Source organism: Kitasatospora sp. P5_F3, assembly GCF_054049135.1.
In genome coordinates, this window is the sequence record NZ_JBFUMY010000052.1 from 1 (window position 1) to 44,283 (window position 44,283).

34 protein-coding genes are annotated in these 44,283 nt (G+C 73.0%); 20 read left to right on the forward strand and 14 right to left on the reverse strand.

What is annotated here, in order from left to right:
* The 4 genes from ACXJMZ_RS26135 to ACXJMZ_RS26150 form a co-directional block, all read right to left on the reverse strand.
* A partial coding sequence (locus ACXJMZ_RS26135; RefSeq protein WP_457032484.1) for an ANTAR domain-containing protein occupies positions 1–1,868 on the reverse strand: 1,868 nt, incomplete at its 3' end.
* A gap of 105 nt (positions 1,869–1,973) precedes the next feature.
* Positions 1,974–2,363 carry an ATP-binding protein gene (locus ACXJMZ_RS26140; protein ID WP_457032485.1) on the reverse strand — a complete coding sequence of 130 codons (390 nt, stop codon included), beginning with the start codon at positions 2,361–2,363 and terminating at the stop codon, positions 1,974–1,976.
* A 31-nt stretch (positions 2,364–2,394) separates the two neighbouring features.
* Positions 2,395–2,724, reverse strand: coding sequence for a DUF3040 domain-containing protein (locus ACXJMZ_RS26145; RefSeq protein WP_457032486.1), 330 nt, complete (start codon positions 2,722–2,724; stop codon positions 2,395–2,397).
* A gap of 50 nt (positions 2,725–2,774) precedes the next feature.
* Positions 2,775–2,948 (reverse strand): hypothetical protein, encoded by a 174-nt coding sequence (locus tag ACXJMZ_RS26150; protein WP_457032487.1) that lies wholly within the window; start codon positions 2,946–2,948, stop codon positions 2,775–2,777.
* Positions 2,949–3,598: 650 nt separating this feature from the next.
* Here ACXJMZ_RS26150 and ACXJMZ_RS26155 point away from each other — a divergent pair.
* The 3 genes from ACXJMZ_RS26155 (at position 3,599) to ACXJMZ_RS26165 (ending at position 7,121) form a co-directional block, all read left to right on the forward strand.
* Positions 3,599–4,144 (forward strand): hypothetical protein, encoded by a 546-nt coding sequence (locus tag ACXJMZ_RS26155; RefSeq protein ID WP_457032488.1) that lies wholly within the window; start codon positions 3,599–3,601, stop codon positions 4,142–4,144.
* 47 nt (positions 4,145–4,191) lie between these two features.
* On the forward strand, positions 4,192–6,369 hold the full coding sequence (locus ACXJMZ_RS26160; protein WP_457032489.1) for a hypothetical protein: 2,178 nt from the start codon (positions 4,192–4,194) through the stop codon (positions 6,367–6,369).
* Between the two features lie 188 nt (positions 6,370–6,557).
* A complete protein-coding gene (locus ACXJMZ_RS26165) occupies positions 6,558–7,121 on the forward strand; it encodes a hypothetical protein (RefSeq protein ID WP_457032490.1) in 564 nt (187 codons plus the stop codon).
* A 16-nt stretch (positions 7,122–7,137) separates the two neighbouring features.
* Here the strand turns inward: ACXJMZ_RS26165 and ACXJMZ_RS26170 are convergent, their stop codons facing one another.
* Positions 7,138–7,281, reverse strand: coding sequence for an RICIN domain-containing protein (locus tag ACXJMZ_RS26170; protein WP_457032491.1), 144 nt, complete (start codon positions 7,279–7,281; stop codon positions 7,138–7,140).
* A 123-nt stretch (positions 7,282–7,404) separates the two neighbouring features.
* Between ACXJMZ_RS26170 and ACXJMZ_RS26175 the strand changes: the two genes are divergently transcribed.
* Positions 7,405–8,172, forward strand: coding sequence for an SDR family oxidoreductase (locus ACXJMZ_RS26175; RefSeq protein ID WP_457032492.1), 768 nt, complete (start codon positions 7,405–7,407; stop codon positions 8,170–8,172).
* 14 nt (positions 8,173–8,186) lie between these two features.
* Here the strand turns inward: ACXJMZ_RS26175 and ACXJMZ_RS26180 are convergent, their stop codons facing one another.
* Positions 8,187–9,149, reverse strand: a complete 963-nt coding sequence (locus tag ACXJMZ_RS26180) for a LysR family transcriptional regulator (protein ID WP_457032493.1) — start codon at positions 9,147–9,149, stop codon at positions 8,187–8,189.
* Between the two features lie 98 nt (positions 9,150–9,247).
* Here ACXJMZ_RS26180 and ACXJMZ_RS26185 point away from each other — a divergent pair, with 98 nt between their 5' ends.
* From ACXJMZ_RS26185 to ACXJMZ_RS26220, 8 genes are all read left to right on the forward strand, one after another.
* Positions 9,248–10,933 carry an ABC transporter substrate-binding protein gene (locus ACXJMZ_RS26185; RefSeq protein WP_457032494.1) on the forward strand — a complete coding sequence of 562 codons (1,686 nt, stop codon included), beginning with the start codon at positions 9,248–9,250 and terminating at the stop codon, positions 10,931–10,933.
* Positions 10,930–11,811 carry an ABC transporter permease gene (locus tag ACXJMZ_RS26190; protein WP_457032495.1) on the forward strand — a complete coding sequence of 294 codons (882 nt, stop codon included), beginning with the start codon at positions 10,930–10,932 and terminating at the stop codon, positions 11,809–11,811. Before ACXJMZ_RS26185 ends, ACXJMZ_RS26190 begins: the two co-directional genes overlap by 4 nt.
* The gene (locus tag ACXJMZ_RS26195; RefSeq protein ID WP_457032496.1) at positions 11,808–12,800 is read left to right on the forward strand and encodes an ABC transporter permease; all 993 of its coding nucleotides are present in this window, start codon (positions 11,808–11,810) and stop codon (positions 12,798–12,800) included. Before ACXJMZ_RS26190 ends, ACXJMZ_RS26195 begins: the two co-directional genes overlap by 4 nt.
* Entirely contained in the window at positions 12,797–13,609 is an 813-nt protein-coding gene (locus ACXJMZ_RS26200; RefSeq protein WP_457032497.1) for an ABC transporter ATP-binding protein, read from the forward strand. Before ACXJMZ_RS26195 ends, ACXJMZ_RS26200 begins: the two co-directional genes overlap by 4 nt.
* On the forward strand, positions 13,606–14,598 hold the full coding sequence (locus ACXJMZ_RS26205; protein WP_457032498.1) for an ABC transporter ATP-binding protein: 993 nt from the start codon (positions 13,606–13,608) through the stop codon (positions 14,596–14,598). The genes ACXJMZ_RS26200 and ACXJMZ_RS26205 overlap by 4 nt, the downstream gene beginning before the upstream one ends.
* Positions 14,598–15,878, forward strand: a complete 1,281-nt coding sequence (locus ACXJMZ_RS26210; protein ID WP_457032517.1) for an alpha/beta fold hydrolase — start codon at positions 14,598–14,600, stop codon at positions 15,876–15,878. Before ACXJMZ_RS26205 ends, ACXJMZ_RS26210 begins: the two co-directional genes overlap by 1 nt.
* Before the next feature lie 27 nt (positions 15,879–15,905).
* Complete coding sequence (locus tag ACXJMZ_RS26215; RefSeq protein WP_457032499.1) at positions 15,906–17,069, forward strand: M6 family metalloprotease domain-containing protein; 1,164 nt, start codon at positions 15,906–15,908, stop codon at positions 17,067–17,069.
* A gap of 90 nt (positions 17,070–17,159) precedes the next feature.
* Positions 17,160–18,140: a M6 family metalloprotease domain-containing protein gene (locus ACXJMZ_RS26220; RefSeq protein ID WP_457032500.1), complete on the forward strand. Its 981-nt coding sequence runs from the start codon at positions 17,160–17,162 to the stop codon at positions 18,138–18,140.
* On the opposite strand, the gene ACXJMZ_RS26225 is transcribed toward ACXJMZ_RS26220, so the two are convergent.
* From ACXJMZ_RS26225 to ACXJMZ_RS26235, 3 genes are all read right to left on the reverse strand, one after another.
* Positions 18,127–18,420 (reverse strand): hypothetical protein, encoded by a 294-nt coding sequence (locus tag ACXJMZ_RS26225; RefSeq protein WP_457032501.1) that lies wholly within the window; start codon positions 18,418–18,420, stop codon positions 18,127–18,129. The genes ACXJMZ_RS26220 and ACXJMZ_RS26225 overlap by 14 nt on opposite strands.
* Positions 18,420–19,262 (reverse strand): SDR family NAD(P)-dependent oxidoreductase, encoded by an 843-nt coding sequence (locus ACXJMZ_RS26230; RefSeq protein WP_457032502.1) that lies wholly within the window; start codon positions 19,260–19,262, stop codon positions 18,420–18,422. The genes ACXJMZ_RS26225 and ACXJMZ_RS26230 overlap by 1 nt, the downstream gene beginning before the upstream one ends.
* 99 nt (positions 19,263–19,361) lie before the next feature.
* Positions 19,362–19,676 (reverse strand): hypothetical protein, encoded by a 315-nt coding sequence (locus ACXJMZ_RS26235; RefSeq protein ID WP_457032503.1) that lies wholly within the window; start codon positions 19,674–19,676, stop codon positions 19,362–19,364.
* A gap of 180 nt (positions 19,677–19,856) precedes the next feature.
* Here ACXJMZ_RS26235 and ACXJMZ_RS26240 point away from each other — a divergent pair, with 180 nt between their 5' ends.
* The 7 genes from ACXJMZ_RS26240 (at position 19,857) to ACXJMZ_RS26270 (ending at position 33,385) form a co-directional block, all read left to right on the forward strand.
* Positions 19,857–21,467 carry an alpha/beta hydrolase gene (locus tag ACXJMZ_RS26240; RefSeq protein WP_457032504.1) on the forward strand — a complete coding sequence of 537 codons (1,611 nt, stop codon included), beginning with the start codon at positions 19,857–19,859 and terminating at the stop codon, positions 21,465–21,467.
* 88 nt (positions 21,468–21,555) lie between these two features.
* Positions 21,556–25,212: a DUF4132 domain-containing protein gene (locus tag ACXJMZ_RS26245; RefSeq protein ID WP_457032505.1), complete on the forward strand. Its 3,657-nt coding sequence runs from the start codon at positions 21,556–21,558 to the stop codon at positions 25,210–25,212.
* 54 nt (positions 25,213–25,266) lie between these two features.
* Complete coding sequence (locus ACXJMZ_RS26250) at positions 25,267–26,364, forward strand: ATP-binding protein (RefSeq protein ID WP_457032506.1); 1,098 nt, start codon at positions 25,267–25,269, stop codon at positions 26,362–26,364.
* Entirely contained in the window at positions 26,364–28,637 is a 2,274-nt protein-coding gene (locus ACXJMZ_RS26255) for a DUF5682 family protein (RefSeq protein ID WP_457032507.1), read from the forward strand. Before ACXJMZ_RS26250 ends, ACXJMZ_RS26255 begins: the two co-directional genes overlap by 1 nt.
* Positions 28,634–29,782, forward strand: a complete 1,149-nt coding sequence (locus ACXJMZ_RS26260) for a VWA domain-containing protein (protein ID WP_457032508.1) — start codon at positions 28,634–28,636, stop codon at positions 29,780–29,782. Before ACXJMZ_RS26255 ends, ACXJMZ_RS26260 begins: the two co-directional genes overlap by 4 nt.
* A complete protein-coding gene (locus tag ACXJMZ_RS26265) occupies positions 29,779–31,761 on the forward strand; it encodes a hypothetical protein (RefSeq protein ID WP_457032509.1) in 1,983 nt (660 codons plus the stop codon). The genes ACXJMZ_RS26260 and ACXJMZ_RS26265 overlap by 4 nt, the downstream gene beginning before the upstream one ends.
* Before the next feature lie 100 nt (positions 31,762–31,861).
* Complete coding sequence (locus ACXJMZ_RS26270) at positions 31,862–33,385, forward strand: CehA/McbA family metallohydrolase (protein WP_457032510.1); 1,524 nt, start codon at positions 31,862–31,864, stop codon at positions 33,383–33,385.
* Positions 33,386–33,400: 15 nt separating this feature from the next.
* Here ACXJMZ_RS26270 and ACXJMZ_RS26275 read toward each other — a convergent pair whose 3' ends face one another.
* The 5 genes from ACXJMZ_RS26275 to ACXJMZ_RS26295 all read right to left on the reverse strand — a co-directional run bounded on the left by ACXJMZ_RS26275 (position 33,401) and on the right by ACXJMZ_RS26295 (position 43,728).
* A complete protein-coding gene (locus ACXJMZ_RS26275; RefSeq protein WP_457032511.1) occupies positions 33,401–34,699 on the reverse strand; it encodes an SUKH-4 family immunity protein in 1,299 nt (432 codons plus the stop codon).
* A gap of 58 nt (positions 34,700–34,757) precedes the next feature.
* Positions 34,758–36,584, reverse strand: a complete 1,827-nt coding sequence (locus ACXJMZ_RS26280) for an ATP-binding protein (protein WP_457032512.1) — start codon at positions 36,582–36,584, stop codon at positions 34,758–34,760.
* A 61-nt stretch (positions 36,585–36,645) separates the two neighbouring features.
* Positions 36,646–38,067: a hypothetical protein gene (locus ACXJMZ_RS26285; RefSeq protein ID WP_457032513.1), complete on the reverse strand. Its 1,422-nt coding sequence runs from the start codon at positions 38,065–38,067 to the stop codon at positions 36,646–36,648.
* Between the two features lie 65 nt (positions 38,068–38,132).
* Entirely contained in the window at positions 38,133–40,280 is a 2,148-nt protein-coding gene (locus ACXJMZ_RS26290) for an SUKH-4 family immunity protein (RefSeq protein WP_457032514.1), read from the reverse strand.
* Between the two features lie 37 nt (positions 40,281–40,317).
* Positions 40,318–43,728: a toxin glutamine deamidase domain-containing protein gene (locus tag ACXJMZ_RS26295; RefSeq protein WP_457032515.1), complete on the reverse strand. Its 3,411-nt coding sequence runs from the start codon at positions 43,726–43,728 to the stop codon at positions 40,318–40,320.
* A 4-nt stretch (positions 43,729–43,732) separates the two neighbouring features.
* On the opposite strand from ACXJMZ_RS26295, the gene ACXJMZ_RS26300 reads away from it, so the two are divergent.
* Complete coding sequence (locus ACXJMZ_RS26300; RefSeq protein ID WP_457032516.1) at positions 43,733–44,083, forward strand: hypothetical protein; 351 nt, start codon at positions 43,733–43,735, stop codon at positions 44,081–44,083.
* Positions 44,084–44,283 lie beyond the last annotated feature (200 nt).

A 44,283-nucleotide genomic window follows, 5' to 3' on the forward strand; every position in this document is an offset into this window, starting at 1 on the left:
ACCGTGCCGTCCGGCAGGGTCAGGGTGTCGTACCAGTCGCCGCCGACCTGACCGTCGGCCTCCGCCGGGAGGTAGCGCACGGCCACCTCCAGGCCGGGCGCGGCCGGGCCGCTCGGCACGTCCGTCAGCGCATGTTGCAGCGCCCGTACCGCCCGGTGCTCCGCCGCCGTCTGCCGGACCTGTTCGGCGAGCCGGGCCCGGGTTTCCGCGAGCCGTTCCTCGGCCCGGCGCCAGGCCGTCACGTCCTGGACGACGCCGCGCACCGCCAGCACCTCACCGACCGCCCCTCCCGCGACGCCCTCGGCCACCGCCCGCACCGACCGGGTGTTCCCGTCCGCCGACCGGACCCTGAACTCCAGTGCGGCGTCCGCCACTTGGCCCGTCCGCAGCAGCTCGGCCTGCCGCCGGACGGCCTCCTGGTCGGCCGGCGCGACGGCGGCCGTCGCCCGGGCGACGGCGAGCGCGACGGCCACGTCCGGGAGTTCGATGCCCAGCAGCCGGTACACCTCCGGCGAGCAGTCGAAGGTGGCACTGCCGACGTCCCACTGCCACGTCCCCAGGCCGGCCAGTCGCTGAACCTGCATCAACTGCCTTTCCCGGCGCTCCTGTTCGTCGTGCGTGCGCCAGCTGACCAGCACCCCGTCCAGGAACGGCGTGGCGTGCAGCGTCATGGTGGACGCGTGCACGGCACCGCCGACCACCTCGATGAACTGCTCCGCCTCGCCCTCGTACGGGACCCCGCTGACCGCGACGTCCAGCAGCTGCCGGAAGGTGCCGGAGGCCACCATCCCGGGGTAGAGCTCGGTGACACGCCGGCCGACGATGTCCTCGCCGGTACGGCCCGCCAGGTCCACCGTCGCCGCGTTGGCGTGCTCGACCCGCAGGTCGGTCGCCTTGCCCCCGGGCTCCCGGACGGCGTGCAGGATCAGCACCGGATCGAGCAGCGCGTCCAGCACCGCCCGGAACCACGGCGCACTCGCCGAGACCGGTGGCCCGGCCTCCTCCGCGCTCGGCGACAGCACCCGCAGCAGGTGCGCCGCACTCAGCCGTACGACGGCCGACAGGTAGCGCTCGTCCGCCCGGCCGGGCCGGAACTCCCCCGGCCAGCCCAGCTTCACCGCGCCGATCAGCTGCTCCCCGGTCCGCAGCGGGAGGGCGCAGACCGTCTCGCCGGGCACCAGGTCCTCGCCGGTCAGGTCGGGATAGCGGGCCGCGAACTCGGTCCGGTCGCGCACCCAGACCGGTGTGCCGCTGCGTACCGCGTCGGTCAGCGGCAGCGACATCTGCGGCGGAATCCGCTGCCACTGGCTGAGCTGCTGCGCGGGGACGCCGTGGCTGCCGACCAGCCGCAGTGCGCCGTCGGGCTCCAGGACCAGCAGGGCGACCGCGGCGACTCCGAGCTGCGCCAGCGACGCGTCGGTGAGCAGGGCGGCCACCTCGTCGGGTGTGTCGGCCGAGCCCAGGGCGGCGGAGGCCAGGTGGTAGCGGGCCGCGAAGTCCGGGCCCAGCGGGGTGGGCCGCGGCTCGGGTTCCGGCGACGCACGTTCCGGCGACCCGGCGACAGACCGTTCGACAGCCTGCTCGACGACGGGCGACATCACGATCGGGAGATGCTCGGCGGCGTCCGGCGGCGCGACCACGCCGAGCAGGTCCGCCGCGATGTCCACCAGCTTGCGATTGCCGCCCTGGGAGAGCTGGACCAGCCGGCCGAACGCCTCCTCCGGACTGCACGACAGCCGTTCGGCCAGCATGCCCTTGGCCTGCTCGATCACGGCCCGGGTACGCATGGCCCGACGCTGACCCTCGACCTCGCTGCGCAGCCGGTCGATGGTGGTCTGCAACTCCGCCTGCTCGATGTCCCCCGGCATCGCCCGCCTCTTCTCCGCTGCCGGGTGAGCGCTGCCCGGCAGCCCTGCTGGACGCCTGTGACGATGCCTCAAGGGTAGGCCCGGCCGACGTACGAACGCAGCGTGTCAGCGGTAGGGCAGCGTGGTGGCGACGACCTTCCCGGTGCTGGTCCGCAGCACGTGTACGCCACGCCCGAGCGCCGTCACCACGGCCAGCCCGAAGCCCGAAGGACCGGGCCGGGGCGGTGCCCGGAGCAGCTGGGGGCTGGTGTCCTCGACCGCCACGTCGACGGTGACCCCGGGAGTCACCACCACGCTGAGCCGACACGGGCCTGGCGCGTGCAGGCAGGCGTTGCCGACCAGTTCGCAGACCACCAGCTCGACGTCCCCACGGGTCCGCGCGCTCAGCCTGCCCTCGCCCCGGTCCGCGAGCTCGCGCAGAAAGCCGCCGGTGGCCGCGCGCGCCGCTCGTACCGAACCGGGCCGGCCGTCCAGCTCGACCTGCAGCGAAGGCACCTGACGCACGGTCCCACCTCCCGGTCCGGACTCACTGCCCTCGACGGCGCGCCGCCAGCCGCCGGAGCGGACGGGCGAGCAGCAGGAACAGCGTGGCCACCAGCACCAGCCCGACCGGCACCAGAGCCTGCACCGTCCGAAGCTGCGCCCCCACCACGAGCAGCGCGAGCGAGACCGCCACCGACACGGTCACCACCGACGCCGGCACCCGCGCCGCGGCCCGGAGAAGGCGATAGGGCCACCGCAGCCGGCCCCGGCGCATCGAACTCAGCTCGCGGGCCAACCGGCCGTCCTCCGCCAGCCCCGTCTCGATCTCCTCCAGAATCCTCCGCTCGTGCCAGGAGAGTGCAGGGCCATCCATCGCAGCCACCTCCGCGCCTGTCTGTCCGCGCCGCAGCGCCACCCTGTTCGTCAACGCCGGTTGCGCCGGCGGTGGAGACCGGTCGGCGGCGGCTCCCGGTCCTTGTTGCGCTGCCCCAGGACGAAGGCCACCACGATCGCCGCCACCAGAACCGCCCCGGCCCCGATCAGCCAGAGCGCGCCGACGCCGGCTTCGGCCAGCTGCATCTGCACTGCGAGATCCATCAGCATCATGTTCCGCGCCTGTCCGGACGCCCCCGTTTGAAACGCCCCCGCCGCAGGGGCTGTGGCCGCAGCCGCCTACCGGGCTGCTGACGAGGAATCATCGGTCCGGACGCCGCACTCCGGGAGAAGGTTCCGCGGATCGCGCTGGGTTCGTCCATCGCCCGGGCCTTCGGCCGTACCCCGCTGACGCTTTACGGGCGACAGCGACCGATCGGGACGGGCCGAAGAGCGGGCCCGGACGGGCGGCAGGGTCCGGGGAAGGCCTGCCACCCGTCCGGGAGTCGGTGGGGTGTCGCGCCATCAGGAGTGACGCAGGGCCGGGCGGGCGGTGGACACGGGGGAGCCCACCGTCCACCCGGCTCATATCCTTCAGCGCCCGAGCCGCCACTCGTGTCACACCACACCCGAAACTTCTTCACGCGCCCTGACCGCGCAGTGCGCCGGGACTCGCCAGCGGTCCTGTTTCGGCCACGGACGTCCGCGAAAGCACATGCTCGTCAAGTCCCGACGGCCTCAGCCGAGCGGCCGTGGCATGATTTCTGGTCATCTCACAGCAATGCAGCCCCTCCCCACCCTCCGCCATCGCATTCTGTATGCGACCGCATACGCATCGTGATGCCCGCCGGATGGGGGCACGCAAGGGAGCTGCCATGAGTGACGTACTGGGATTTCCCATGCTGGCTGCCTCGGCTCTCACCCAGGCCATCGGGTTCCTGTACCACCGCGCCGAGATCGTCCTCGACCGCCGCGCTGCGCGCAGAGGCACCGGCGAAGCCGGTCCGGCCGAGCCAGTGCCCGATGTGCTGGCCGGCGACCCCGGCCATGCGCTGGACTTCGATCCGGACCGCGTGACGGCGGACCTGGCCGACCGCCTGAGGTCCCTGCTGGACGCGCTCGGTATGTACGCCGAGCACGAGCAGCTGATCGACAGTCAGGACGAACGGCTGCAGCGCACGCTGGGTCGGCTTCGGGCCCTACTGGAAGAGGTGTACGGACGCCGCATCACCTTCGTCGGCGAGGACCGGCCCATGAGCGGGATGCGCATCGTCAACCGGGCCGGCGACGTCCACGGCGTCTCCCGCGCCCTGAAGGCACGCCGCGTTTCCAGTCTGGCGAACGTCGACGTTGAGCACACGGCCCAGGTCGTCCGTCGCGGTGCAGAGATGACCAGCGTCGAGATCGACGACCTGTTCTGACTCCGGGGTCGACGACCACGAGCCACCCAGCAACGACAGGGGACCCCATGGAACCTGCCACGCCCGAAGAGCCTTTCGAGCCCGGCGAAGACGCACTCGAGGACTCCGCTGTCAGGGAGGCCAAGAGGGTGCTGCGGGCCGCAGTCTCCGAGCTGCGGCAGGAGGTTCTGTTCAACTTCGGTGAGATGACCGCGGTGAAACTCACTGCGGTCCTCGGCCAACTGCTGGAACACTCGGAGCTCCCCCACCGCTACCTGCAGACCGTCCGCGCGGTCTTCGCCGAGCCCGACGGCTATCCGGCGACGTACGCGGCGCTCAAAGAGCCCGGAGCGGTCCTGGTCCTGCTCCGGGAACCGGGCGCGGGGCGCGCCTTCACCGCCCACGCGCTGCTGGCCGACCTGCACCTGCGGACCGGAGCCACGGTGGGTCCGCTGAGCTTCGGCGGCACTGCGCACTTTCCGCTGCGTCGCCTGCCGCGCGAGGAGAACGCCGGGTACCTGTTGGAACTCCCGGCAGACGAGGAGGACTTCGCGGTCGGCGCCGACTTCGGCGCGAAGCTGCACGAAATCCAGCTGGCCATCAAGGGCCGAAACTCGCGGCTGATCGTCCTGACCACACCGAAGCAGTGGCAGCGCGTCAGCGCGCAGGCCCCGGCGGACATCGTTCCCAAGCTGGGCCGTCCCGACCCAGTGAAGATCGCCAGGGCCTGGCTCGGGGCCGAGGCACCGGGCCTCGACGCAGAAGGCTGGCTCGCCGATGAGCGCATCGCCGATCTGCTGGACCGTCAGCAGCCGTCCGATGTCCTCCGGATCGTCGCGCTCATTCTCAAGGCCGATGAGGCCAAGCCGTCCGCGATGCGTTCCGATACTGACCCGAAGGGCTTCAACGCCAAGGTGCTGGACGTCGTGAAGGCCCGCACCGCGTGGCGCGAAGATCTGTTGGAGTGGCACCGGAAGCCGGGCCGGACGAGCTTCGAGCGGAACTTCCTGCTGGTGGCGGCACTGTTCCGGAACGCGTCCGTCGGCCACGTGTACGCGCAGACCGCCGAGCTCTGCAGGCGCTTCAAAACTCCCGTGTCGGTCAAGGGCCAGGAGTCGCCGGGCGTGGTCGAACTCGTCGACGAGATCGGGGCCGAACTCGGTCTCACAGCGGACACGCTCGACTTCGGACGGCCGGGGTGGGACGACGCCGTCCTCGGTTACTTCTGGATCGACCGTCCGACGGCCCGCATGACGTTCCTGTCCTGGATGGCCGACGCCCCGACGACCGGAGCCAAAGGGCTCCTCGAGTCGTTCAGCCGCGACGAGCGGCTGCTGCTGGCCAACAGGGTCGGTGCGTTCGCCGTCCGCTGGGCCACCCACCACCGGAAGTCGGACCCGCTGGATCAGATCATCTCCGCCTGGTCCAAGGACCCCGACCTGTGGAAGGCGGCAACCGACCTGATCTCCGCCGCCGCCCTCCACCCCACGATCGGTCGGCTCATCCACGAGTTCCTGCTGCGCTGGTCGAAGAGCAAGGAGAACCCGGTGCTGCGCCGGCTGGCCGTCGACGTCTGTGCCGGTGAGTTCGGCCGCCGCCACACCGGAAAGGCGCTGATCCGGCTCGGGCATGCGGCGGAGTCCGAGGAGCCTGCCGTGCAGGAGTCACTTCGCGCCGCCGTGCGCACCATCTGGTCCGACCCGACCGCACGCGAGAGCCTGTTCGCCTCGATCACCCAGTGGTGCGCACCCGGGTCGCCCCGGCTCCGTTCCGGCTGTCGGGCCTTCGCCGCCCTGGCGACCTTGACCTCGGGCGGAAGTGGTGCGGCCAACTGCTCGTCGGTGCTGCTTGTGTCGGATGACGGCGAGGAGGGCGAGTTCCAACCCAGGCTCAAGGACCTGTCCACCGGTTGGAGCGCGCTGCTGTCATCCGAGGAGGAGAAGGCGGAGGCCGCGGTCGCGTTCAACCTGTGGATGGACACCGCACACCAGCACCCAGATCTCCAGCCGCTGATCTTCGGTGCACTGCGAGGCGCCCTCGGCGCGGCCGCTCCGGGACAGGCACGCCGGCTCCGTCATCAGTTGCGAGACGTGCTGTACGAATGGCAGCCCGTCCCGGCACCGGATGCCAACCCCGCCCGGGTACAGCTGCGGCACGAACTGGCAGACCTGCTCGACCACGACCGCAGCCGCGCCGTTTCCGCCTACCACCCAAGGGCCGCTGTTCCGGCCCCGGAGGATGCGTGAGGTCACCGATGCGTCACCGCTCCTCTCTCGACCGGAATCTCACCGAGGCTGCCTGGGTCCGGGAGTTCCATGATGTCCTCGACAGTGCGGACCCGGGGCTTTCCTTCACCGCCGCCTTCCGCGTCGAGTGGCGACGCGCAGCGAACCGGACCAGCCCTGCAACTGCCTTCGGGGGTACCGCCCGAGCAGTGCGGGGTGTCGCCGAGGGGGTCGCGTCCCAACGGACCGTCCTGCGCTGCGACACCACGGAACAGGACATCAACCACGAGCTCCGATCTCGCCTTCCGTGGCACACCGGCGGCCTCGAGATCGTGTCGGCCCGCGTCTCCGTGCACGTCGACGAACACACCCGCACCAGTGCCGAGCGTGCGGCCCGACTCCGCCGGGAGATGGCACTCGAGGAACTCGAACGCCATCAAGTCGCCGCCCAGATACGGTTCATGGAGGAGGAGATCCTGCGTACTCCGGCGACGGCAAGGCTGTACCTGATGCTGGAGCAGACCCGCCACCTCGGCCACCTGCCCCCGGGCGTCGATGTCGACCAGGTCGTCCGGGAGGTCCAGCAATGGCGCCCCGACTCGACCTGGGTGGTCGTGGCACAGCTCCTGCACACCTTCGTCGACAACCTCACGTCTGCCGACCACCAGGACCTTCTTCAGACCCTGCGTGCCGTCTTCCTGGACTACGACGCGAAGGAACTCGCCGACCGCCTGCCCTCGGTTCAGGTCTCACCCGCCCCAGCAGCTGGCTGACCTGGTCGTCAGAGATTCATCGCAGAGCCCACTTCTGGTTGGCGCCGTCGTTGCAGGACCACAGCCCGAGGGCCGTGCCGTTGGCTGTTGCGGCGGCCGCGACGTCGAGGCAGAGACCGGAGTTCACGTTGGTGAGGGTGCCGTTGGCGTTCACGTTCACTGCTGGTTCCCGCCGCCGTTGCAGTCCCCTGCGTGCCGGTCACCGACTACGGTGTCCGAGTAGCCAGGCCCGGCCCGGTGACCGCGCCGTCCAGCCTGCCCGCACCTCCGTTGACTCCGAACAGTGGACGACCTCGTGACCAGCATCGACACCTCGGCCGCCGACCTGACGGGTCTTCGGGTCGCCATCACCGGCGCCTCCCGGGACTTCGGCCGGACCCTCGCCATCCGCTTCGCCGAGCGAGGGGCCGAGGTCTACCTCTCCGCCCGCTCACCGGCCGCCGCCGCCAAGGTCGCGGAGGAGATCCGCGGCCTGGGCCACCTACAGGTGCACTCCTTCGCCTGCGACCTCTCCGCCCCGGCGTCGATCCGCGCCTTCGCGGCTGCCGTCGGCGAACTGACCGACCGGATCGACGTCCTGGTCAACAACGGGTCGCGCTGGCTGGAGGGCACCGACCTGCTCGCCTGCACCGACGAGGACGTGGCCGACACCATCGCGTCCGGGGCCACCGGCACCGTGCTGACCGTACGGGCGTTCCTCCCCCTGCTGCTCGCCTCGGACCGGCCCGACATCGTGAACATGATCTCCACGGCCGGGGTGCCCGGGGTGCACCGTTCCGAGGCGCACGGCGCGTTCTACGCGGCGAAGAGCGCTCAGGCCGGCTTCGCCGGGGTGCTGTCGAAGCGGCTTCGCCCGCAGGGTGTGCGGGTCATCTCGCTCTACCCGCCGGACTTCGCCAACCCCGACCCGCTGTCCCCGCAGTGGGAGACCACCCCGCGCGGCGCCGGTGACAAGCTCACCGCCCACTCCCTGGTCGAGTGCGTCATGTTCGCGATCCGGCAGCCCCGGGACTGCTTCATCAGCGCGTTCCACTTCGAACAGGCCCCCTGACCGGGCCGGACGCTTCAGTGGACAGCCGGCCCGGACCGGCGGCCGCGCAGCCAGCGCTGGTAGGCCGGGCTGCGGGCGGCGGCGGTCCGCTGGGCTTCGGCGACGTGCTGGATCAGCTCCGGGCCCAGGTGAGCCAGCGGACCGGAGCGGTGCCAGGCGAGCAGGTGCCGGTACCAGAGCGGGTCACCGGCGATCGGGCGGACGGCGATGCCCGGCAGTTCCTCGAAGCTGGCCTGACAGAGGCTCACCGCGTGGCCGCCACGGACCAGTTCGAGCAGCAGCCGCCCCTCCACCTCGTGGACGGTGCGCATCCGGTGACCGGTCGCCAGCAGGGTGGTGGACCAGTACTCGCGGATCCGGTCGTCGTCGGGGCGCGGGGAGGCCCAGTCCTCGTCGGAGAGTTCGTCCAGCGTGACCTCCGCCCGCTCGGCCAGCCGGTGGCCGGCGGGCAGCGCGACGAAGAGCGGCTCGGTGGCGATCGGGTGGAGGTTGACGGCGGGGCAGGGAGCCAGTTCGTAACCGGGGCTGTCGCCCACCACGGCGGCGTCGAGACGGCCGTTGGCGATGTCGTCGACCAGCGGCGGCGACGACCCGTGCCCCCGGGAGACGATCCGGGCGGCGGGGTGATGGATCTTCAGGGCGGTGATCAGCCCGCCCAGCAGCGGGGCGTTGACGGAGCCGAGCCTGAGCTGCGGCACGGGCGCACCGGCCCGGGCGGCCAGCGCGGAGGCGCCCAGCAGGTCGTCGACGGTGGGCAGGACGGACCGGGCCCGGGCGAGCACCACCTCACCGAAGGCCGTCGGTACGGCGCCCGAGGGCCTGCGGTCGAAGAGCGGGCCGCCGAGCAGGTTCTCGATCCGGCGCAGTTGGGCGCTGAGCCCCGGCTGGCTGAGGCGCAGGGCTGCGGCGGCACGGCTGAGGCTCCCGGACTCGGCGATCGCGCAGATGATCCGCAGGTGGCGTAGTTCGAGCTCCATAACCCGATGCTATGGAGCGGTGGGAGCTCCCAGAAAGACCTGCGACCCTCCAATCTTGTCCCACATGTGAAATGTCATATGACATAGGAGTGGCGACAATGAGAACAAAAAGGGCTCGCCTGGCCTTGGGTGCGGCACTCGGGCTGTTGTCGACGGCGGCCTGTACGGCCACGAACGGCACCGACCCCGCCGGGGATACCGCAGCGGTGCGCGGCGGCACGCTGCACGTGCTGTCCAGCATCGACCTGGAGCACCTCGACCCGGCCCGCGCGTACGTGACGTCCAGTCAGGACGTCGGCCGGCTGATCTACCGGACGCTGACCACCTTCGCGCCCGCCCCCGGGCAGGCCGGCGGCAAGATCGTGCCGGACCTGGCGACGGACACCGGGCGCCCCAGCGACGGGGCGAAGACCTGGACCTTCACCCTCAAGGAGGGTGTGAAGTACGAGGACGGACGGCCCGTCACCAGCAAGGACGTCAAGTACGGGGTCGAGCGGACGTTCGCCGCCGAGCTGCCCGAGGGCCCGCCGTACGCCCGGCTCTGGCTGGCCGGCGGCGAGGCGTACAAGGGCCCGTACCTGAACCCGGCCGGGCTGGCCTCGATCGAGGCGCCGGACGACCGGACCATCGTCTTCAGGCTCAACCGCCCGGTGTCCGACTTCGGTTCGGCCGTGTCGCTGCCGATGTTCGCCCCGGTGCCGCAGGACAAGGACACCGGTGTCGGCTACGACAACCGCCCGTTCTCCTCCGGCCCGTACAAGATCGACAAGTTCGAGGCCAAGAAGCAGCTCACCCTGGTCCGCAACACCTCCTGGGACCCGGCCACCGACACCGTCCGCAAGGGCCTGCCCGACCAGGTGGTGATCGACCTCAACCTCGATCCGGCCGTGCTGGACCAGCGGCTGATCGCCGGTCAGGGCCCGGACGCGGACGCGGTCGCACTGGAGCCGATCGGTCCGGCCTCGGTCGGCCGGGTGCTGAACGACCCTCAGCTCAAGCAGCGGCTGGTCACCGGGGAGTCGATCAACACCCGGTTCCTCAGCATGAACACCAAGCACCAGCCGCTGGACGACGTCCGGGTCCGGCAGGCCATCGAGTACGCGCTGGACAAGGACGCCCTGCGCACCACCCGGGGCGGCCCGATCGCGGGCGAGCTCGCCACCACCCTGCTGCCGCCCAACCTGCCGGGCCACGCCTCCGAGGACCCGTACCCGAGCAAGGACGGCAAGGGCGATCCGGCGAAGGCCAAGGCACTGCTGGCCGAGGCCGGGCACGCCTCCGGGGTGGTGCTCACCCTCGACACCCCGGCCACGGCGGGCGGCAAGGCGCAGGGCGAGGCGGTACAGGCCTCGCTGGCCCGGGCCGGGATCACCGTGAAGATCAACGAGATCAGCTCCTCGGCGTTCTACTCCACCGTCGGCAGCCCGGCCCGGCAGCACGACCTGGTGATCGACGGCTGGACCCCGGACTGGCCGGGGGCCTCGACCTACCTGCCGATCCTGTTCGACGGCCGGCAGATCAGCAGCGAGGGCAACAACAACCGCGCCCAGTACGACTCCGCCGAGGTGAACAGGCGCCTGGACGAGATCGGCGCGATGGGCGACCCCGCCGCCGCGCAGGCGGCGTACGGCGAACTCGCCAAGCAGATCATGCGGGACGCGCCCGTGGTGCCCTTCCTCTGGGACAAGGCCGCCATCCTGGTCGGGCCGAACGTCACCGGGGCGTACGGGCACACCGCCTTCGTCGGCCGGCTCGACCTGGTCTCGCTGGGGCTGCGCAAGTGACCTTCCTACGAAGGCTGTTGGCCCAGCGCTCGGCGGCGCTCGCGCTGGCCGTGGTGGCCCTGCTGGTCACGGCCGCACTCGCCGCCCCGCTGGTCGGCTGGCTCACCGGCAACTCACCCACCGAGTTCCACGGCGAGGCGGTGGACTCCGCGCTCGGCGGCCTGCCGCGCGGCGCGGCGGGCGGGATCAGCGCCGAGCACTGGCTCGGCGTGGAGCCGGTGAACGGCCGGGACGTGCTCACCCGGGTGGTGTACGGCGCGCGGGTCTCGCTGCTGATCGCCGTGCTCGCCACCGCGCTGTCGGTGCTGCTGGGGACCACGCTCGGCCTGCTGGCCGGCTTCCTCGGCGGCTGGGCCGACACCGTGATCGGCCGCCTGATGGACCTGTTGATGTCCTTCCCCGGCCTGATCTTCATGATCGCGCTGATCTCGGCCGCGCCCGGCGCGGACCGTCGGCTGCTGCTGGTGGTGGTGCTCGGGTTCTTCGGCTGGCCGTACGTCGGCCGGATCGTGCGCGGGCAGGCGATGGTGCTGGCCCGGGGCGAGTTCGTGGCGGCGGCCCGGGTGCTCGGCGCCTCCCGGCGGGCCCTGCTGCTGCGCGAGGTGCTGCCCAACCTGACCGGCCCGGTGCTGGTGGTGGCGACCATGTCGATCCCGGCCTGCGTCGCCACCGAGGCCGGGCTGTCCTTCCTCGGGGTGGGCGTGCAACCGCCGACGCCCAGTTGGGGGCAGATGATCGCCGCCGCCGTGCCCTGGTACGCCGCTGACCCCGTCTACTTCCTCATCCCCGGCGCCTTCCTGTTCGCCACCGTGCTCGCCTTCAACGTGCTGGGCGACGCGGTGCGCGATGCGCTCGACCCCCGGAGCCAGCGACGATGATCCTCTACCTGCTGCGCAGACTGGCCGTCACCGCGGCCATCCTGGTGGTGATCTGCGCCATCACCTTCTCGATCTTCTACCTGATGCCCGCCGACCCGGCCCAGGGCGCCTGCGGCAAGGCGTGCAGCCCGGAGCGGATCGCCGAGATCCGCACCACCCTCGGGCTGGACCGCTCCCCGCTGACCCAGTTCACGGACTACCTGGGCGGCATCGTCTCCGGCCGGACGTACGGCACGGGCGAGCGCGCCGTGCAGTGCCCGTTCCCCTGTCTGGGCTTCAGTTTCCAGACCAGTCAGCCGGTCTGGCACCTGCTCACCGACCGACTGCCCGTCAGCATCTCGATCGCGCTCGGCGCGGCCGTGCTCTGGCTGGCGGTCGGCGTGGCGGCGGGTGTGGTGTCCGCGCTGCGGCGCGGCAGCGTGTGGGACCGCGCCGCGATGACCGCCGCACTCGGCGGGATCTCGCTGCCGATCTACTTCACCGCCCTGGTGCTGCAGTACCTGCTGGTCGTCCAACTCCGGCTGCTGCCCTACCCGCAGGCGGTCCCGTTCACCGAGGACCCGGCCGGCTGGGCGCAGTCCATGGTGATGCCCTGGATCACCCTGGCGATGCTCTACGCCGGGGTGTACGCCCGGATCACCCGGGGCGAGATGCTCGACAGCCTCGGCCAGAACTACGTGCGCACCGCCCGGGCCAAGGGCCTGCCGGAGCGCACCGTGGTGCGCCGGCACGCGCTGCGGCCCGCGCTGATGCCGATCGTGACGATCTTCGGCATGGACCTCGGCGCGCTGCTCGGTGGCGCCCTGATCACCGAGTCGGTGTTCGGCCTGCCCGGCGTCGGCAAGCTCGCGGCCGACGCGATCGCCGGTGCGGACCAGCCGGTGATCCTCGGCGTAACGCTGTTCGCCGCCGCCTTCGTGGTGCTCGCCAACCTGGCCGTCGACCTGGTCTACGCCGTACTCGACCCGAGAGTGAGGGCCGTCGGATGAGTCTGCTGACCGTACGTGATCTGACGGTGGAGTTCCGCTCCGGTGTCCGCGCTGTGGACGGACTGGACCTGGAGCTGAGTGCCGGTCAGGTGCTCGGCGTGGTGGGCGAGTCCGGCAGCGGGAAGTCCGTCACCAGCCTGGCCGTGCTCGGGCTGCTCCAGGGCGCCACCGTCCGTGGTGAAATCCGCTTCGACGGACGGGAGTTGACCACCCTCGACCAGCGCTCGCTGCGCCGACTGCGTGGCGACCGGATCGCCATGGTCTTCCAGGACCCGCTGTCCTGCCTCAACCCCTACTACTCGGTGGCCTTCCAGATCGCCGAGGCCTACCGGGCGCACCACCGGGCCGGGCGGCGGGAGGCCCACAAGGTCGCCGTCCGGATGCTGGAGCGGGTCGGCATCCCCGAGCCCGAACGGCGGGCCCGGGCCTATCCGCACGAGTTCTCCGGCGGGATGCGGCAGCGCGTGATGATCGCGATGGCGCTCTGCCTGGAACCCGACCTCTTGATCGCCGACGAGCCGACCACCGCGCTCGACGTCACCGTCCAGGCGCAGATCCTGGACCTGCTGCGCGAGCTGCGCCGGGAGGCCGGCACCGCGATCATGCTGATCACCCACGACATGGGCGTGGTCGCCGGGCTGGCCGACCAGGTCGTGGTGATGCACCAGGGGCGGGCGGTCGAACGCGGCACCGTCCGCGAGGTCTTCCACCGGCCGCAGCAGCCGTACACCCGTGGCCTGCTCGCCTGCGTGCCGCGCATCGACGGACCGCTCCCCCACCGGCTGCCCACCCTGGAGGCGACGGTATGACCGCGCTGCTCGAAACCCGCGACCTGGTCAAGCAGTTCCCCGTACGGCACGGCCTCACCCGGCGGCTCGCCGGACACGTCACCGCCGTGGACGGCGTCTCGCTGCGGGTCGACCCCGGCGAGACCCTCGGGCTGGTCGGCGAGTCCGGCTGCGGCAAGTCCACGGTGGCCCGGCTGCTCACCGGTCTTGAGCGGCCCAGCTCGGGCACCGTCCGGTTCGCCGGGCGGGACCTGGAGGCGTCGGACGACCCGGCGCTGCGCCGTGAGCTCCAACTGGTGTTCCAGGACCCGTTCTCCTCGCTCAACCCCCGGCAGACCGTCCGGCAGATCCTCGCCTCGCCGTTCCGGTACCAGGGGCTGACACCCGACGAACCGGTGGAACGGCTGCTGGAACGGGTCGGCCTGCGGCCCGAGCACGCCGACCGCCACCCGCACGAGTTCTCCGGCGGTCAGGCCCAACGTATCGGCATCGCCCGGGCGTTGGCCCTCCGGCCGAAGCTGGTGGTGTGCGACGAACCGGTCTCCGCACTCGACGTCTCGGTGCAGGCGCAGATCCTCAACCTGCTCAAGGACCTCCAGGACGAGTACGGCCTCGCCTACCTGTTCATCGCGCACGACCTCGGCGCCGTACGGCAGATCAGCACCCGGATCGCGGTGATGTACCTGGGCTCGGTGGTCGAGACCGCCGACCGCGACACCCTGTTCGCCAACCCCGCCCATCCGTACACCCGCGCCCTGCTGTCGGCGGTGCCGCTGCCCGATCCGGACACCGAGCGGACCCGCGAACGGATCGTGCTCCGCGGCGACCTGCCCAGCCCGCTCGACCCGCCCAGCGGCTGCCGTTTCCGTACCCGCTGCCCGAAGGCGGCCGACCGCTGCGCGGCCGAGCGGCCGGTGCTGCGGACGCTCGCCACGGGGCACGAAGTTGCTTGCCACTTCCCCGAGTGGAACGAGGGGAACGACCAGCACAGACCGGAGTTCGTCCAGTGATCCTGAACACCCACCGCCTCCCCGGCCTCGCCGTGACCGACCACGTCTTCACCGTGCCGCTCGACCACGCCGACCCCGGTGGCGCGACGATCGACGTCTTCGCCCGGGCGCTCGCCGACCCGGCCCGGGCGGCGGAGCACCTGCCCTGGTTGCTCTACCTCCAGGGCGGCCCCGGCGGGAAGTCCCCACGTCCGCTGAACGCCACCGGCGGCTGGCTCGGCCACGCCATGAAAACCCACCGGGTGCTGCTGCTCGACCAGCGCGGCACCGGCCGCTCAACTCCCGTCACGGCCCGCACGGCGGCCCGCTTCCGCGCCCCCCGGCGGCTGGCCGACCACCTCGCCCTGTTCCGGGCCGACTCGATCGTCGCCGACGCGGAGCTGATCAGGCGTCAGCTCTGCGGCGACGAACCCTGGGAGACACTCGGCCAGAGCTACGGCGGCTTCGTCACCCTCAGCTATCTCTCCCACGCACCCGAGGGCCTGCGCGCCTGCTACGTCACCGGCGGCCTGCCCGGCCTCGGCACCACCGCCGACGACGTGTACGCCGCCACCTACCCCCGGGTGCGCGACAAGGTCACCGCCCACTACGCCCGCCACCCCGGCGACCGCGAGCTGATCCGGCGGATCGCCGACCTGCTCGGCCGCCGCCCGGTCCACCTCCCCGACGGCGACCGGCTGACCGTCCGTCGGCTGCGTACCCTCGGCCTGCTGCTCGGTATGGGCGACGGCTCCGCCCGCCTGCACTGGCTGCTGGACGAGGCTCTCGACGCCGACGGCGAGCCGTCCGCCACCTTCCTGCACCAGGTGGCCCAGCTGACCGGGTTCACCGACAACCCGCTGTTCGCCGCCCTCCAGGAGTCGATCTACGGCCGGCCCGGCAGCGCCACCGGCTGGGCCGCCGTCCGTGCCCTGAGCGCCCACCCCGAGTTCGCCGAGGAGGCCGACCCGCTGCTGCTCACCGGCGAGATGATCTACCCCTGGATGTTCCGCGACATCACCAACCTGCGCCCGTTCGCCGAAGCGGTCGAGCTGCTCGCCCAGCGCACCGACTGGCCCGACCTCTACGACCCGGCCCGGCTCGCCGCCAACCGGGTACCGGTGGCCGCCGCCGTCTACCACGACGACATGTACGTGGACGCCGAGTTGTCACTGCGCACCGCCCGCTCGGTCGGCTCGCTCCGGGCCTGGGTCACCAACGAGTGGGAGCACGACGGCGTGACCGCCTCCGGCGACCGTGTCCTCGCCCGCCTGATGGACCTCGCCGCCGACCGGCTCTGACGCTCCCTCACCGTCAAGGAGACCCCCATGAGACTCCGCTCCCTCACCGCCGCCCTCGCCCTGGCCCTCCCCCTGGCGACGGCCCTCCCGGCCGCCGCCGCCCCGTCCTCCTCCGCCGCCGCCTGCGCCCTGCCCGGGCGGACCGGCTGGACCGACGARGGCCACKACACCGACCGCACGCAGTTCCAGCAGGCGGTCGGCACCAAGCGCGTGCTGATGCTCCACGTCGACTTCCCCGACGCCCCGGCGACCGGCGAGTTCGCCGACTACTACCACCAACTCGCCCCGGCCGCCGAATGGTTGAAGGAGGCATCGTACGGCCGGACCCGCCTCGAGATCACCCCGCTGAACCAGTGGCTGCACATGCCGCAGGACTCCGCCTCCTACGGCTTCGACCGCGGCATCACCTTCGAGCAGCACGAGCTGTACGTCCGCCAGGCGGTCGAGGCCGCCGCCCCGTACACCGACCTCGCCCGGTACGACATGGTCTACGTCGTCCCGACCAGGTCGGCCTCCGCGATCAGCTTCTCGCCCACCTACCTGTACGACCCGGCCGCCGCCGGCATCGTGGTGGGCGGCAAGCGGCTCAAGTGGGCGGTGACGTTCGGTCAGGACATGTACCGCTGGGGCCCCAAGGTCGCCGCGCACGAGACCGGGCACACCTTCGGCCTGCCCGACCTGTACGCCTTCACCGGCGCCGACTACCACCGCTACGTCGGCGGCTGGGACCTGATGGGCCTGATCTCGGGCCCGGCGCCGCAGCAGCTGGGTTGGGAACGCTGGAAGTTGGGCTGGATCGACGACCACCAGGTGGCCTGTCTGCCGACGGCGGGCAGCCGCACCGTCCGCCTGCACGCCGTCGAACGCCCCGGCGGCACCAAGATCGCGGTGATCCGCACCGGCGAGACCACCGCGTACGTCGCCGAGTCCCGCCGCGCCGTCGGCGGCGACGCCGGCGCCTGCTCCACCGGCGTGCTGGTCTACCGGGTCGACACCTCCGTGCAGACCGGCTACGGCCCGGTCCAGGTCGTCAACGGCAACCCCGGCGCCACCCCGCCGGCCGGCTGCACACCGCTCGACCTGGCCGCCCTCGGGCCCGGGCAGTCCTTCACCGACCCCGCCACCGGGGTCCGGATCGACGTCCGGAACCGGGGCCCGCTGGGCGACACCATCACGGTCACCAGGCGGTAACGCCTCGGATCGTCCACCGACTCGCGTCGGGGCACCGTCGGGGCTTCCCCACGGCTGAGCGGTGCCCAGCAACCACTGGGTACCAAGCGCGTGCTGACCCTCTTCGTCGACTTCGCCGACGCCCCCGCCGACGGCCCCACCTCCACCTACTCCGCCCAGCTCGCCCCCGCGGCCGACTGGCTGTGGAACGCCTCCTACGGCCGCACCTGGCTGGCCGTCACCCCGCTCAACCGCTGGCTCCGGATGCCGCAGTACTCCACCTCCTACGGCTTCCAGCGCGGCATCAGCTTCGAGCAGCACGAGCTGTACGTGCGGGACGCCGTGGCAGCCGCCGACCCGTACACGGACTTCTCCCAGTACGACATGGTCTACATCGTCCCGCCCAGGTCCGCGTCGGCGATCAGCTTCACCCCCACCTACCTCTACGACCCCACCACCGCAGGCGTCACGGCCGACGGCACCCGGGTCAAGTGGGCGGTGACGTTCGGTCAGGACATGTGGTACTGGGGCCCGAAGATCGCCGCCCACGAGACCGGGCACACCTTCGGCCTGCCCGACCTGTACGCATTCACCGGCACCGATCAGCACGCCTATGTCGGCGGCTGGGACGTGATGGGCAGGATCGGCGGGCCCGCCCCGCAGTACCTCGGCTGGGAGGGCTGGAAGCTGGGCTGGGTCGACGACAGCCAGGTCGCCTGCCTGCCCGGCACCGGCTGGGCCAACGTCGACCTGAGCGCGGTGGAGTACGTCGGCGGCACCAAGATCGCCGTGATCCGCACGAGTGCCACCACCGCGTACGTCGCCGAATCCCGCCGCGCCGCCTACACCGACTCGAACCCCTGCTCCACCGGCGTGCTGATCTACCGGGTCGACACCTCTGTGCAGACCGGCTACGGCCCGGTCCGGGTGATCAACGGCAACCCGACCGCCACCCCGCCGAGCGGCTGCACCTCACTCGACCTGGCCGCCCACCGCCCGGGCCAGAGCTTCACCGACTGGACCGCCCACGTCCAGATCTCCGTCCGCAGCGGTGGCCAGTACGGCGACAGCATCCAGATCAGCCGCTGGTGACAGGCCCGCCCGAGGCGCTGAGGACGAGGTGCCCACCCTCGGCGACCACGTCGACCAGGAGGGTGCTGTCGTCCGGGAAGCGCAAGGTGAAGACCGGATCGACGAGCATCAGGAAGTCGAAGCCCTCCCGGGCACGCTCCGACCTGCCGCTGTCCGGGACCGCGACGCCCCTCCAGTCGCCGCCGGCCACCGTGACGGTCAGGCTCACCCGGTAACTGCCCAGGCAGGAGAGCGGGTTGGCCCACCACTCGAGCGTCGCGGTGCCGTGGTAACCGTCCATCAGGGGTGTTGGCCGCCCGCCGCGGTCGGGCCACCGCCGTGGCGCGGTTCGACCCGGAAGTCGAAGGCGACCGTGCCCGGGTCGAGTGCGGTCACGCCGCCGTCGACCGTCAGTACGGCGCCGTTGACCAGGCTCGCGGCAGGCGAGAGCAGCCAGCTGATCGCCTCGGCGACCTCGTGCGGCTCGCCGGCCCGCCGGGCCGGACTGAGACGGGTGGCCTCCTGATAGGCCGCTTCGACACCGTCCAGCCCGGCCCGTTCGGCCAGCCGGGTCATCGGCCGGTCGGCCATCTCGGTCCGGACCCAGCTCGGGCAGACCACGTTGGCGCGCAGCCCCCGGTGGCCGTAGTCGACGGCGAGCGAGCGGCAGAGCTGGAGCAGCGCGGCCTTCGACGTCGCGTACGCGGCGTTGCCGAACCCGTTGCGCAGCGCGGAGACCGAGGCGACCCCGACCACCGAGCCGGCGGCGCTCTCCAACAGGTGCGGCAGCGCCGCCCGCAGCAGCAGGAAAGGACCGGTGACGTTGGTCCGCATGACGTCCTCCCAGTCCGCCGGCGAGAGGTCGCCGACCGCGCCGGGCCGTCCGATCCCGGCGTTGACCACCAGGCCGTCGAGCCGGCCGAACCGGGACACCGCCACGTCCACCAGGGCCTCGACCTCAGCGGGGTCGGTGGTGTCCGAGGGGTACGCCACGGCTCCGGTCTGCTCGGCGACCTGGTGCAGCGGTTCGGGCCGCCGTCCGGAGACGATCACCTGGTGTCCCGAAGCGCGCAGCAGGCGGGCGGTGGCCGCACCGATTCCGCTGCCGCCGCCGGTGACAATGACAACTCGCTGGTCGGCCATGGCTGTTCCCTCTCCGGTGCCGGGGCTGGGGCTGGGGCTGGGCGGGCCGGGTGATCATATGCGAACGGCCTGCCGACGCCACCGGTTCACCCCGCCGGTTCACCCCGGTTCGGCGGCGATCTCCAGCGCGAGGACCTGGAGGATCTGCTCGGTCGAGACCTCGGGGGCGGTCTCCTCGTAGCCGTCCGCCACCGCTTCGAAGGCCAGCACGAAGCCGGTGATCAGGGCGCTCAGCGGTTTCGACAACTGCCCCAGGACGGCACGGCCGATCTCGTTGGCATCGGCGTCGGCGGGCACCATGAAGTAGTCCGGGATCACCTCGCCGAGCAGGTCCGAGGCGTAGTCCGTCCCGACTCCGCCGCGCAGGGCGGTGAGCGCGGCGATGGCCTTGAGCTTGATCTCGTTCTCGGTCATGCAGCGAGGGTAGGAGAACTCCCGGCCCCTGGCCCGGCACCACGGGCCGACCCGCCGACGCTCCGTCAGCGACCGCTCCACGCGCACCCGTTACAAGAAATCCATAGCTCATCCGGGTCTTCCCCCGTTGATCGCGACCTGCCAGCATGGGCGCGTTTTGCAGCTACAGAGGAGGATCCCTTGGTACGCATACGCATATCGACCATCGCGGTGGCGTTCACCAGCGCGCTGGTGATGCTCGCCGGCACCACTGCCACGGCGTCCGCAGCGCCGGCGGAGAGCGCCGCCGAGAAGGTCGCGCCGGTCACCTGGACCCCGTGCAACCCGGACCCGTCCAAGCCGGACCCGAAGATCTACGACTGCGCCGTCTACCCCGTCCCGCTGGACTACGCGAAGCCGGACGGCGAGAAGGTCGGGATCGCGATGATGCGGCGCCGGGCCAGTGACCCGGCCAAGCGGATCGGCTCGCTGTTCCTCAACCCCGGTGGCCCCGGCGGCAGTGGTTACCTGTGGGCGACCACCACCCGGTTCGAGCCCCGGGTGATGGCCAGCTTCGACCTGGTCGGCTTCGACCCGCGCGGTGTCGCCAGGAGCAACCCGCTCAAGTGCTTCACCACCGACGAGGAGGCCAACTCGGTCTTCGAGCGGATGACCGGAGTCCCCGTCACCTCGACGGAGATCACCGGCACGCTGGCCGCCACCAAGGACTACACGGACGCCTGCGGCCGCAACGCGGGCGAGCTGATCAAGCACATGTCCACCTTGAACGTGGTGCGCGACCTGGACCGGATGCGCCAGGCCGTCGGTGACAGCAAGCTCACCTACGCCGGGTTCTCGTACGGCACGCTGATCGGCGCCACCTACGCCAACATGTACCCGAGCAAGGTGCGCGCGCTGATCATCGACGGCAACGTCGACCCCCAGCTGCGCCTGGCCAACGGCCTGGAGTACGACCGGGAGCGCGCCGAGGGCTTCGAGCTCTCGCTGGACGCCTTCCTGTCGCGCTGTCAGGCAGCGGGCGCCCCCCGCTGCGCCTTCGCCGAGGGTGACACCCGGGCGAAGTTCGACGCGATCCGCGACCACCTGCGGACCGACCCGGTCACCCTCCCGGACGGCTCCACGGTCACCCTGAGCACCTTCACCAGCCAGGTCGCCAACGCCCTGTACGCGCAGAGCCGGCAGGCCCCGCTGGCGCGGTCGCTGCAGGCGCTCGACCAGGCGATCAACGCCCAGCCCTCGATCGCCGCCCGGTCCGCCCAGGCCGTCGAGCCGAGCGAGGCGAGTGCCCTGGCCGTGCTCGCGCCCAACGCGCTCCGCGAGGCCCCGGCGGAGACCCCCTACAGCAGCGACGACTCGTACTACGGCGTGAACTGCCAGGACAAGCCGTACCCGTCGAACCCGAAGCTGTTCCCGCTCATCGCGCGGGCGTGGGAGCTGGGCTCGCCGACCTTCGGCCGCTACCAGGCCTTCGACGGCCCCGCCTGCTCGACCTGGCCGGCCCCGGCCCGCCAGGTGGAGCGCTACACCGGGCCGTGGAACAAGCGGACCGCGAACCCGGTCATGGTGGTCGGCAACCTCTACGACCCGGCCACCCAGTACAAGTTCGCCCAGAACATGCAGCGCGAACTCAGCAACGCCGTACTGGTCAGCGTCGACGTGGTCGAGCACTGCGCGGTCGGCCGGAGCAAGGCGCTCAGCGCGCTGGTCACCTCGTACCTGGTCGACCAGGTCGCCCCCCAGCCGGGCCAGCTGCTCAAGCCCGACGCCGACGCGTTCCCGATGCCGGCCTGACGCAGCAGCACTGAACAACCCGAGGAGCTGTCGGTCGGTGCGACTACGGTTTGGTCATCCGATCATTCTTGTGGGCGAGGAGACGACCGTGCGGCGCTGGGAGTACGTCGGGGAGGGCTCGGCGAAGTTCTGGGAGGCGGAGGCCGAGGGCTGCGCCGTGACGGTCCGCTTCGGGCGGAACGGGACCGCCGGGCGCGAGCAGGTGAAGGAGTTCGCCTCGGCGGAGGCCGCGCTCGCCCACCTGGCCAAGGTGGTCGCGGAGAAGGAGCGCAAGGGGTACCGGGAGACCGGCGCGGCCGAGGCCCTCCCGCAGCAGACCCCGGCCGCCCAGGCCGCACCGGTCGCACCAGCGGCACCGGTTGCGTCGGCGGCCCAGGTGATGCCGGCTCAGCCGACCGCCGAGCGCCCGGACGAGGACACCTTCGTCATGCCGGCGAACTGGCTCCGCGCCCTGCACCCCCGCCGTGGCGGCACCCCCCGCTCGGTCACCCCGCCCGCCAAGGACGCCGTGCAGAAGCTGCAGCAGCGCTTCACGGACGGCGCCGAGTGGATCGAGCAGTCGCTGTCGAACCAGCAGAGCCAGCAGGCCCTGGTCGCCGCCGCCCGGCGGCACCAGGCCGGCGAGGCCGACCCGCTCGGTGCGGCGGTCCTCGCCGCGCTCACCGACAACGCGGACACCAACCACCGGGTGACCGTCGATGCCTGGGTGCTCACGCACGGCCTGACCTTCGCCGCCCTGGCCACCGTCGAGTTCCTCGGGACGGACGGCCACGGCCCGACCCAGCGGTACCGGACGAGCAAGGCAGTGGTCCGGCGGTCCGCACCGGACAACGCGCCGTCGGGGTTCGAGCAGCGCAGGCCGGCGGCCGACCGGGTCCGGGCACTGCTCGCGGTCACCGACGAGGCCACCTACCTGGCCACCGTCGCCGCGCTGGCCGGGGTCCGCGACAAACTGCGGAGCCGGATCGTGGTCTCCTACCTGGTGCCGAGCGAGGCCGGCTGGGTGGCGGAGTGCTGCGAGAAGCTCGGAATCGGGCTCAGGCAATGGCCCTCGCTCCGCTCGATGCTGTTCGGCTCGATCACTTCGACCGAGCAGGTCGCACAGCTCGGCGGCCGGGCCGACCTGGGCTGGCACAGCTGGTCGGTGGCCACGATCGCCACCATCGCCGACGGCCTCGGCGCGGCCACGGCTCCGCTGCTGATCAAGGAGCTGGAGAAGTCGTACTTTGACTCCGACACCCTCAAGGCACTGGCGAACGCGCTGGCCGAGCTACCCTCCGACGAGGCGTTCGGCGCCCTGCTGGAGCGGCTGGAGGACCGGAACGTGCGCGCCGCCACCCTGACCGCCGCCCGCCGGTTCCCGCTCCGGGCGCTGCGGATGCTGGCCTGGGAGTCCACCGGCGGCACGCCCACCGCAGCGGAGGCCCGCCGGCTGCTGCCCGTCCACGTCGCGGCCCATCAGGAGCTGGTACTCCAGGTGCTGCCCGAACTCGCCCCGGCGGTGGCCGAGTTGGTGGCACCACTGGCGAAGCAGGCGGAGCGGATACCGGACGCGKCGGCCGMCGCGCTGCCCGGGCTGCTCACCAGCCCGCCGTGGACGCGCAAGCGGTCCGGCGGCAAGCCGCCGGTGGTCACCGGGCTGGCCCTCGACACCGGAGCCGAGCTGCGCTGGCGGGACGGGGAGCAGGACGACTGGGCGAGCACCACGTCCGACTACTCCGACTGGCAGCCGGACGAGCGGACCAGCTGGCGCAACCTGGCCGCCCAGCAGCGCCAGGGCAGGCTCGGCGCCTACCAGGAGATCGGCCTGTTCGTCCAGGGGCCGGTCGAGCTGGTGGAGCCACTGCTCGCAAACTCGGCCGGCCCGGAGTATCTCTGGGACGGCGTGAACGCGCTCAAGCCCGTGGTGGCCCGGCACGGCCTGGCCGCACTGCCGATGGTGCAGCGGATGGCCGCCGCCCAGCCCGGCACGATGGCTCCGCTGCTGTTCCCGTTCCTCAGCGCCGAGGTCGCCCGGCTGATGGCCGACTGGCTGGGCCGGCTCAAGTCGGCTGCGGCCCCGGCCCGTTCATGGTTCACCCGGCACGGGGCGGCTGCGGCGGCGCTGCTGATCCCGGACGCGCTGGGCGCGCCGGGACCGGCCCGTCGCAGTGCGGAGGGGGCGCTGCGGCTGATCGTCACGGTGCACGGCCTGGACGCGGTGCGGGGCGCGGCGGCCGGCCTCGGCGCCGAGGCGGCGCAGGCCGTCGAGCTCCTGCTGACGGCCGATCCACTGGAGGCCACACTGCCGACCCGGCTGCCGGTGGTCGGCGACTGGGCGGACGTGCTGCTGCTGCCGCAGATCGAGCTGCGCTCCGGTGGTGCGCTGCCGTCGGAGTCGGTCCGGCACCTGGTCACCATGCTGGCGATCTCCCGGCCTGGCGCCGTGTACCCGGGGGTGCCCGAGGTGCGCGGGCACTGCACCGGCGAGTCGCTGGCCGGGTTCGGCTGGGCGCTGTTCGAGCAGTGGCGGCTGGCCGGGATGCCGGCCAAGGACTCCTGGGTAGTGCGCGCCCTCGGCTGGCTCGGCGACGACGAGACGGTGCGCCGGCTGACGCCTGTGGTGCGCAACTGGCCGGGCGAGGGCGCCCACCAGCGGGCGGTGGACGGTCTGGAGGTGCTGGCCGACATCGGCAGCGATGTCGCACTGCTGCACCTGCACGGGATCGCCCAGCGGGTGAAGTTCAAGGCGCTGAAGACCCGTGCTCAGGAGAAGATCGCCGAGGTGGCGGCCGGACTCGGCCTGTCCGCCGAGCAGTTGGCCGACCGCCTGGTGCCGGACTTCGGCCTGGACGCCCAGGGCAGCACCGTGATCGACTACGGCCCGCGCCGGTTCACCGTCGGCTTCGACGAGCAGCTGAAGCCGTACGTGCTGGACGAGGACGGCAAGCGCCGCAAGGACCTGCCGGCCCCCGGGGCCCGGGACGACGCGGAGCTGGCGCCCGCCGAGCGCAAGCGCTTCGCTGCTCTGAAGAAGGACGTCCGCACGGTGGCGGCCGACCAGGTGCGCCGACTGGAGGCGGCGATGGTCGAGCAGCGCTCCTGGACGGCGCTGGAGTTCGGCCAACTCTTCGTCGATCACCCGCTGTTGTGGCACCTGGTGCGCCGACTGGTCTGGCTCTCGGACGCCGACGGCCGCACCGTCGCCTTCCGGGTGGCCGAGGACCGCAGCTTCGCCGGTGTCGAGGACGAGACCCTGACCCTGCCCGAGGACGCGGTGGTGCGGCTCGCCCATCCGCTGCACCTGGGCGAGCAGCTGGCGGCCTGGTCGGAGCTGTTCGCGGACTACGAGATCCTCCAGCCGTTCCCGCAACTCGGGCGCGCCGTACACGCCTTGACCGAGCAGGAGGCCGACGGCGCCCGGCTGCACCGGTTCGAGGGCATCAAGGTACCGACCGTCAAACTGCTCGGCCTGCAGCGGCGCGGCTGGGATCGCGGCGAGCCCCAGGACGCCGGGGTGGAGCGGTGGATCTCCCGCCGGCTCGGGCCTGGCAAGTACCTCGTGCTCGCACCGGAGGAGGGCATCGCGGTCGGGGCCATCGACATCTTCCCCGATCAGCTGATCGAGACGGTCTGGCTCGACACCAGCCCCTGCGACCACTGGGGGAAGCGCACGTACGAGCTGCGCTTCGGCGACCTCGACCCGGTGATCGCCTCCGAGCTGCTCGCCGACCTCACCGAGCTCACCGAACCGACCGGCAACTGACCGTCAACTGACCACCTGCTGAACCAAGTTGATTACGAGAAGGACCACGCCGCCATGACCCCTCCCCCGCCGGACCGGATCCAGCGCCCGCCCGCCGAGGTCCGGTACGCCGAGGAGCTCGCCGCGCTCCGGGCGGACGACCGCGACCCCCGGCCGCCCGGCTGGCAGCTCAGCCTGCGTGCCGCCCGTCGGTTCGTCATCGGCGACGAAGCGGCGGGAGTCAGCCGCAAGTTCGTCGGCGACACCGGCCTGGTCGACCGTGCGCTGGTCACCCTCGCCACCGACCGGGGCCTGATGCTGGTCGGCGAGCCGGGCACCGCCAAGTCCCTGCTCTCCGAGCTGATCGCGGCGGCGGTCAGCGGCTCCTCCACCCTGACCGTCCAGGGCGGGGCGGCCACCACCGAGGACCAGATCAAGTACTCCTGGAACTACGCGCTGCTGGTCTCCGAGGGACCGTCCACGCGCTCGTTGGTACCCGCGCCGATGCTGAGCGGGATGACCGAGGGGCGGATCGTCCGGTTCGAGGAGATCACCCGCTGCCCGCTCGAGGTGCAGGACTCCCTGCTCTCGCTGCTCTCCGAACGGGTGCTGGCGGTACCGGAGTTGGACGGCCACGACGGCATGGTCTTCGCCCGCCAGGGCTTCAACGTGATCGCCACCGCGAACACCAGGGACCGGGGGGTGAACGAGATGAGCGCGGCCCTCAAACGCCGCTTCAACTTCGAGACGGTCTTCCCGATCGCCGATCTGGACACCGAACTCGCCCTGGTGGAGGCCGAGTCGGCCGCCCTGCTGCGCCGCTCGGGCGTCGAGGCGCCGCCGGACCGGGACGTCCTGGAGGTGCTGGTCACCACCTTCCGGGAGCTGCGCTCCGGCGCCACCCGGGAGGGCGCCTCGATGGACCGGCTGTCCGCCGTGATGAGCACGGCGGAGGCGGTCTCGGTCGCGCACGCGATGGGCGTCCGGGCCTGGTTCCTGCGCGGTGAGCCGGGCGACGCGTCCGACCTGGTCTCCTGTCTGGCGGGCACCGCCGCGAAGGACAGCCCCGAGGACCTCGCCCGGCTCCGCCGTTACCTGGAGCAGCGGGTGTCCCGCCGCCGGGGTCCGCACTGGCAGGCCCTGCACGCGGCCCGCCATCTGCTGGCCGGCTGATGACTGCGGTGTTCCTGGGGGTGCGTCACCACTCCCCCGCGTGCGCCCGGTTGGTCGCGCACGCGATCGAGACGCTGCGCCCGGCGTACGTCCTGGTGGAGGGCCCGGCGGACATGAACGACCGGCTGGACGAGCTGCTGCTCGGTCACCGCCTGCCGATCGCCGTGTTCAGCCACCACCGGGACGACCGGCGGGCGGCCACCTCCTGGACGCCGCTCTGCGAGTACTCCCCCGAGTGGGTCGCGCTGACGGCGGGGCGGGCGGCCGGGGCCGAGCTGCGGTTCATCGACCTGCCCGCCTGGCACCCCGCCTTCGAGGAGCGCACCAACCGGTACGCCGACGCCGAGGCCCGCTACACCGAGGCGACCGGACGGCTGTGCGAGCGGTTCGCCGTCGACTCGGTGGACGCGCTCTGGGACGAGCTGTTCGAGGTCCCCACGCCGGATCTCGCCGGGCTGGCGGAGCGGCTGGACACCTACTTCGACGTGGTCCGGGGCGACACCGAGGCCGCGCCGGGCGACCGGGCCAGGGAGGAGTACATGGCCTCCTGGGTCCGGGCCGCGCTGGCCGAGGCCGGCGGGCGGCCCGTGCTGGTGGTGACCGGCGGCTTCCACCGCCCGGCGCTGCGTACCCTCGCTGCCTCGGTCGGCCCGGCCGAGGGCTGGCCGGCCGTCCCGGTCCCGCCCGAGGGCGCGGTCGGCGGCAGCTTCCTGGTGCCGTACTCGTTCCGGCAGTTGGACGCGTTCGCCGGCTACCAGTCCGGCATGCCCTCGCCCGGGTACTACCAACGGGTCTGGGAGCACGGCCAGCAGGCCGCCGCCGACGGGCTGTTCCGTTCGGTGGCCGAGCGCCTGCGAGCCCGTCGGCACCCGGTCTCCACCGCCGACCTGATCGCGGCCCGTGGGCTGACCGCCGGGCTGGCCACTCTGCGCGGGCACACCGCGCCGTCCCGGCTCGACGTGCTGGACGGCCTGGCGGGCACCCTGGTGAACGACGACCTCGACCAGCCGCTGCCGTGGGCCCGTCGGGGCCCGCTCACCCCGGGCACCCATCCCGTGGTGGTGGAGCTGGTGCGGGCCTGCGGCGGCGACCGGGTCGGGGCCCTGCACCCCGACACCCCGCTGCCGCCGCTGGTGCACGACGTCGCCGCCCGACTGGCCGAGTTCGGCCTGACCGACGGGCGGCCACTGACCCTGCGCCTCACCGACCCCGCCGACCTGGAGCGCTCACGCGTCCTGCACCGGCTCCGGGTGCTCGGCGTGCCCGGCCTGGTCCGGACCGAGGGGCCCACGCACGGCGCCGACCCGGTCCTCACCGAACGCTGGGAGCCCGGACCGACTGCGGGCCGGGAGGCGGCACTGATCGAGGCGGGCGGCTACGGCGCGAGCCTGGCCGAGGCCGCCACCGCCGCCCTCGGGCTGCGGCTGGGCGCCGACGGCCCCGGTCCTGCCGCGCTGCTCTTCGACGCCGTCCTGTGCGGGGCCACCGGCCTCGCCGAGCAGGTGGTCGCGGCGCTCGCCGTCGGCGTTCGCTCGGAGCGCGAACTCGGACCGCTCGGCGAGGCATTGGGGGCCGCCCTGGGCCTGTGGCGGCACGACCGGGTGTACGGCGTCGCCCGCAGCCCGCTGCTCGCCGAGGTGATCGACGGCGCGGTGGGCAGGGTGCTCTGGCTGGCGGAGGGCCTGCACGGCCCCGCCGGTCCGCAGCTCGACCGGCTGCGCGCCCTGGTCGGGGTGCGGGACGCGCTGCTGCACGCCGAGGAGTTGCTCACCGTCACCCGGGAGACCGCGGGCCTGGTCTGTCGCCGGATCAGCGAGGACGGGCGGGCGCCGGACGACCTGCGCGGCGCCGCGTTCGGCCTGCGCTGTGCGCTGGGCGAGGCCGCCGACCGGGCCGCCGCCGTCCGCGCGGCGGGTGCCCCGGAGCGGCTGGGCGACTGGCTGGGCGGGCTGTTCGTGCTGGCCCGGGGCGAGTTGACCGCACCGGGTGCCGACGCGGAGGCGCTGCTTCCCGTCCTGGACGGCCTGGTCACCGCCATGACGGACCGTGAGTTCCTGGTGGCGCTGCCCTCGCTGCGCCAGGCCTTCGCCTGGTTCCCACCGCGCGAGCGCGAGCAGGTCGCCCGCAGCCTGATCGAGCGGCGCGGGCTGCGCGGCTCCGCCCGTGCCCTGCTCCGCACCACCGCCGACCCGCTGCTGATCGCACGGGCCCGACACCTGGAGGACGCCGTGCGGCACCGGATCGACCGGCACGGCCTGCAGGCCGCGCGATGACCGCCCCCGACGCCGGCCCCGACGCCGGTCTGGAGCGCTGGCGGCTGATCCTCGGCGCACCGGCCGAGCGGCACACCGGCCCGCTGGGCGCCGAGGCCGGCGCCCGCGATGCGGCCCTGGAGTGGCTCTACGGCCGGGACGAGGAGCAGCTGCGGCGCGGCGTGCGCCGGGGCACCGACACCCGCGAGGGCGGTGACGGACCGTCGGCGGTCACCGCCGTGGACTGGCTGGACGACGTCCACCGGCTCTTCCCGAAGGAGACCGTCGAGCGGCTGGAGCGGGACGCCGTCGAACGCTACGAGATCCACGAGATCGTCACCGACCCGACCGTACTGGAGCGGGTCGAGCCGAACCCCACCCTGCTGCGCGCGGTGCTGCGCACCCGGCACCTGATGAACCCGGAGGTGCTCGGCCTGGCCCGGCGGATCGTCGAGGCCGTGGTGCGGCAGCTGCTGGAGCGGCTCACGCCGGAGGTCCGCCGGTCCTTCACCGGCAGCCGGTCCGCCCGCCCCAGCAGGGTGCCGCTCGCCCGGGACTTCGACTTCCGGGCCACCGTGCGGGCGAATCTGAAGCACTACCAGCCCGCCGAGCGGCGGCTGCTGATCGAGCAGCCGCGCTTCCACTCCAGGACCAGCCGGCACCTGGAGCAGTGGCAACTGGTGCTGCTGGTCGACCAGTCGGGCTCGATGGTCGACTCGGTCATCCACTCGGCGGTCACCGCCGCCTGCCTGTGGAACCTGCCGGGGCTGCGGACCCATCTGGTGGCCTTCGACACCAGCGTGGTGGACCTGACCGCCGACGTCACCGACCCGGTCGAGCTGCTGATGCGGGTCCAGCTGGGCGGCGGCACCGACATCGCCCGGGCGGTCGACTACGGCGCGGGTCTGATCGACCGGCCGCGCCGCGCCATCGTCGCGCTGATCAGCGACTTCTACGAGGGCGGCGACCCGCACCGCCTGGTTCGGACCGTCCGCGCCCTGGTCGAGCAGGGCACCACGGTGCTCGCGCTGGCCGCCCTGGACGAGCAGGCCGACCCGGTCTACGACCGGGAGCAGGCCCAGCAGTTGGCGGACGTCGGCGCCCAGGKGGGCGCCATGACGCCGGGTCAGCTGGCCGCCTTCGTCGCCGAAAGGCTCGGCCGATGAGCCGCACCGACCTGCTCGCCCTGGACCTCGACACGCTCGCCGCGCTCACCAACCGGGGCCTGGTCAAGCGCGCCGCCCGCGAGCTGGAGGCGGGCCAGGGCCCGACGGTCTCGGTCGGTGCCGACGGGACGCTGCACGCCCGCTTCCCCGACGGTACCGAGACGGTGCTGCCACCGGGGACGGGCCCGGCCGACGGCGGCTGCGGCTGCGGCGCGGCCGGAGCCTGCCGCCACCTGGTCGGCCTCGTCCTGGCCCACCAGCGCGACGCCACCACCTCGAACCCGGCCGCCACCGAGGGCCCGGCCGCCACCCCGCCCGACTGGTCCCCGGGCGCCACCGACGACCAGGCCCTGGCCACCGCAGTCGGCCAACGCTCGCTGGCCACCGCCCGGCGCAGCTTCGACCGGGGCTACCCCGTCCGGCTGTACCGGGCCACCGCCGCCGAACCGGTCCCCCGGGCCGAACTCCCCACCTGCACCGTCCGGTTCCCCGTCCCGGGCGAGCTCGGCTACGCCCTCACCGAGGCTTCTGCGGACCGCCGGGGCGAGGCGGTGGCGCTGGCCGTCTGGGCGTTCCGCACTGCGGACGAGCGCGGACTGACCGGCCCGTACGTGGAGTTGGACGTCGGTGGCCGCCCTCCCACCACCGGTGCGGCGGGGCTCGGCCCTGCGCTGGACCTCGCGGACGAGCTGCTGCTGGAGGGAGTGGTCAACACCGGACCGGTGTTCGTCGGTGCGCTGCGGCGCTGCGCCGAGGACCTCGTGGCGGACGGCCTGCACTGGCCGGCCGGTGCCGTCGCCGAGCTGGCCGGACAGGTGGACGACCACGCCGGGCGGAGCGCCCGGTACCGGCCCGAACGCCACGCCCTGCTGCTCGCCGAGCTGCACGCCAGACACCGCGCCGCCCGGGGCGACAGCACCGCCGCCGCCAGGGTGCTCGGCTCCCACGAGTCGGGCGAGACGCCGCTGCGCCGGGTCCGGCTGGTCGCCCTCGGCTGCCGGATCGGCGGGACGGAGCGGGAGCGGGTCGCCGAGGTGTACTTCGCGCCCGCCGACGCCGGGACGGTCCTGGTCCTGCGCCGGCGCTGGGAACTGACCGAGGGTCAGCAGGGCGACGGACCCGAACTGGCGCGCCGCCGGCTGCTCGGCAGCACGCTCGGCGCACTCGCGAGCGCCAACCTGGTCAGCGAGAACGCCACCCGTACGGCGAGCCGGGCGGTCACCGTCGCCCGGGGCCGGGTCGGGGCGAACAGCGTGACCCCGGTCGGCACTTCCTGGACGGGGCTGGCCGAGCCGGTGCTGATCCGGGACTTCGCGGCCCACGCGGCGCGGCTCGACCGGCTGCCGCCCCGGCTGATCAGGCCCCGGGTCGAGGCCGAGGACGTGCACCTGGTCGAGGTTGCCGGGGTCGAGGAGATCGGCTACGACCCGGCCGAGCAGACCCTGCACGCCACCGTCCTGGACCCGAACGGCGCCCGGGCCACCGTGCTGGCCGCTCACAACCCCTTCGCGCCCGGTGCACTGGACGCGCTGGCCCGGGCGCTGCGGGGCGAGGTCCACCGGATCGCCGCGGTGGTGCGTCGCTCGGGCGGCGGGCTGCTGCTCGACCCGATCGCGGTGCTGACCGCCGACGGGGTGACCGTGCCCGACCTCTCCCCCGGCTCCGGCAGCACCGCGCTCGGGGTGGTCCCGGACCGGCCGGCCGACCCGATCCTGGACGCACTGACGGCGGGTCTTGCCACCCTCGCCGCACTCGCCCACCAGGGACTCCGGCATCTCGACCGGTCACTGCTCGACGGCCTGGCCGACACCGCCACCCGGCTGGACCGGGTCGGGCTGCGGGACGGCGCGGGACTGCTGCGCACCGTCCTGACCACGTGTCAGGAATCGGGCCCGGCGGCGGCCCCGGCCGCCTGGACGGAGGCCCAGCTGTATCTGGCGATCGCCGCCGAACTGCACGCCGAAGGCACTTCCGACTGACCACCGGCCGCCGCCCGCCGGTGGGCCCCCGCTCGCCCGGGGTTCACCCGCCGGGGTAGGGGTGGACCCGGCGGGTTCCGGGTCTACGGAGGAGTGGCTGATGGACGGCATCGGGCGGCGGGACGTGCTGCGGGCGGGCGCGGTGGCGGGGGTCGCGGGTGTGGCCCTGGGCGCCGGGGTCGCGCAGGCGGCCGAGGGCGAGCGGACGGTGCTGCTGACCGGCCGGCTGGAGACCGGGGCGGCGGACTTCGTGTACCTGCCGGTCGAGGTCCCGCCCGGGGTACGGGAGTTGGCGGTCAGGTACGAGTACGACCGGCCGCCGGTACCGCCCGGGACGCCGGGGAACTCCTGTGACATCGGTATCTTCGACGAGCGCGGCACCGAACTCGGCGGCCCCGGCTTCCGGGGCTGGTCGGGCGGGTTCAGGACCGAGTTCGCGATCAGCCGGGAGCGGGCCACGCCGGGGTATCTGCCGGGCCCGGTCCGACCGGGGCGCTGGCACGTCGTACTGGGCCCGTACCAGGTGGCGCCACAGGGGCTGGCGTACCGGGTCGAGGTGACGTTCCGACTCGGCGAGCCGGGGCCGGCCTTCGTACCGGCCTACCCTGCGGAGCGGGCGCGCGGGCGCGGCCGGGCCTGGTACCGGGGCGACTGCCACCTGCACACCGTGCACTCGGACGGCCGCCGACTGCCGGAGGAGGTCGCGGCGGGCGCCCGGGCGGCGGGCCTGGACTTCATCGTCTCCACCGAGCACAACACCTCCTCCGCGCACGCCGTCTGGGGCCCGTTGGCCGGCCCCGACCTGCTGGTGATCCCGGGCGAGGAGGTCACCACCCGCAACGGCCACTGGCTGGCGCTGGGCGTCAAGCCCGGTCAGTGGATCGACTGGCGCTACCGGGCCAGGGACGAGGCGCACCAGCGGTTCACCCGTCAGGTCCGCGCCCACGGCGGCCTGGTGGTGCCCGCGCACCCGTACTGCCCGTACGTCGCCTGCCAGTGGAAGTTCGGCTACGAGGAGGCCGACGCGGTGGAGGTGTGGAACGGCCCCTGGACGTACGACGACGAGTCCGCCCTCGACACCTGGGACGCCCGGCTGGCCGAGGCGGTCCGGCACGGCCGGCGCTGGCTGCCCGCGATCGGCAACAGCGACGCGCACAGCAGCCCGCAGCCGATCGGCGCCCCGCTCACGGTGGTGCTGGCCGAGGACCTGACCCGGGATCACATCCTGGACGGCCTGCGGGCCGGGCGCAGCTGGATCGCCGGCTCCCCGGCCGTCCGGCTGGAGCTGACCGCCACCGGTCACGGGCGGCAGGCCGGGATCGGCGAGCGGCTCACCCTCCCCGCCGACGCGCCCGTGGACATCCGGCTGACCGTGGCCGGGGTACCGAACGGGACCGTCCGGCTGCTCACCGACGAAGGCCAGCTCCGCCAGGAGCCCCTGCCCGCCTCCGGCGAGGCCATCGTCAGCTGGCGGACCACCGCCTCGCTGGCCGCCTACGTCCGGGCCGAGATCCGCCACCCGAGGGCCGACGGCACGCCCGGCAAGGGCAACAGCATGGGGCCCGACCTGCCCTGGGGCCCGATGGCCGCGCTCACCAACCCGGTTTTCCTCGACCGGAGTTGACGCCCGGCCAAGGTGTCAGAGCAGCCCGTCCCAGAGCTGCTCGACGATGACGGCCCACCAGTTCTCCGGGTCCTCGAAGACCGTGCCGTCCAAGGCAGCGAGGTCACGCTGCAGGGCCTCGACCACCGTGGCTGCCTCCTGCGGGGACAGCCCCCGCAGGGCCGGGCGCCGCTCGGCGAACAGCGACAGGCAGCGCAGGTACGCGGAGAGGTCGGCGTTCAGGTAGCGGCCGCTGCCGTTGTCCGGGTCGACGGCCCAGAGGCGGCCGACGCCGACGCCGGTACCGGTGCCGCCGTCACCGCACTGCACGGCGACCAGCGCGTGACCGTCGGTGCCCAGCAGCACGTACTCGCCGAGCACCGCCCGGGTCCGCTCGGGGACCCGGGCGCCCCGGGCGGTGGCGGCGAGGTGGGAGTCGACGTCCGGCAGGCCGGGGAGCAGCTCGAAGAAGCCGTCCACCCGGGTCGGCAGTCCGGCCCACACCAGGGTGCCCCGGGCCGCCTCGGGCAGCAGGCTGGCGGCGGTGTCGTCGGCGTCGAAGCGGTGCACGCCATCGGCGCCGAACTGCTCCGCCAGCCGACGGCCGAGCGCGGCGTCCCGCTCGGGCTCGGCGGCGGGGACGGCGCGCGGGAACGGCACCCGGTTGGGGCGCGGCGGCACCGGGCGACCTGCCGACCGGAACGTGTTCTCGGTCACCTCGGTCAGCGCCCGCACGGCGGCGGCCCGACGGTCGTAACGCGGGCTGTAGTCGTGCCCGTAGGAGAAGGACGCCACCGGGAGCTCGGCCAGCAGCACGGCTGCGCAGTAGCCGCCGGGCAGTTCACACGGCCGCAGGTCGGTGTATACGGCGAGGACGTCCTCGGGGCGCACGCCCTGCTGCTGGAGGTGGCGCCAGGCGGCCACCTCGGGGTGGCCCTCGCCGGGCTTGGAGATCTGGAACAGGTTCTGCTCCTCGCCCTGCGCGTCCCGGTAGGTCAGCACGGCGGTCGCGCCGGGGCCGACCACCGGCGGCCGGGACGGGTCGTACGAACCGGCGCCGAGCTTGTCGCGGTAGAGCTGCACGACCTCCTCGACCGGCACCGACGGCCAGTGGGTCAGCTCGCCGGTCTCCCGGTCGACCACCGCGCACGCGCTGCCGATCTCGGTGGGAGCCCGCCGCTCACCGGCCGCCTGCTCTGCCACGGCGGGCTGCTCGGGCCACAGCACCCAGCCGAGGTCGAACTCGTGCACGCCGATCCGGTGCCATTGCTCCTCGGGCCGGGCACCGTTGATCCACTGGTGGGCCGCCTCGATCGCCTGCTCGCGGGTCGTCACGCGGTCGTTCTCCTTCAAGGCCGGTTGGTCAGGATTCACAGTAGTGGAGCCGCTCGGCTCAGCCGACGACCGGTGCGGCCGCAGCAGCCGGGCGGAGGGCCGCAATGCCCCTGGCGTCGGCGAGCAGCAGCAGGCCGTCCGGGGTGAGGTCGGCCCCGCCCAGCGGTTCGGCGGAGAGGAACAGCGCCACCGGCGCGCCCACCGTGCCCTCGGCGGTCCGGGCCCAGACCCGGAGGTAGTCGCCGCCGCTGCTGATCCCGAGGGGCGCGGCGGCCCGCTGCTCCTCGGTGGGGCGCGCCAGTTGCGCCGGGTCGGTGCCGTCGGGCGTGCCGGTGAGCGCGTCGTAGGCGGTCAACTCCGGCTCGGCGCCCGGCCGGTAGGCGACCAGCCTGGAGCCGCCGTCGGTACCGGTCGCGGCGGTGACCGCCGTGACCCCCGGAAGCGGGCGGGCCCAGAGCGTCTGCCACGGCAGGTCGAGGCCGAACTCCGGTGCAGGCAGGCCGTCCTGGCGGGCGCCGTGCTCCAGCAGTGCCGCCCGCAACTCCGGGCCCAGCTCCTGTCGGGTGAACAGCGGCGCCAGCCGCAGCCAGGTGCGTGCCAGTGGCGGCAGCTCGGCGCCACCGCCGGCCAGCTGCTCGACGGCGGCGCGCAGCCGGACCTGCTCGGCGTACAGCAGGAAGCCCGGGTCGGCCAGCAGGTCCGGCAGCAGGCCGCCTTCCAACGCGTGGCCGGTCAGCTGCTCCCGCACGTACGGTGCGGCGCCCTGCCAGCGGTCGGGGCCCAGGGTGGCGAGCAGCGCGGTGGCGATCCGCCGCTGGACCTCGCGGACGGCGCCGCCGAAGCGCTCGCGCAGCTCGTCCGCGACCGCCGGGTGGACGATCCGCACCTCGGGGTGCCCGTCGTCCCCGGTCAGTTCGAAGAACGGCAGCAGCAGCTGCTGCCCAGCGGCCAGTACAGGACCGAGGTCCTTTCCCGCCACCGAGGAGGCCAGCGGTGCCCACAGAGCCAGCGGGAGGGCGGCGCCGGGCCCGGCCAGGGCCAGCGGCGCCAGCAGCCGACGCAGCGTCAGCTCATCCGTGCCGCAGCGCTCGGCGTGCAGGTCGAGGGCGTCGCCGACACTGCCGGGCAGCGGGAGCGACCCGTCCGCCCCGCTCCGGGCCGACCAGGCGGCCAGCCGCACCACCAGCGGACTGCCCGCCACCCGGGCCAACTGCCGGGCGTCCTCGAGCCGGTCGAGGACGTGCTCGGCCTGCCGGAGCAGCGCCTGCTCGTCTCGCCACGGATCCTGGTCGAGGTCGATCACCAGTAGCTGCTGCTCGGGCAGCTCCTTGGCCAGCCGGTCCGCGTCGGCCCGGGGGACGTCCGCGAGCAGCCGCACACCCGGGGCGAGGGCGAGCGGCAGCAGCACCTCGGCCGCGACCCGGGCCGCCTCCCCCGGCCCGGGCAGGACGCCCGCCCGGTCGCTGTCCGCCACCACGACCGGCTCCGGCTGCTCGGGCGATCCGATCCCGGCCAGCCGCTCGGGCAGCTCCTCCGCGCGATCGGCGCCGGGGGCGAAGTGGTCCGCCACCAGCCAGCGGAGCTGATCGGCCGTCAGCCCGGTGGCAGCGAACACCGGAGGTGCGGGCAGCTCGGCCGACGGCACGGTGGCCGGGTCAAGCTGAGCGATGTCGATCTGCTCCCGGTGGCCGGGCTCACAGAGCATCAGGAAGCCGGTCAGCAGCCGGGACCGGCCGCTGCCGCCGTCGCCGGTGATCAGCACCGTACGGGGCGCGCCGTCGCCGCCGGTCCGCCACTCCGTCAGGGCGCGCAGCGCCGCCGCCCGGCCGCCGAGGTGCGGGTGCGGCTCATGGACGGTCGTGGTCGGGTCGGTCGGAACAGTCACGTCGGTTCTCCGGAGTGGATGGATCGTCGGTACAGGTGCGGACAGGTGGCGTGCAGGCGGGTCACTTCTCGTCACCCCAGAGGCTGCGGTCGAGCTCGTCCTGCTCGTGCAGCAGGACGTACCAGCAGCCTTCGGCGGCCTCGGCATCGACGCCGTGCAGCCAGCGGTCCAGCTGCTGGACGGCGTACCGGCGGTTGACCTGCCGGATCACCCGGCCCGGGTCGCAGAACAGCCGGAGCATGGTGAAGAACACGAGCAGGGAGTCGGCGGCGTGCTCGGTCTCCCCGTCGAAGTCCTCCAGCAGCACCTCGCCGCAGGCGCCGTCGAGCAGCAGGTCACCGCCCTGCCACTGGCCGATCCGGTAGAGGTGGCGGGAACCGCCGTCCTCGTCGGACTCCCGGTCCCGCTCCTGCAGACCCTCCTCGGGCAGGTGCCCGGTCCACAGGGTGCCCCGGCCGGCCGCCAGTGGCACGCCGATCCCGGCCAGGAAGTCCTGTGCTCCCGCGTCGACCAACCCTTCGGGCAGCTCGTCGGCCATAGGCTGCCAGCGGCCGGTGAACGGCTCGGCCAGCCAGGCGGCCGTGGGCGCCGACACCTCCCGGGGCAGTTCGCGCGGCGCTTCGACGGCGAATGATTCGACGAGCGGTTCACTCGCCCAGCCCGGAGCGTCCGGGTCGACGGGAGCCAGCAGCTCGATCCGGAACAGGCCGTTGGTACCGGCCAGCAGCAGCTCCTCGCCGCTGCGCACCCCGCCGGTCACCTCGAACGGAAAGCGCGGCGCCAGAGCAACGCCGTTCGCCCGCAAGCGGCCCTGACTCTGGCTCAGCCGCTCCCAACCGTCCTCGGACCGGACAGCCGGTACGTCGGGCTGCTGGGCGGTACGGCGGTGCGGGCCGGAGATCAGCTCACCAGTCGCGCGGTCCCAGACGTACGCGGTCCGGGCCGGCACGATGCCCGCGTCCACGTCCTCGTCCGGGACGTCGAGATCCACACTCACCACCACCGGCCGCCCGTCGAGCAGGCCGGGCCGAGCCGCCTCGACCGGCCCCGGGACGGGCCGGACCGAACCCGAACGGCCGGACGGGAACCAGCGACTCCAGACGGTACGCCAGGGGAGGTCGGCCACAGCCGCCAACTCGGCCGCCAGTTCGCCGGCCGGGGAGTCTGCGCCCTGCGACAGCAACCGGTGGTGCAGCGCCGCCAGCCACTCGCCGCGCTGCGCCGGGTCCGGCCGCACTCCGAGCAGGTCGAGGTAGTACACATCCGCGGCAACGGAGTTGTGCGGAACCCCGCCCGGCCAGGCCAGCGGCAGCGCGTCCAGCAACTCGGCCCGGTCGACCCCCGCCAGGAACTCGGCCCGCCCGATCAGCTCCGGCAGGTCCTGCGGATCGAAGGTGCGCTCGCCTGCCGTCGCAGCCGACACCCGGCCGCCGACGCCCGGATTCGGCTGACGGGCGGTCACGGTCGTGGTCTGGTCGGTCACGTCGGCCCTCTCCGGTCGGGTGGTTGGTGGCGGCGGCGGCGGCGGCGGTCGGAACGTGCTGGGAATCAGCCCCAGTTGTCGGGTTCGAGGACGTACTGCCAGCAGTCCAAGGCTGCGGCTGCCTGGTCCACCCCGGTCAACTGGAGCTGGAGCTCAGCGAGGACGTCGTACCGGTCGGGGCCGCCGGTCCGGTGCACCTGGAGGTAGCGCTGCTGAAGGGCCACCATGGTGACGAAGGACTCCAGCGAACTCCCTGCCAGCGGCTCACGCGGATGCGTGTACTTCGGGGAGTTCGGTGGAATCATCCGCAGCACCCTGCCGTCGGCACCGTCCAGCACCAGCGGTGCACCCATCCACTCGCCCACCAGGTGGAACGGTCCGCTGCCGGCAGGCTGTTCGGCATCGGACGTGGACTCCCAGGTACGCGGCTCGAGTCCTGCGGCCGGCTCCAGCCAGAGGCCGATCAGGCCCTCGACCGACGGCACACCGACCGCGGTGAGCAGACGGCGCGTCGGCTCGTGCGTGATACCCGTCGGCACCTCGTCCTCCGCCAGGCGGTGGACCCGCTCCGGCCCGAACGTCCGCTCCAGCAGACCCCGGAGATCGGCCACCGCCGCCGGGTCGAACGGCCGGGGCAGCAGCTGGTGACCGCTGATCAGCTGGACCAGGCGGTGGTCGGGACCCTGCCGGAGCCGGTCGGTGTCCAACCGGACGGCGTATGCGCCCTGGCGGTCGGCGAGGACCAGCAGATCGCCGACCGCACCTGCGTGGCCGGCGTCGGGGTGGTGGAAAACCCCGACCGTCCGGGCCTCGGCATCCCGGACGGTGGTGTAGCGCCATCTCGGACGGACGCTCAGGTCGGCGGCTTCATCCGGAAGTTCGACCAGGTCGGCTTCTACGGCCGCCGTCGGCAGCGGCTCACCGGTGCCGGCATCGCGGACGACGCGGACGTCGTCCTCGTCCACGGTCAGGACGACGAGCTCGCCCCGGAACTCGGCGGCGGCAACGTACTCCAGGTCGCTGAGGTGCCCGGGAGGGACCGGAGGAGTGAAGTCGCCGGCGGGCCGCCACTGCGACCAGACGGTCCGGAACGGCAGCGGCTCGGGGCAGGCCGACGCAAGCTCCTCCGCGCGGGCGAACTCCCCACGGGTGAAGGCGTCGTGGGCCAGCCAGGCGACCCATTCACCGTGCGGGGCACCGGCCAGCCCGTACCCGCTGACGAAGTGCAGCGCCGCTGCGGGTGTCCCGTTCGGGATGCCCTGGCGGTAGCCGGCCCGGAACCCTTCCAGCAGAGCGTCCTGCGGTACCCGGGCCAGGGCACTGGCATCGGCGAGCAGGTCGTCGAACCGCCCGGCCGCCACAGCGTGGCCGGGCAGCGATCGTACTGCCCAGTCGTCGGCCGGTTCACCGGCCAGGAGGGCGTCGGTCATCCGGGAGTGGAGTCCGGACACGTCCGGCGCACCGCGTCGGAGGTCCGCTGCCAGGGCGAGGTCGGCGAACCGGACGCTGCCGTCCTCCTCCTGTACCAGCCACGGCAGTTGGGCCGCCCATTCGGCCAGCCGGTGCACGTCGAAGGGCACCTCCGCGGCCCGGCAGAGTGCGGCCCAACCATGGACCGGCACCCGGCGGAGCTGGGACCAGGCCAGAGCTCGCAAGGCGCCGAGCGCCTCGGCCGGGGCCTCTTCGGTCAGCGCGCGCACCCGGTCCGCTCCCGGCCCCGACGGCAGGTTCAGGACGCTCTCCTCGTACTTCGATGACGAGGTGTCGGGGAGCTCCGGCCCCTCGACCTGCTCGACCACCAACCGCAGCGGGCCTTCGGTGGCGGGAATCCGCAGCGAGGCCAGTACTGCTTGCAGCACCGCCGGTTCACCACCGGAGGTGAGGGAACCGGCCAGGTCAACGTTGGCGACCAGGAGGATCCGTGGCTCCCGCTCCTTGCGCAGCGCCAGGACCAGGTCGATCAGGTCGGCCTCCGGGCGGCGTTGCGCCCGGCCGGTGCGTTCGATCAACTCCTGCACCACTGAGTCGCTGCTGCGCCCTGCCGCATCCACCAGGACCGCCGCCGGGAACTCCGCCGCAAGCGCGGCCAGCACCGCACTCTTACCGCTGCCCGCCGGACCACTGACGAACAGTCGACCGGGCCCGCCGTCTCGCAACCGCTCGGTCGCCGCAGCGATCACCGCCCCGACAGCCGCCTCGTCCCGCCCAGTCATCCGGCTACTCCCTTGCACTCACCCATGGGACGCCGACTCAGCTTCCCGAGTTCTTGCGCCGCTGCTCCGTGATCAGCCACGCCCTGGTCACCTCGGCCACGTGGTTGCCGAAGTCCCGGTTCATCAGCTGCCTCGGTGTCATGGAACCAGGCACACCCGTGCCTTCGACCTTGTCGCCCTTACGGTAACCAGTGCCGTAGTGGATGGGCACATCCCCGTGCGACGTGGACAGGAAGCCCGAGCAGTTGGCGTGACCCGCGCCACGGCCACAGGGTTCGCGTTCGGTGTAGAGGCTCAGTACCTGGTACTGGTCCTTCGGGTCGGGGCGGGTGCTGTTCAGGTTGTCGTGCCAGGTCCCCAGGTGGGTCTCCGAGTGCAACGGGGGTATACCCGCACGCTCGGTGCTCGGCGGCACCGAGCTCTCGACGATGTAGCTGATCTCCTTGGTCTTGGGGTCGTACACCTCCATCACGGCGTAGTTCTTGCCGGTGAGGTCCGGGCGGTGCACCGCCTGGTCAAGGGCGGCCTCGAAGCTCTTGGCCTCGAACGTCTCCTTGATCTCCTGCCTGATCTTCGCGGCATCCGGCGACTGCTTCAGACCCGCGTCGGTCTTGGTCTTCTCGTGGTCGACGTGCCCACGGCTCCTCTTCTCGTCCTGCCCCTTCTCCGGTCCGGGCTCATTCGGATCGGGGGAGTAGGGGAAGTCCTTCGGCTCCGGGCTCATCCCCGCGCCGTGCTGCTCGTGGAACGATTCGCTCATGCGGCCCATGGCAGCCACCACAGCGCCCTGTTCACCCGGGTTCATGTCCTTGAAGCCGGGCAGCGCCTTCTCCAGATCGGACCGTCGGAACGTCTCCGGGTTGTCGCCGGTGGTCCGGTCGAGCACCTTGCCGAGGTGATCGCTGTTGGCCCAGTCCTTCAGCTGCTGGTGGACATGCTCCATGTCGACGCGGTGCACGTCGTTGGTCTCCCGCAGGTGCTGCTGGACCTGATCGCCCGCGACGCCGTACACCAGGTTGTCCGTCTGCTCAGCGGGCTTGAGCCGCTCGTGCTCGCTCCGGGCAGGCTCGTTGCTCGGGTGGTCCGGGTCGTCCTTGTGCTTGTCCTTGAGCGACTGGTGCTCGTGGTCGCTGTCGGAGTCGTCCTTGTCCTTCGCCTGGCCGGCCGGGTCGACCGGGCGCCGGTCGGTGCCGTCGTTCCCGTGCTCCGGTGACTTGTCGGCGGCGGGTAGCGGGCGGCGGTCCGGGTCGAGGGCCACCGCGAAGACGCCGTTGTCACCGTTGTGCAGGGGCTTGTCGCTGCGCTGACCGGTCTGGTTGTCGAGGTAGGTGATCTTGCCGTCGTGGTTGACCACGTTCCACGCGTGCGCCCGGCCGTTGCCGTCCTGGGTGACGATCACGGCCTGCGAACCGTGGCCGGACTCGCGGAGCTGGTCCTCGACCCGCCGGAACGCCTGGTCCCCGTCGCCCATGTCCCGGAACGGCGCGCCGAGTTGACGCTCAGCGCGGTCGCGACCACCCTGCTCCCCGTCCGGGCCGGTGTCGTTGCGCGGCGCCGCGGCGGTCGGGTTGCCGCTGTACGTGTCAGCGGTGGAGAGCGCCACGTCCAGGCAGTTGTTGTCCCGGCCGGGGGCACGGTGCCCGTCGCCGTTGACCGCCCCGGGCCAATCGCCGTTCGGGTCGGGGTGCCGCTGCGGGGTCCCGTCCGGGTTCCTCGGGACCCGGCTCTCCAGGTCCTGCTGGTGCTGCGGGTCGGTCCGGTCGAGACCACCGGGCGTGTCGTACGGGCGGCTCTCGGACAGGGGCCGCTCGTGCTCCGGCTTGCTCTCCGTGGGGTGGTCGGCCGAGTGCTCGGAGTCCTGGCCGGTGGGGTCCAGACGGGAGCCGATGTCCGGCTTGGTGCTGTCCGGCTGTGGCGTGTCGGGGTGGGCGGTGTTCGAGTCGGTGGGGTCCAGGCGTGACGGGATGTCAGAACGGGTGCCGTCGGGGCGGGTCGCATCAGGGCGCGAGTTGTCCGAGCGGCTCGGGTCCAGTCGTGAACCGATGTCGGGCCGGGTGGCGTCCGGACGGGTCCCGTCGGGGCGCGGGGTACTCGAACCGGTCGGGTCAAGCCGTGAACCGACGTCGGGCCGAGTGGCGTCCGGACGGGCCGCATCGGGGCGGGTGTTCGAACTGGTGGTGCCCAGGCGCGACGGGATGTCAGGGCGAGGGCTGTCCGGCCGGGCCGCCTCGGGGCGCGGGGTGGGGTTGAGACGTGACGGAATGTCGGGGCGGTTGGTGGCGGGGCTGCGGTCGGCGGCGGGGCGGGGGGTGAGGGTGGGGCCGTCGTGGTCGGGGCGGCGCTGCGGCTGGACGGTCGGTGCCGTTGTCGGGGTGGGCGGTGCGGTCGGCCGGGCGGCTGCCGGTGTGGTCGGGTTGGCGGCTGCCGGGTTGCCCGCGTGCGGCATACCGCCGGGCACGCCACCGGGGGTGGCGGCCGGGGTGGCCGTGTCCGGTGTCGGTTGCGGGGTGGGGCGGTGGTCGGGGCCGGCCTGGGGCGGCGCGGTGACGGTGGCCCCGCCCGCCGTGTTCAGGCGCGGGGCGGACGTGGCGGAGCTGTCGGGCGTGGTCGGGGTGCCGCTCGCCGGGTCCGCGAAGGCGGTCCGGGGATCGACCCGCGACGGTCCCGCCTCCGGTGAGCCGTGCTCAGGGGCGGGAGTGTGGGCGGCGGCGGGCTGCGGGGCAGCGTCGGGGCGGGTCGGGGCGGGCTCGTGCCGGGGTGCGGGTATGTCCGCCGGGGCGGGGGTGTGGCTGGGCGTCGGGTCGGCAGGGCGTACCGGGCCGTAGCTGGGACGGCTGTCGTCACCACGCGGCGGTGGGGTGTGCTCGGCGGGAGCGGGGCGGCTGCCCGGGTCGTGGTCGGGCGTACGCGTGACGCCGGTGTTCTCGGACGGACCCGCGTGGGGCCGGCTGTCACCGCTGTCGGGTGTGCGGGACGGGCCGTCGGAGGCGGTCGGACGGGTACCCGGGTCGTGGTCCGGGGTGCGCGAAGGCCCCTCCGGGGAGGACGAGTTGGGACGGGTGCTGGTGTCACCGTCCGGCGTATGCGAGGGGCCGGCGGTCTCGGACGGGCCGGAGTGCGGGCGGGTGTCACCGGYGTCGGGGGTGCGTGACGGTCCGTCGGAAGCGGCCGGACGGGCGCCCGGGTCATGGTCCGGCGTMCGCGAGGGAGTGCCGTCGGGCCGGGAACCGGCCTCACCGTCAGGCGTACGCGACGGGGTGCTGCCGGGCCGGGTGCTGGTGTCGCTGTCGGGTGTGCGGGACGGGCTGTTGCTGTCCGGGGTTGAACGTGGTTCCGGTGACGGGGTGTTGGTGCGGCCGCTGTCGTCGGAGTGGCTCGGCGTGCTGGTGTCGCTCGCGGGCGTCCGCGACGGGCCGGTGTCCCCGGACGGGCTGCTCTCGGAACCCACCCGGGTGCCGAACGGGTCCAGCGGTGCGGAGCTGCGCGGCTCACCGGACGTGGGTGTCTGCTGCGTCGAACGCGGCGTCTCGCTCGAACCGGACGTGTCACGGCTCGGCGCACTGTCCGGCGACGTGCTCGACGATGACGGACCACTGGAGGACGGACCGGACGACGACGGGCTCGTACCCGACGGGCTGGTGTTACCCGACGGACTGCTGCTGGACGAAGGGCTGTTGCTGCTGCTCGACGGTGAACTGCCGCTGCTGTCCGGCGCGTTCGTACTGCCGTTGCTGTCGCCGCTGCCGGAGGAGTCCGCGTTGCTGCCGTGCCCCGCCGCACTGTCCAACCCACCACGGGCGTGACCGCCCGCCCGCGAACCCACCCCGTCGCGCAACGCCTCCGTGAACGTCTGGCCGGAGTTCTTCACCGCGGTGACGAACTCCTCCGCCCCCGCCTTCCCCGTCCGCCCCAGGTCGAAGCCGTCCTGCGCACCGAAGCCCTGGTTGACGGTCTGCGCGATCAGGTCACTGATCATCGCCTGCACCGCCGAGACCACCGGCTC

What these genes read in the sequence shown, in the direction of transcription:
- ACXJMZ_RS26145 (WP_457032486.1), bottom strand. Translation starts at nt 2,724, where the DNA reads ATGGATGGCCCTGCACTCTCCTGGCACGAGCGGAGGATTCTGGAGGAG.
- ACXJMZ_RS26150 (WP_457032487.1), bottom strand. Translation starts at nt 2,948, where the DNA reads ATGGATCTCGCAGTGCAGATGCAGCTGGCCGAAGCCGGCGTCGGCGCG.
- ACXJMZ_RS26155 (WP_457032488.1), top strand. Translation starts at nt 3,599, where the DNA reads ATGAGTGACGTACTGGGATTTCCCATGCTGGCTGCCTCGGCTCTCACC.
- ACXJMZ_RS26160 (WP_457032489.1), top strand. Translation starts at nt 4,192, where the DNA reads ATGGAACCTGCCACGCCCGAAGAGCCTTTCGAGCCCGGCGAAGACGCA.
- ACXJMZ_RS26180 (WP_457032493.1), bottom strand. Translation starts at nt 9,149, where the DNA reads ATGGAGCTCGAACTACGCCACCTGCGGATCATCTGCGCGATCGCCGAG.
- ACXJMZ_RS26185 (WP_457032494.1), top strand. Translation starts at nt 9,248, where the DNA reads ATGAGAACAAAAAGGGCTCGCCTGGCCTTGGGTGCGGCACTCGGGCTG.
- ACXJMZ_RS26195 (WP_457032496.1), top strand. Translation starts at nt 11,808, where the DNA reads ATGATCCTCTACCTGCTGCGCAGACTGGCCGTCACCGCGGCCATCCTG.
- ACXJMZ_RS26200 (WP_457032497.1), top strand. Translation starts at nt 12,797, where the DNA reads ATGAGTCTGCTGACCGTACGTGATCTGACGGTGGAGTTCCGCTCCGGT.
- ACXJMZ_RS26205 (WP_457032498.1), top strand. Translation starts at nt 13,606, where the DNA reads ATGACCGCGCTGCTCGAAACCCGCGACCTGGTCAAGCAGTTCCCCGTA.
- ACXJMZ_RS26225 (WP_457032501.1), bottom strand. Translation starts at nt 18,420, where the DNA reads ATGGACGGTTACCACGGCACCGCGACGCTCGAGTGGTGGGCCAACCCG.
- ACXJMZ_RS26230 (WP_457032502.1), bottom strand. Translation starts at nt 19,262, where the DNA reads ATGGCCGACCAGCGAGTTGTCATTGTCACCGGCGGCGGCAGCGGAATC.
- ACXJMZ_RS26235 (WP_457032503.1), bottom strand. Translation starts at nt 19,676, where the DNA reads ATGACCGAGAACGAGATCAAGCTCAAGGCCATCGCCGCGCTCACCGCC.
- ACXJMZ_RS26250 (WP_457032506.1), top strand. Translation starts at nt 25,267, where the DNA reads ATGACCCCTCCCCCGCCGGACCGGATCCAGCGCCCGCCCGCCGAGGTC.
- ACXJMZ_RS26255 (WP_457032507.1), top strand. Translation starts at nt 26,364, where the DNA reads ATGACTGCGGTGTTCCTGGGGGTGCGTCACCACTCCCCCGCGTGCGCC.
- ACXJMZ_RS26265 (WP_457032509.1), top strand. Translation starts at nt 29,779, where the DNA reads ATGAGCCGCACCGACCTGCTCGCCCTGGACCTCGACACGCTCGCCGCG.
- ACXJMZ_RS26270 (WP_457032510.1), top strand. Translation starts at nt 31,862, where the DNA reads ATGGACGGCATCGGGCGGCGGGACGTGCTGCGGGCGGGCGCGGTGGCG.
- ACXJMZ_RS26290 (WP_457032514.1), bottom strand. Translation starts at nt 40,280, where the DNA reads ATGACTGGGCGGGACGAGGCGGCTGTCGGGGCGGTGATCGCTGCGGCG.